This is a genomic window from Gammaproteobacteria bacterium (assembly GCA_030949385.1).
Lineage (GTDB): Bacteria > Pseudomonadota > Gammaproteobacteria > JAUZRS01 > JAUZRS01 > JAUZRS01.
This window is the reverse complement of sequence record JAUZSP010000003.1, coordinates 110,854-166,684: the sequence shown is the minus strand read 5'-3', so window position 1 is coordinate 166,684 and position 55,831 is coordinate 110,854. Positions and strand designations below refer to the sequence as shown.

Here is a 55,831-nt window from a genome sequence, read left to right as displayed (position 1 = left end):
AGAGCGCGCAGTGTGCGGCTAATGTGGCGCGTGCGTTTGAAGAGGCGGTGGTGGATACCTTATTGATTAAGTGTCGCCGTGCCCTACAACAGACGGGGAATCAGCGATTGGTGATCGCCGGAGGGGTTGGTGCAAATCGAAATTTGCGTCAACGATTGCGAGCCGTGTTGGGCAAAGATCAGGTGGAGGTATTTTATCCACGCATTGAATTTTGTACCGATAACGGGGCGATGATCGCGTACGCCGGTTGTTTGCGTCTGCAAGCGGGGCAATGTGATGAGCTGAAAATCAACGCTAAACCCCGTTGGGATATGCAGAGTCTGCCTGCGCTTACTTAGACTCTTTATTCTCTAAGCGATCCCCATCGCCATTGAGCAGCTTGCGGATGTTGCTGCGATGTCGCCAGAACAACAGGCTGGAGATGATTAGGCTGATGATGAGAAAAGCGGCGTTGTCGCTGCTTATGGCCATGTACACCGGCGCTAAGGCAAAGGCGGTTAGAGCTGAGAGGGAAGAGGTGCGAAACAGAAAGGTCATGCTCAACCAAGTGATGATGGTGAGCAGGCCACAGAGCCAAGAGAGACCGAGAAAAACGCCCAAGGCGGTGGCCACTCCTTTGCCGCCTTTGAAACCGAAGAAGATCGGGTAGAGGTGGCCTAAAAAGGCCGCCAGTGCGGTGAGGGCTAAAACAGTCTCATCAGTGGTTAACAGGCGGGCGATCAGGACGGCCAAAAGCCCCTTGAGCATGTCACCAAAGAGGGTTAAAGCGGCGGCTTTTTTATTACCGGTGCGCAGCACATTGGTGGCACCGGGATTATTGGAGCCGATGGTACGTGGGTCGGGCAGGCCCAGTAAGCGGCAGGTGATAATGGCTGCCGAGAGCGAGCCGAGCAGGTAGCCGCCAACGGGCAGCAGCAGAAGCCAAAAGGTGTTGTTGTCCATAGAACTGTTGTACCGTCGAGCAAATTGGGGCGCTATTCTAGCCTATTTACCGCTTGAATGAAGTCTGTTCAGATGACTAATTTTAGATTTGGAGGCAGCGTTTATGTCGATTACGGTTAAATTTTTTGCCAGTTTGAGTGAAACAATCGGTCTCTCTGAGCGAACTTTGGCGCATCACGCAGAGATGACGGTCAAAGACGTTTGGCAGCAGGTGACGGATCGGCCTTTGGCAAACAACATCCTGACGGCGTTAAATATGGAGTACGTCGATTTTGACCAAATTGTGAACGACGGTGATGAGGTGGCTTTTTTCCCACCGGTGACGGGAGGTTGATGTGTCAATTATTTTACACCAAGGTGCTTTTGATCCGTGGTTGAATTTGCAACAGCATCAAAAAGAACACCTTAAAACGGGGGCTTATGGAGCAACGGCTTCGTTTGTGGGAACCATGCGTGATTTTAATCAAGGCGATGTCGTCAATAGTATGACGCTTGAGCATTACCCTGGCATGACGGAGCGTGAACTAGCCAAGATATTGACGGAATCGATGGAAAAATGGACGTTGCTGGATGGCGTGATTGAACATCGAGTCGGAGAGATCCAAGTGGGAGAGCCGATTGTATTGGTTTGTGTCTGGTCGAGTCATCGTAAAGAGGCCTTTGAAGCCTGTCGGTTTTTGATGGAGGAGCTGAAAACCCGTGCGCCCTTTTGGAAAAAGGAGGTTTTGCTGTCGGAGAATGAACGCTGGATCGATAAAAACAGCGACGGGTATTGAGTAAAAGGGGTTGGGCAAAAAAAGAGCCCGTCAAAGGGGGTTCGACGGGCTTGCTTTAACAGCAAAGTGGAGAGTATGAAATCTGTCTACGTTATTGAATAAGCAAAAAGAGTGCCTGCTTTCTCCACGATGGGTGTGTTAGTGCAGAATGGGTGGAGGCTCAGATTCGGTTTCGATGATGTCATCATCGTCTAGATCCGGTTCAGGTGAGGCGTGGTGCAGTACCATTTTCCAACTGCCGTTGATGCGTTGATAGATGTTGGTGGAAAGCATTACGCCGGTGAAGTTGCCGTCCACTTCAATGTGTTCGCGTACTTGATGAATGGAGAGAAGCGAGTCTTGGGTGTAATGAATCTCTTCGAGGCTAAAGCGCAGTCCGACTTCTGATTCGAACAATTGTCGCCAGCTTTCACTCACCTCTTCTCTACCCACCATGCGTGGAATGCCAGGATGGATGCAGACAATGCTCTTTTCATCTGACCAGACTTCCATCATGGCATCCAAATCAGCATCTTCAATCGCTTGGTAAAAGGCCAGTTCAGCCTCTTGTGGGGTCACGAAAACCGTTGCAGCCATGAAACGTTCACATCCTTAACAACTGTAAATGGACGACCATAATACCTCATGAGTTACCTTTTAGGCATGGGAATTTAAGAGTGTTTTTTTTTTTGCTGCTCTATGGATCACCATTTTAATAAGTATGGTTTTGGAGTAGCGAAAGAGGTGGCCTGTTGGGATTTGATGTGGTAGAAACGTCGCTTTTCAAATTATGCGTGAAAAATCATTAGATTTTCTGAGGGGATGGGTGTGGATACAAAAACGAACGAACAGGTGAGCGAGAGCAGTACGGGAGGGGGATCGCGTAAGCAATGGATTGCGGGTGCTCTCTTTTTGATCGTGGGGCTTTATTTATCAACGCTGGTGCCCACCATTGAAGTTGCTTGGGTGACGGGGTTTTTGTTGCTGACTATTTTCCTCTTTGCTTTTGAGGTGGTCGGGGTTGATGTGGCGGCCATAACGGTAATGGTACTGTTGGGTTTAACCTCGCTGTTGGCCCCAGCAATGGGGTTGCAGCAGGGCTTGGTGGACAGCAGCCATCTGTTTGATGGTTTTAGCTCCAATGCGGTGATTTCGATTATTGCAGTGATGATCATCGGTGCCGGTCTGGATAAAACAGGCATGATGAGCAAGGTGGCGACGTTTATCTTGAAGGTGGGCGGTACTACGGAAAGCCGGATCATTCCTATTATCTCCAGTACCGTGGGGGTGATCTCTTCCTTTATGCAGAACGTCGGTGCGGCGGCGCTGTTTTTGCCGGTGGTATCGCGTATTTCAGCGCGTTCAGGTCTGCCCATGTCACGTCTGTTAATGCCGATGGGGTTTTGTGCCATTTTGGGCGGTACCGTGACAATGGTGGGTTCCAGCCCATTGATTCTATTGAATGATCTGATTTTAACTTCGAATACCGCGTTGCCAGAAACCCAGCAGATGGAGACCTGGTCACTGTTTTCCGTTACGCCGATTGGCATCGCGCTGTTGGCCACGGGTATTCTCTATTTTGTCATTGCCGGTCGTTTTGTTTTGCCCAGCAGTAAAAGCAAGCCAGAGGGCGCTGTGGGTTCTGATGCAATGGGTTATTTCCATGATCTTTATGATGTGGACTTCAAGCTGTTTGAGTTGGTAGTACCGAAAGAGAGCTCTTTGATCGGCAAGCAGTTGGATGATGTGGAGAGCGATTATCGAGTTCGCATTATCGGCAGTAAATATCTGGGTGAAGAGAGTCACGTTGGACCTGGCAGCATTGCTCGCGACACGGCCATTATAGAAGGCATGGTTTTGGGGGTGATTGCCGCACCGAAAGACCTGAATAATTTTGTTGCTGAACATCAACTCAAGCAGCGTGATGAGCTGCGTACCTTTTCTGAGTCGTTGTCCTCCAGTAAAGCGGGTATTGCCGAAGTCTTGATTCGCCCGGGTTCCAACCTGATTGGCAAAAGTGCGCGTGACGTTTGGATGCGTAAAGTCTACGGTTTGGCCATGATTGCTTTGCATCGTAACGGTGAAACCAAACGAGAGGGTGATCATATTCGTGACATGCCTTTTCAAGCTGGAGATACCTTGATTTGCCACACTACGTGGGATGCGTTGATGCGTCTGGAGAGCGATCGCAATTTTGTGGTGGTGACCACCGAATATCCGCGTGAAGAGATGCGACCTAACAAAGTCGGTTGGGCGAGCCTTTTCTTTGGTATTGCACTCTTTATGGTGCTGTTCACCGACATTCGTCTCTCGGTTGCTTTGTTGACTGGCGCGGTGGGTATGATTCTCTCCAAAGTATTGACCATTGAAGAGGCGTACGAGGCGGTGAGTTGGAAGACGGTCTTTTTGTTGGCATCACTGATTCCACTCGGTTTGGCGGTGGAAAGCACCGGTACAGCTAAGTGGATTGCCGAGCAGACCTTATTGGTGGTGGGTGATATGCCCATTTGGGTCATTCAGGCAGCGGTGGCTGTACTGGCGACGTTCTTTACTTTGGTGATGTCCAACGTGGGTGCGACCGTGCTGCTGGTGCCCTTGGCGGTTAATATCGCCATTGGTGCGGGTGCTGATCCGGCGGTGTTTGCCTTGACGGTGGCGATTGCGACTTCTAACTCGTTTTTGATTCCAACTCACCAAGTGAATGCGTTGATTATGGGGCCAGGTGGTTATCGTGTGCCTGATTTTATTCGTGCTGGTGGAATTATGACCATTCTCTTCTTGGTGGTCTCCTTGACGATGTTGAACTTGATCTTCTAAGTTCATTGTTTCAAGTAGGTTAAAAAGGCTTCACCGGTTTTACCGGTGGGGCCTTTTTTTTGCCTGAATGGTCAGAACTGCCATAGAGTTGCTTAAATAGTGTCCATTTTTTATGTTATAGTTTGGCTCGTTGTTCTGTATTGAAATTGGGGATAATGGCTTAAGTGTCGCTAATGTGCGGCTATTTTCAGAGAAAATTGGCCATTTGCTTTGTATGATTGGGTGCTCTGATAGGGAAAGGGCAGTTTATGGATTTGTTAGTAGAAAATGTAAACAGAGAAGATAGAACGATAAGTTTTGGTTTTCTGTTATGCAAAAATGCTGCAAATAGGTAGCCGAAGTTTATGGAAAAACGGGGGTTCATGGTGGTAAATATGAGATATTTTTTAGTTGTGGTGCTGCTGCTCTGCTCGTCTTTGGCAGCAGCGGAGATCTATCCGCCTTTGCGTGAATCTCACGATCCTGAATTGCAGGCGCAGTTGGAAAAAACCATTGCCAAGTTGGGAATGCGTTCGGCGATTAAGAAAAAAACCTTGGCGGTGGCGTTGGTTGATGTTACGGATCCCAGTGATCCTCACATGGCTTCGGTGAATGGTAATGCCATGTTGTATGCCGCCAGTTTGCCCAAAATTGCGATTTTATTAGGTGTTTGCCAGCGCGCAGCGGACGGTGAGATTAAGCTGGATAAAAAAACCCTTAACCAACTAAACAGGATGATTCGTAACTCCTCCAACTCGTCGGCTACGGCGATGTTGAACAAAGCAGGCAAACGTTATCTGGCCAAATTGCTGCAATCGCCTCGTTATCGGCTTTATGACCGTAAATACAATGGCGGTTTGTGGGTCGGTAAAGAGTACAGCAAACGGGGCTCATGGCGGCGAGATCCGTTGCACAACCTCTCTCACGGTGCGACAGCAATTCAGGTGGCGCGTTACCTCTATTTGATGGAAACGGGGCGTTTGGTTTCACCCAGTTACAGCCATTTGATGAAAGGCATTATGGGTAATCCAGCCATTAATCATAAGTTTGTCAAAGGCTTGAGGGCGCGCCCTGGTTCTAAGATTTTCCGCAAATCCGGTTCATGGCGTAAGTGGCATGCAGACAGTGCCATTGTCGAACGCGATGGCCGTACTTACATTGCGGTGGCGTTGGCGGCAGACAGTCGTGGTGGTCGTTGGTTGACTAAGTTGATTGTCGGTCTGGATGATATTATCTTTGCTCGTAAGGTTGTACCCGCAATGGCGGCGTTGGAAAAGTAGAACACTTAATAGCTGATGTTACGCACGGAACAAGAACGGTAGGGGCGAAAAATTTTCCGCCCTTGCTCTGGTACCTACAGTCTTCCGTGGAAATCCATACCGCAGGTTATTCTCACCATTGTATGAGTTCCCACGCAGGAGCATGGGAACTAAGACTAGGTAGGTAGACATGAAAAAAGCCTCATTGATTGAGGCTTTTTTTGGCTTACGGTTTGAGGGGAAGGTGAGTTGAGCTACTCACTCTGTTTAAATTCTGCCAGTTTGTCCTGATGGTAGCTTTCAATCAGACGATGAATTCTCATCGCCAAGGTTTGGTGCGCCACCGCTGAGTTTTTGCGTTTCACATTGGACATCACGGTGACCATGTAGTGAGTCGGAGGGCGTTTTTTCTTGGCGTTGCCGGGAGATTCAACCGTAATCACAGAGTTCATCCAGTTGAGTTTGTTGCCCATGTATTTGCCGCACTTAAAACCTTCTTCAGGGATGCATTTGTAATACGAACCGGATTTGAAATAGACCGCAGATTTTTTCAGGGCTGGGTGAGAGGCGTAACGGATGCGCTTACGGGTAATGTAGAGCAGGCGTTTGATCTCTTGGCTGGAGAAAGCATCGACGATTTTTCCTTGCTCTAGAAACAGCAGAAATTTAACCATCTCTCGTGGGCTGGCTTGGCTTGATGTGCCTGGCACACGGGCTTTGCCGTGACGGGTAAAGAAGCCACCCTGTCGAAAGGCTTTTAATTTTAAACCACTGCGGCTAATGGATTCATGCAGTACCGTCTCCAGCAGTGCCATGCGCTCTTTCACTGGTGTTTCTTTGAAAAAACGTTTCTCTTCAGCAACAGAGACAGGGTATTGAGTGCCGTAGTGTTTGATCAACATCGCCTGCTTGAGCACCATGCTGGCCGCCGCATTGGAGCTGGCAGAGAGCATCCAATCCAGATATCCCCACAAATTGGTGGTGTCGCCAATTTTGAGGGCGCGCCAGCGGCGTTTTTGGCTTTCACTGTTCCAGATGGGGACTTTGTGGTGATCGTGGATAATAAAGCGATCGGCGATGATTTGTGTATCGCGTAAGATTTTCTCGCGTGCTTTTACGTCATCTGGGTAGGTGTCTTTTAGTGCCTGAAAGAGGGCAATGGCAACGGACAACTTACCCACACTACCTGGGTTAAACAGTTTGCTGGCTTGATGTTCAGCGTAGAGTGGGTTGTCAATGTCGCTCAGATCCAGTACCGCAACGCCGTAGTCTTCGGCTTCTTTGCCGAGAAATTTTTCAATCGCTTTGCTGAACGCTTTATCCGCAGATGGGATCTGTAACTCTTGTTTTTCCAGCAGGCGGCTTTTTATCTCCTCAAGACCAAGAAAAGCGCCACTGGGCAAGATGCCAGCTGGGATCTTCTTCTCTTGACCTAAACGTGAGGCTTCCAGCCGTTGAATCTGGCTGTAGTCGGATGCGGCTTGATCAAAGGGGTAGCTCCAACTGGTTTGTGACAGTGCCAGCAGGGGCAGTGCGTAACTTAAACGTTTCAATGTGTTCATTGAGCGTTCCTTGGAATTTCGTTGAGATTGACGGTAATGGAGGATAGATCGGCCAAGGATTTATCCAGCTCGTTGAGGTACTTGCTGAACTTGGCTTTTTTGCTCTGTACAAAAGGACGGATTTGGAACAGTACCAATTTACCATCCAAAAAGCCAAATTCGATGTCCGCTGCGGTGGGGTTGCCATCGGCATCTCGGATTTTGGTGAAGCGTTTTTCAACGTCTTTGGATAAGGCGATTAACTGTTCTACTTCGAGCTCTTTCAATACTTCAGAGGTGCCGCTGGCAGGAACCTTAATGACGCCGCCAGTAGCCGATATTTTACGCCGCATGGGTTCACTGGCTTGAGCGATGAGGGTCACATCGGCTGTTTTGGTATTGATACGCAGCTGTTCAGAGCCTTGGCCATCCACAGCGCCACCCACGCCTTCGTTGATGGAGACTGAGAGGGTGTTGCGATCACCGGTGTCCAAGTCCTGCGTGACCATGACGCCAGATTTGTCTGCATCCACGCTGCGCAGCAGCAAAATGGAGGGATAAACGTGTTCTGGTTCCGTCATGTACGCCTGCCGCCAAGAGTAGGCGCGTTCGGTGAATGGGGATGCCCAGACCCGTAAAATGGCATCGTAGATGTTGTCAAAACCGACCACGTTGGGCACGGTTAAGTTAAGACCGGCACCGGTAAAACCAGGTAGATCTTCCACATTGGTATCACTGCGGACAAAAACACCGTAGCTGCCCTCTTTGCCAAAGGCCTGTTCCATTCCTATTTTGAGTTTGTCGCGGAACTGCTGGCCTGGATCGGAAGTTTTGATCCAGTTGCGCAACCACGTAAGCAGGTCTCGGCTCTGTGTTAGGCGTACATCCACATCGTTGCTGGTGGCGTTGATGAGGTTGTATTGGAACTGCAACGTCTGGAAGACCGTGTTACCACCCTCTCGAGTGGGTTGATCTAATAGATCTCGGAAAATACCAAAAGGAATCACCAGACCTTCGGTGACGGTTTCGGGGAAGAAGTGTTTCAGTTCGCCTAAGTTAGCGGCTTTGGGGCCGACGGTGCGACCGGCATCGGTGGCGCGCAATTCACTGAGCAGAATCAGCTCTTTTTTCTCCAGATCCAATTTTTCCAGATCAGGGCGAATGACCACATCTTCGGTAACGTCTTCGCCGCCAAAGATTTTGTCCCATTCTGGACCATCTTCGACCAAGTTGACCACGCCACCGGCGCTGGCAGCTAAGACCACTTTTTTGCCGTCTTCTTTCTCCAGTTCACGGATTAGATAGTCATCGACAACGATATTAGGGATGCCTAAATTACGCGCCAGCAACTGAACATGAGACAGAGAGTTGCCCGCGCCTTGGGTCAGTACGCCCGCTACCGGAGGCAGATCTGGCGTGGTGACGGGCAGAAGGTAGATGCTGTCCCGTTGGAATTTACTCATATTCTCATGGGCTTTGATGCGCAAGGTGCCACGAGCCAGACCCGGATTGAGGCGTTGCAAACCAACACCTAAAGTTTTACCGAAGAAGGTGTGTTTTAGACCGGCCAGTTGATTGAGGTCTTTGACCAAAGTATCGAGTACTTCTGCGAAAAACAGCAGGGGACTGCCGCGCATCCGATCTTGGGTGTAGTGGTAGGCCAGAGGTTCGATGTCGGCGAGGTGTGAAACGACGTCGTTAAAGTGAAAACCAAGCCCTTGAGCAACCCAAGCAGGCACATTTTGTAAGTAATCCAGCTCTTTTTTGTAAACATCAAGCGGCAGGTTTTTCTTTTGTAAGCGTGACAAGCTGGCGCGTGCGGCTGCCCACTGCCGCTTAGAGAGCATACCTGAACCGTAGAGTGCGGCCAGTGAATGATCCATCCATTTGAGACGTTGGCTGCGGTTGCTTTTGGATAAATTCTCCAACAGTACGTTACCTGCGACATAGACTTTTTGCTCCAGCACACGGCTGGTTTGCAAGGAGTTGTACATCGCCTTGGTGCTGCCCATCAAATCCATGGTTTCGCGGATCATGAGCATTAGCCAGCCACCCAGTTTAAGCTGTTCAATGGGGTCATTCACCCCTTCCAGTTGTTTGGCTGAGGCTTTCAGAGCAGCCTTTACTGCACTGTCTTTGACCATTTTGGCCAAATTGTCCAGCTGGGTGGTAAAACCGCCCGGTTGATAGAGTTCGTCCAGTACCGCAACCAGATCGTTGTAATCTTCATGCAGGTCTTTTGGGGCTTTTTGTTGTTGGTAGTTGCGCACTCGAGTGGCGTCGCCACTGTCGGGTTTAGCATGAATTTTATTTCTTAATAGGGTGAAACCCCGATCTTCGGCGGCCAAATTGGAGGACATTTGACGAACCTGAGTGATCAGAGGGGATTGCCCCATGTAAGGCAGCAGACGTACCGCTTCGCGCAACAGGATAAAACGTTCGTGGCGCCAGATGGGGATGCCTAATAATGTATTCAGCAGCTCAAGACTGCGTCCTGATTCATCTTCGGCTTGCAGAGCGCCACGGTAGAAACGCGCACGACGGAAGATCCAGCCGTCATCGGCTTCACGCAGAAACTGTTCGACCAAAATGGACTTGAGCAGCGGTAAGGCATCTTTGCGCTCAGGAAATTTTTCCACATCCAGATCGGCTAAGACGTTGGCAATGTAATAACCTTCGCCCCGCAAGGCGAGGGTGCGTTTGTTCCATTCTCCGTGTTGAACTCCGCCACCGTGTTTGCGACAAGCAAAGGGTTTGGGGGGCAGAATGGTGCCGTCGTTGCAGTACCAGCGGATGCGACGAAAGGGCCCTTTGCGGGCTTTTTTCATCTCTTGAATCCAACTGCGAGCGACGTGTCTGGCGTCGATTTCCGAGTTGCTGGGTGCCGCAGTAGCCAAAGGGGCGTAGCTTGCGCAGAGGGCAATGCCAAAGAGCAGTAGGCGTTGACGTATCATTGAGACTCCATCATTTCATATGTGTAGGGTTTGAGCCGTTGTCGGCTAAAAAAATATTATAATTCAGACGCTGCTCGCCAGCGATAGCCGATGTGCAGCAGTGCGGCTCCCACCAGCCAAGCAAGGCAGATGCTGAGGGTTAACCAGCTTAACTCGGGCACGGAGAGGCTTAAAAAGCCCCAATCGGTCAGCGCTAAAATCAGCACTGACCCCAAAACTTTAAATACTCGATACCCCAGCATGTCGATCCAGGCCTTGGCCTGATAGATCAAGACGGGGCTGAGAGGCACATAAAGCAGCTCTTTCGAGGTGCGCGAGATGGAGTAGGCCAGAGCGCGATCACTGAGTTTCATCGCCGCACCGAACATCAAGCCACCGTTGGACATAAACAGTGCCGAGGTGGTGAACAGCATCAGTGGTTGGGCAAGCAGGCCCGCTACGACCCCCAGGTAGTGATAAATCAGTGGGCTGATAACCAAATTGATCAGCAGTGAAATGGCGCTGAGAATAAAGAAGAAGTTGGCTATGAAGACGGTGCGTGGATCTCGTTCCTGGAAGGCATCTTGCACGCTGTTCATAAACTGGTAATCGACGATGGTGGCAGCCAGTTGCCCCAACAGCGCGACGATGGCAATCAAGGTGAGGTAGCGGCTGTTGGTCAAGACGCGCCAGCTGCCTTGCGGCTTCTGTTTGTCGTGAGAGCTGTCTTGTTCACCGTAGAGGCCTAAACGACGCATGGCGATGGTGAGCAACACCAGCAGCGAGATGATGCCCGCAGCGACCAGTAATAGGTCTGGGGTTTCCAGTGGTGTGTGGCTGATGGTGAGACTGGCGATGCCGCTGCCGACCATGCCCCCTGCAACGCCTCCTGCCCCTACGATGCCATACCAGCGTTTGCCCTCTTTGCTGGTGTAGAGGCTGTTGGCCAAACTCCAAAATTGTTCGACTAAAACGACGCTGAAAATATCGGCAAAGATGTGCAGGCTGGCAGCCAAAATGGCATCGGGTTCCGACATCATGATACGGAACAGCAGCAAAATGACGATAAACAGAGTGCAGGAGCCGATTACGATGTGAAAACGACTGTAGTTTTTAACCACCAAGTGATAGACGCTGAGTATCAGAGTGAGAATCACCGCCGTAGCGATCCAGACGTAGGGTAGTTTTTCTGCGCCCAAGTATTCGATGAACAGCGAGCGACTGGCTGGCTTGAGTTGGTAATAGGCGGTGATGATTAAAAAGAAGTTAATCGAGAGAAAAACAGCGCGTATGAATAGGTTGTTGGCCCATTGCCGAGAACCGTGTTTACTTGCACTCTCTGAAGATGTTGCTGTCATAGTTCCGCATTCCATTTTTATAGTCGTCTACTGTCTTAAGAACGGTGTTGACTGAGCTGCTCTGATCGCTCTTCCGTGAAGCGCTTAATGCCAATAACCGTAATATCTGTCTATTCAGGTGGGAGAATAGCGCTTTAAGTATCACAATTTTCTGACAGTATAGAGCAATTTTAGCCACTTTATTCCCTCTAACTTTACCTTATATACGCTCAAAAACAGGGGTGATGTTGCTCAATAGCAGCCGCGATTAGATTGATTGGCTCAGTGTATGTTCCTTTGGAATGCTTTGCTTTAGGGAATCATGCCAGTGGTGTCTGTTTGTTGGCCATTCGTCAGTTGGGATGGATTTAGGCCGAGGTAGAGATAATAATTTTTTCTGCCCGTTGATAAAAAAATAGGTGGTTAAAGTGTATGTTTGAGCTATGTTCAACGGCTGTGAGGCCGTCTTTTTTAGCTCTAATATGAAAGGCGGACAGGCTATTAGAAATTTTTGGCGGGTTTATCAATCCGTATTGTCTGCTAAAGGAAAGCAAGGAATGGAGCATCAGGAGGCTGCTATGTGTGGTGTGATTGGCAAAGGAGTGGTGTTGGTAGTGGGCTTACTGATGTTGCCTGCCTGTGGTAATAAGGATGATGCAGGTAAGGATCTGGATCAGAATCAGAATAAGACGGTCTTGATTGATTCAGAGGGTCTGGCGGGCAGCCGCTATTATCGTAAGTTGGATCCGCAAGGTGACATCTTGCCGGTAGAGTCTGCGTCTTGGAGCTGTGTCTTGGATCAGCGCAGTGGTTTGATTTGGGAAACCAAGAGTACCGAGGTGGGTTTGCAGCACAAAGACAACACCTACAGTTGGTTTGATCCTGACGTGGCGGGTAAAGAACGTGAGCAAGGACGTAAAAATGGCGGTGAGTGCAGTCAGAGCGAGTGCGACACTTTGGCGTATCAAAACAGTTTGAATGGCTCCAAAATCTGCGGGCGAGTTAATTGGCGTGTGCCAAGCCGAGCGGAATTAAAGTCGCTGGTTGAAAAAGACAAGGCTCAGTCTAAGCCGATGGTGAACGGGTTCTTTTTTGTCAATACGCTGCCCGAAGGGTACTGGAGCAAAAACAGTTATCAGGATTATAAGGTTTATGCTTGGGGGGTTCTGTTCAGTAACGGTCGTGAGGGTTACGGTTACAAGTCCAGTTCTCTGCATCTGCGTCTGGTCAGTGATTCTGATGATATTTTGGCGCAAAAGCCCAGTGAAACCCCGTGAGCCTATTGTGGTTTTTTTTGCTCCGCTTGGTAACAGTAATAAATGCTAACCATATCCAGCAGCTTTTTAGCGCTGACCGGTTTGCTGATGTAACCGTCCATGCCCGCTGCTAAGCAGCGTTCTTCATCGCCCTGCATGGCGTTGGCGGTCATGGCTAAAATGGGGATGTGCTGATCATGTTCCGCTGCTCGAATGCTTTGGGTGGCTTCCAGACCATCGATAATCGGCATCTGCATGTCCATTAAGATCAGATCAAAGTCGCCCTTTTTCCAAAGTTGAATGGCCTGTTGGCCATTTTCGGCTATGGTGACTTTATGCCCCTGTTTGCACAGGATACGAGTGGCTACTTTTTGATTAATGTCCGTATCTTCAGCCAATAAAATATTTAATTTAAGGTCGTTAGGTACTTGAATTTCTTGAGTGTTGTACTCTTTGATTGGCAGTTGATCGACGGTTTCAAAGTTCAGTTCGAAGTGGAACTCTGAACCTTGTCCCAATTGGCTCTTTAGCCAAATTTTACCCTGCATCAACTTGAGTAATTTACGACAGATGCTCAGACCGAGACCGGTGCCGCCATAACGTCGAGTGGTGGAGCCATCGGCTTGTGAAAAAGAGCCGAAGATAAGGTGTTGTTGTGCTGCGCTAATGCCGATGCCACTGTCGTGGATGCAAAAATGCAGGCGCACGGTTGTGTTGTTTGAGTGCTGATCATCTGTTGTTGAGGCTAATTCGATACTGAGATGAACTTCACCTTGGGCGGTAAATTTTAGCGCGTTGTTGATTAAGTTAATGATGATTTGCCGTAAACGAGTGGGGTCACCACGCAGAGTGTCGGGTACCTGCTCGCCAATGTGCATTGTGAGCTGTAACGTTTTCTTTTGGCTGAGAGGGATAAACGGTTTTAGGGTCTCTGTCATGCTGTATCGCAGGGCAAAAACACTGTGATCCAGTTTCATTTTACCGGCTTCAATTTTGGACAGATCCAGAATGTTGTTTAACAGTGAGAGCAGCGATTGAGCCGATGATTTGACGGTGTCGAGATACTCTTTTTGTTGATTGTTGAGCGGGGTGTCGAGTGCCAAATCGGTCATACCTAAGATGCCGTTCATAGGGGTGCGGATTTCATGGCTCATATTAGCGAGAAACTCGCTTTTTAAACGGTTGGCTTTTTCAGCTCCCTCTTTGGCCTGTTGTAATTCTTGTTGAGTGCGTTGAGCCTGTTGATAGAGCAGTGTCAGTTTGTGGGTCTGTTGATTGACTTGTTGTTTGATCTCTTGATTGCGCCGCTTTAATTCGAGATGATTTTTTAAGCTGAAAGCAACCAAAGTGTGTAGCAGTAGGCAGCCGAGTAGACCACTGATAAGAGCGATCCAGAAGGGCCAACTGTTAATGTCGCGCCAGATAAGCCGTTTGTTCAACAGCAGAGTGATGTTGTATTGAGAGCTGGGCAGATGGGTTCTAAGAGCGAGAGTGGTCTGGATAAAATGAGTGTTGCGTGGGATGGAAAAGGGGATGGAGAGCAGGCGTATTTCATCGCTACTGCTGCTGTTATTGTGAATGGAAAGTTGTAAGGCGATGTTTTTTGCTAATGAGTGACTGAATAGATGTTGCGGATCAAAGCTGGCTGCGATCAGACCATTGATGCGTGTTTGACGGCTGCTCTGATCTGGCGGAGTATCACGTCCCCGATAAATGGCTTTTAAAACCAGAGGGTAGTGTTTGCCATCCAACTGTTTTATCGCGGGGGTAAATACGGTTTGATTGCTTTTTATTGCGTTGTCAATGCTGTTGTTTAAGTTGATTAGGCTGAGCAGATCTTTACCCAATAGACGTGAGTTTCTGACCGTATAAGGTTCAATGTACAGCAGGGGAAAATAGTGTGAAGGTGAGGTGTTTATGGGCGTTGAGGTGAGATAATTTTTAATCATAAAATCAAAGTAGCCAAAATCGTGTTGTTGTTTGGATTCGAAGGCGTATTTTTCACTTTGAATGACTTTAGGTAAATAACTAAAGGTGCGAATGAATTTTTTCTGGGTAATATTTTTAACAAACAGACGAAAGTCATCGGCGTAGACATAATCGGTGGTATTGAACAGGGTGACGGTGTTGGCAACGGCGTTGCTGAGCGTATCGAGGCTGGCGGCAATTTCATTGGCAATCAGTTGTGATTGACGTTGCAGCTGTAGGGTTTCTTGTTGTTTGATGTAGTGCCATGCTTGGTTCATTAAGATGGCCGTAATGAGGGTGCCGAGTAACCAGGCAATTTGAAGCGGCAGTGGAAATTTTTCTGAGAGTCTCATCAGTGAGTTACTTTAATCGCCTTATGCAAGGTCTCTTGGCGTAGATTGATTTTGGCCTTTTTAAGTAAGACTGGATTAAGGTAAATATTCCATTTTCGATTCGGGGATATGGGGATTTCACTGGGTTTGATGCCGCTGATGATCTCCAAAGCCACGGTGGCTGCCCATTCGCCTTGTTCTTGGGGGATTTTTACAAAGGCCAGCATACTGTAAGGCGACATCCAGAGGTTGTTGGTGATGCTGAGTTTTGTGCTTTGTTGTTGGGCAAATTCCATTGCCTGTTTTTTGTCCCAATCATTGATGCCACCGTTATTACCGATAAAAACAAAATCATACTGCTGTGCGTTTAAAAAGCCCTTTTTCCAACTGCTTAGAGTTTGGGAAAAATGGCCATCCAGTTGAATTTTTTTGGCCGCAAAAAATGTCTTGTAGTGTTGATACTCTTTGCGTTCTGTTTTTACATCGGAGCTGAGATAAAGCGCTTTTTTTGGTCGGCCTAAAATGTAATTCACCTCTTTGAGTAGAGGTGCTATAGGAGAAAACTCCACCATGCCGGTGGCGTTTTTATAGGGGTAGCCGTACTCCTTCACGCTCCAATTGAGGCCACAAAACACCACCGGTGTTTTGACATTGCGGTAGTAAGGGCGAATCAAATAACGTGAGGCGTTATCATCGGAGGCAATAATGACGTCTGGTTTGTAAGCACGAATTTGCGCGTGCGCTTTGCGGGCTTGTTGGCGACCAAACTCTGCTGAGGGGTGGCGTTTGGTGTCCATGTAAAATATTTTCAGCTCACATTTTCCTGCTAAGGTGTCACGAATGCCCATTTCAATGCCGTCGTTCCACTCATAACCGGGCGCGTAAGAAGAGACCCAAAAACAGCGGGCGGCTTGGCTGCTGTTACTCCAGGCGCTGAGGCCGAGCAGTAAAATGATTAAAAGACGCTGTGAAGGTTTAGTCGGCATGGGTTTCCGGTGTAATGTTGATGGCGTTGCGCTGGGTGCGCGGACTGAGTTGGTAATCATTTTTCGCCAACAGTTGTGGGTTGGCGTAAATTTTCCAGCGTCGATTGGGAGAGATGGGGATCTGCTGTGGATCAGCCCCGTTTAAAATTTCAATGGCCACTGTGGCAGCCCATTCCCCCTGTTCTTCGGCAATTTTATTGAAGGTTACCATCGCAAAGGGTGCCATCCAGTTGTGGAAGGCCAGACTGAATTTTGTGCTCTGCTGTTGCACGAAGCTGAGCACGCTGTCTCGCTGCCAGTCGTTAATGCCACCGTTGCTGCCGATAATAATAAAATCGTAATTCTGGGCGTCTTTAAAGCCTCTTTTCCACTCTTGCATCGTTTCAGCAAAGCGGCCCTTTAATTGGATGCCAGCGAGAGAAAACAGACGGGCAAACTGCTTGAAATCTTTGCGAGAGGATTTGACATCTGAGGTTAGATAGAGCGCTTTTTTCGGGTTTTGTAACACCTTTTTGGCTTCGTTGATCAGCGGCTGTACCGGTGCCACTTCGATCATGCCGGTGGCGTTTTTATAAGGGTAGCCATACTCCTTAACACTCCAGTTAATGCCACAAAAAACCACCGGAATGGAGCCGTCTTTGAGATAGGGTTTGACCAAGTATTTGGAGGCGTTGTCGTCAGAGGCGATGATCAGATCGGGTTTTGTTTGTTGGATGTAGGCCAGTGCTTTTTTTGCTTGGGCTTGAGCAAATTCGCTGGAGCGATTGCGTTTGGTGTCCAGATGAAACTCCAGCAGGTCGCATTGACCCGCTAGGCCGCTGTGGAGAGCACGCCCGATGCCGTCATTCCACTCGTAATTTGGTGCGTAGGATGAAACCCACAAACAGGTGGCGGCTTGACCGCTTGCGGGTATGAGCAGAGCGAAGAACAGGCTGATCAAACGGGATTTTTTCATATAAGTTGCTCTTAACGTTGGGGTATCCGTTCTTTATTCGGCATGGGGAAAGGAAACGCTTGTAACGGTGCTTGGCTGAATGGGTTGGTGATTTTTAAGTTTGGCATTGGGCTGTGTAAGGGCAGAGTGATTTTTTGGCTAAAGGGGCGGCGGCGGCACATGTCGCGGCGCAGTCTCAGTATCGTTAGGCTGTTGTTGCTGGAGTCGATCAGCAGCTCGAAATCTTTGCTTTGGGTGCAACCGTTGCTGCTGACGGTAAAGCTGATGTTGTTTGTATTGTGTTGTACATTGTGCAAAGTGGCTATTTTTACTTCAGCCTGAGCGTTGTTTTGCAGCAGGACAAGGCAGGCGGCTGTGCTGAGAAGAGCATGAGGCTTGTTCATTTTATGTTCCGTAACAGAGGAGTAGTATGGCTTACTTTAGAGTGGATGAGTGCTTTTTTGCAAGCATAAAAAAGGGCAGGATAAACCTGCCCTTAATATACTGACTGTTTTCACAGCAGCTTGGATCTTAACGCTGACTCATTTAAGAGCCTTTGGTGAACTCAGGATAGGCTTCTAGGCCACACTCAGAGAGATCAACACCGTTGTGTTCTTCTTCTTCGCTGACCCGAATACCCATCACCATTTTGAGCAGCATCCAGACGATGAAGCTGGCGATAAAGACCCACGCGAAGATGGCACCAATGCCCAGCAGTTGGGCACTGAGGTTGGCATCGCTGTTGGTCATAGGCACTGCTAGCAAGCCCCAAATACCGACTACGCCATGCACCGAGATGGCACCGACAGGATCGTCCAGCTTGAGTTTGTCCAAGCTGATAATGGAGAAGACTACGATAATGCCACCCACCGCACCGATCAGGGTGGCGGTCAGCGGAGCAGGGGTTAGAGGTTCAGCGGTGATCGCCACCAGACCGGCCAGAGCGCCGTTGAGTGCCATGGTCAGATCTGCTTTGCCAAACAGCAGTTGCGCGGTCAGCAGAGCGGCAACCACACCACCGGCAGCGGCCATATTGGTGTTGACGAAAATCAGCGCCACGGCGTTGGCGTTGTCAACGGTAGAGAGTTGCAGTTGAGAACCGCCATTGAAACCGAACCAGCCCAACCAAAGGATAAAGGTGCCTAAGGTGGCCATAGGTAAGTTGGCACCAGGAATGGCGTTGATGGAACCGTCTTTGCCGTATTTGCCTTTACGCGCACCAAGCAAGATAACGCCTGCCAGAGCAGCGGCGGCACCGGCCATGTGAACCACACCAGAACCGGCAAAATCTTGGAAGCCCGCTTCTTGCAAGAAACCACCGCCCCATTTCCAGTAGCCTTCAACAGGATAAATAAAGCCGGTGAAAACCACGGCGAACAGCAGGAAGGCCCACAGTTTCATCCGCTCAGCAACGGCACCGGAGACAATCGACATGGCGGTGGCGACAAACACCACTTGGAAGAAGAAATCGGACATTTTGGAATAATAAGGGGCATCATCGCCACCGGCAGTAACCTGAGCAGCGGTGTTTTCTGCGCCGATCAGAGAGCCGAAGCTGGGGAAAATGCCGCCTTCGGTGCCGCCGCCGTACATGATTTGGTAACCGACCAGCAGGTACATGATGCACGAAATGGCAAACAGAGAGATGTTTTTGGTCAAAATTTCAGCGGTATTTTTGGAACGAACCAGACCCGCTTCCAGCATAGCAAAACCCGCCGCCATCCACATCACGAGAGCGCCGGACATTAAAAAATAGAATGTATCTAGGGCGTAACTTAACTCTTTAACAGCTTCCACAATCGCTCTCCTATAGGGCTTCAGGACCTGATTCACCGGTACGAATGCGCACAACCCGTTCAAGGGGTTGGACGAAGATTTTGCCATCACCGATTTTGCCGGAGTTGGCCGCAGCACGGATGGCTTCGATCACTTGATCCACTTGAGATGCTTCTACGGCAGCTTCAATGCGGACTTTGGGTAAAAAATCCACCACGTATTCAGCGCCACGGTAGAGTTCGGTGTGGCCTTTTTGACGACCAAACCCTTTGACTTCCGTAACGGTTACGCCTTTCACACCAATCTCTGAGAGTGCTTCACGCACATCATCGAGTTTGAAAGGCTTGATAATCGCAGTAACTAATTTCATCAGTGTGTATCCTCTTCGGTGCTAAAAAAAGAGGGAGTATACTCTCCCTCTTATCCATTATTTCACTTCAAAGTCGATGCCGTAGCTGACATACAGACGTGGGTTTTCGCCGTCCATATCGTTTTTGCTCAGACCTAAGGTCAGGCTGTCGGCAGGGCTGTAGCTCAGATCAAAGTGAGTGTAATCACCTGTTCCTCCATCAAAAGCCGCGCTGCCAAAGGTGGCGCTGATACCGGCAAATTCACCGCTGAGGGTAAAATAAGTGGTTTTGTTTTCAGAGTCGTTGGCCACAGAGGCAGAGACGGGGCCAAAACCGACACTGGCATACAGTTCATTAAAGTTGGCCGCATCATTTTGTGGGTAAGCATAGGCAATAGCACCTACGTCGATACTAACGCCACTAAACTCAGTACTGTAACCGGCATAGAGGTCGGTTTCAGCACTGCCAGTGCCGCCTTCGCTGGATTGCCATAAACCGGCGTAGATACCGCTGTCATGGCTGAAATCAAGACCACCGTAAATGGCGGGGCCTTCGTTACTGAGGCTGACACCGCGCCAAATGTAGTTGGAGGTGGCACCAAAGTTGGCGCTCACTTCAGCGGCAGCGGGGGTGGCGATGGCGGACAAAACCAAGGCAGAAAGGATCAGGGGGTGTGTAACAGTTTCATACGTACTCTCACTATTTTTGTAGGGGTTAAAAGACAGCGCGAGTATATAAGCATTTATTGTGCCTATGTTTATTATTCAATATAAACAATGGCTTAACTGTGTTTTTTTTAGGTGAGTCGGTTGTTACGCACTGTGTTGACTCGATTTATTGCTCTTTTGCACCGTTGCAACGCACTGTTTTGGCGCAAAACAGATCAGAGGAATTAAGAGGATTGGGGTAAACTTCCCGTCATTGATTAAAGAGGAGATAAATTGTGATTGACCCACGTATTTTGGACCAGCTTGGCTCAAAACTGAGTGATCTGCTGCCCAGCGGAGCCGGTGTTTTAAAAGAAGATGTGGAGCGAAATATGCGCGCCAATGTGCAGGCGGTGTTTGCGCGCATGGATTTGGTCAGCGGTGAGGAGTTTGCAGTGCAAAGTGCCTTGCTTGAGCGCACCCGCTTGAAACTGGATAATTTGGAGCAGCGCGTTACAGAACTGGAGCAGGCGTTGTTGCAGCAAAACAAAGCGTAGGTTTGGCACAGCCTCATTGAACGGAAAGCCTCCCGAAGGTTGGGAGGCTGTTTTATGTCTGTCCCTACAAGGGAGATTTTTAAAAGAATGGAACACGAATGACAGAAAAACCCTTGATTCAGGTGCGGGATCTGAGTCGTTATTACCACGGTTTATGTGCGGTGGATCAGATCAGTTTTGAGCTGTATCGCGGTGAAGTGTTGGGGTTTTTAGGCCCTAATGGCGCGGGAAAATCCACCGTGATGCGCATGTTGTGTGGCAACTTAGCGCCTTCGGCTGGTTCGATTCAGATTCATGACCTTGATTTGTTGGCTGAGCCAAAACAGGCCAAACGGCATCTGGGCTTTTTGCCGCAAACGCCGCCCCTTTATTTGGATATGAGCGTGGATGAATTTTTGCGCTTTTGTGCCAAATTGCATGGTGTCTCTGCCGCGCGTCTAGAGGATGCGCTCTATGAGGTCAAACAGCGCTGTGGTCTGGCTGAGGTGAGTCGGCGTTTGATTGGCCAGCTTTCCAAAGGCTATCAACAGCGGGTGGGCATTGCTCAGGCGGTGATTCACAAACCGGCGGTGATTGTTTTGGATGAGCCGACGGTGGGGCTTGATCCGATTCAAATTCGGGACATTCGCCAATTGATTAAGGAGTTGGGGCGTGAGCATGGGGTTATTCTTTCCACTCATATTTTGCCCGAGGTGCAGGCCACCTGTAGCCGTGTGCAGATCATTCATCGCGGCCAGTTGGTCTTTAACGAACAAATGCAGCGTTTGACCGATGATTTTCCCACCACCCATTTAAATGTGCGTTTGGGGGCAATGGCGGATCTGGAGCTGATTTATTCAATGGAAGGGGTTGAAGGGGTGCAGCCGCAGCCGGACGGTGGGCTGATCATTGAGATTGATCCCGACCACAACCCTGCCAGTCGTTTGGCCAGTTTGGCGGTGCAGAAGGGTTGGGGGTTGTTTGAACTCTCCCCACAACGGCAATCTTTGGAGCAGGTGTTTGTGGCCTTGACCTGTCAGGAGCAGAGCGCATGATCTTTACCGTGGCGCAGCGTGAGTTAAAAGCGTTGTTTCTTTCGCCGTTGGCGTGGGTGGTATTGGCGCTGGTGCAGTTTATTGTTGCCTATCTTTTTTTGATTCATCTGGATCAATATCTGCTCATTCAGCCGCAATTGGCCACGTTGGATAATCCGCCTGGGGTGAGTGAATATCTGATTGCCCGTCTGTTTTTGCCTGCGTCGAGTATCTATTTGATGGTGATGCCGCTGTTGACCATGCGCCTGATCTCCGAGGAGTTACAGAGTGGCAGTTTTGCTCTGTTGCTGAGCGCGCCGATTTCCATGACAGAGATCGTTTTGGGCAAATACGTGGCCTTGATGTCTCTGTTGAGTTTGATGCTGTTGTTGACGGCGTTGATGCCGTTGTCGTTGTTAATGGCGGTGCCCGTGGATCTGGCTGCTTTGGCGCTGGCGGTGTTGGGGTGTTGGTTGCTGTTGGCGGCCTTTGCGGCCATCGGTCTCTATTTCTCCAGCTTAACCGCACAGCCGTTGTTGGCCGCAGTGGGTGCCTTTGCGTTGCTGTTGTTTCTCTGGTTGATTAACGCCACGGGTCAGAGTGAGGGGGCGGAGCTGTTGGATTATTTGGCGCTGTCGGCGCATTTGAGGGGCTTTTTGAGCGGCGTGTTGCAGAGTGTGGATCTGATCTATTACCTGTTGCTGGTGGTGGCCTTTCTTGGCTTGGCCATTCGTCGTCTGGATAATATGAGGTTGAACGATTAAATGAAAGCCGTTCTGAAGCCGCGCTCTCGACGTTGGCAAAATGTTATTTTTTATCTGTTGTTTGCCCTTTTGTTGGGGGTGTTGGCGTGGTTGAGTACCGTGTACTCGTGGCAGTGGGATCTGAGCCGGGATGGCCGCAACAGTTTGAGTCAGACCAGTGTGGAGCTGTTGCAGACCTTGAGTGAACCGGTGCAGGTGACGGTCTATCTTGGCCCCGATGAGGTGACGCGCAAAGCGATTCAAGATCTGATCAGCCGTTATCAGCGTTTGAAAGCGGACATCAGTTTGACCTTTATCAATCCTGAAACCTCACCGGCGTTGGCGCGAGAGTTGGGTATCGCGCAGGGTGGTGAGCTGTTTATTGATTATCAGCAGCGTCAACAGCGTTTGCAGCGTCTGGATGAGCGCAGCTTTAGCAATGCGCTGTTGCGTTTGGCTCAGCCAGAGCAGAGTTGGCTGGTGTTTATTGAGGGGCATGGTGAGCGTGACCCACTGGGCAAAGCCAATTTTGATTATTTTGAGTTGGGTCGGCGGCTGCAAGCGCGGGGGTTTCAGCTGCAACGTCTTAATTTGATCACTCAGCCACAGATTCCCGATAACACAAATCTGCTGGTGTTGGCTTCGCCGCAGAGCGCCTATCTGCCTGGTGAGGTGGCGCTGTTGCAGAGCTATTTGCAACGGGGCGGCAATCTGCTTTGGTTGAGTGAACCCAACAGTGACGACGGTTTGCAGCGATTGGCCACGGAGCTGGATCTTGAACGTCTGCCGGGGGGTGATTGTGGATGCCAGTGGCTCGCTGTTTGGCATTGATTCACCGGATTTTGCTTTGGTGAGTGAGTACGGTGATCATGCCATCACCGCCCCTTTACAGACGGTGTCTCTGTTCCCGCAGGCGCAGGCGTTGCAGGCCAAGCAGCCGAGTGGCTGGCAAGTACAGACGCTGTTGCAGACCTTGCCCCGCAGTTGGACGGAGTTAAGCCCCATTGAGGGTGAGATCGGTTTTGATGAGGGCAGCGATGAACGTGCGGGGCCGCTCAGTTTGGGTTTGGTTTTGCAGCGCCCTTTGCCCAATCAGCGCGAGCAGCAGCGAGTGGTGGTGATCGGTGATGGTGATTTTCTCGCCAATCAATATCTGGGCAACGGTGGCAACTTGGAGCTGGGGTCGCGCCTCTTCAGTTGGTTGACGGAGAAGGATAATCTGTTGCAGATCTCCATGCCGAAAGCGGCAGACAGCCAGTTGCAGTTGAGTTCGTGGCAGATTGCTCTGATCGGCTTTGGTTTTTTTCTGCTGTTGCCAGCGGGGTTGTTGTTGACCGGGTTTATGATTGTCTGGCGACGACGGCGTGTTGTGAGTGAGGTCGCGGGTGATTAGGCGATGAAGATGGACAAACGCAGTTGGCTTAATCTGCTTATTTTTGTGGTGTTGTTGCAGTTGGGGGTGTTGATCTATCTGAGTCAGGTGATGGAGCAGCGGCCTGAGCCGCCTCTGATTGGGTTAGATCTTGAGCTTGAGTCGTTGGTGTTTCAACCGCTGGCTGGAGAGCGCATGGTTGTGCAACGCCAAGCGGGGCGCTGGTGGTTGCAAGAGCCGTTTCACGCACCTGCTGATCCGTTGCGGATTGAGGCGGCGTTGGCCATCAGGCAGGCAGAGGTGCGCTCGCAGTACCCCATCGAGGGCTTAAATTTAGTTGAATTTGGCTTGCAGCCGCCTCGGGCGGTGTTGCAGTTGGGTGAGGTGTCATTGGCTTTTGGCGATAAAAGCCCCAGTGGAAAACGTTATGTGAGGCTCGATCAGACGTTGTTTCTGTTGGATGATGTTTATTTGCCGTTGTGGGCAGGCGGTGGGCGAGAGTTGGTGCAGCGTCGTCCCTTTGAACCGATGGCGAGCTTGATCTCCATTGAAACCCCGTACATTCAGATCGAAAAAAAGGCGGGCTTGTGGTCTTTGAGCAGCACACAAGAGCCTGCTTTGGCGGCGGAGCAGTTGGCGGAGTCGTGGCGTTTTGCGCTGGCGGAGGCGGTGTTGCCTTTTAGCGCTGAGGTGACGGGGGCGCGGCTTATTTTACGCAGTGAAACTCAAAGTTGGCGTTATCGGGTGGTGAACGAAGAACCGTTGACGCTGGTGCCAGAGGGGGCGAATTATCAGCTGCGTTTCAGTGCGGCCTTGAGTGAGGAGTTGTTGTTTTTACCTCAGCGGGCTGAGGCTTTTTTGGATCAGTGAGGTGAGCCACGTTTTTTGTTTAAAACCGCTAAGCCTTGTTAGAGACGATTGCTGAGTAAACGCTATGAGCAACGACTTCAGCGAGTGACACAGGGACGGCATTGCCTATTTGCCGCATGCATTCACTCCAAACGCCTGAAATATGATAGTCGTCAGGAAAGGTTTGAATTCTTGCCGCTTCCCTTACGGTGAAATATCGAATTGAATCATCGTTAAATCGAATCATGTTTTCCCCTCCAGGAACGCCATGATCTCCAGCCTTAAGGGTCTTGGATGGCTCGTCTATGGGGCTGCCTGTATGCCCAGGATAAGATTTTGCCCCCTCTCTGAATTGATGGTTGTTGTAGCTGTTTTCTTTTTTTGGACAAGGTAAATCGTTGATAGCATCACGGACAGTAACCCACGGTTTTTCTGTTGGTTTAAATAAACCGTATTTTTTTTGTAACTTAGAAGATAGCTTCTCAATTGATGAGTTTTGTTTTGGTCGGTCATATTTTGAAACCTTTAAACGCTCCCAATAATCCCCAGTGACCCATTGTTGCCACAATAATGAATCCCGCGAATGGGTTGCTTTTGGAAAGCTCCACTTAATATTTAAGTCATTGCGAAAACCAACTATAAAGACACGCTCTCGTTTTTGAGGTACGCCATAGTCAGCGGCATTGAGCAATCGAAATAGAACAGTGTATTTTAGGCCTCGATAGTTTCCTTTTGTATGCGTTTCCTCAAGGTGGCATAAATGATCTTGCCAATCTTCATTATCACACTTGGTTATATTTGGGTAAGTCAGTTGCAGGATGATGTATTCAAAATAGGCACTAAATTTTTTTCTTAGCAGCCCCTTAACATTTTCAAAGATAAAAGAATCTGGCTGGGATTCCCTGACAGCCCGAACGGATTGTGGAAACATATCACGCGCATCATTGAATGCTTTATGCTTTCCGCCGAGGGAAAAGGGTTGGCAGGGAGGGCCGCCTGCAACAACTGATATTTTATTTTTGAATTTTTTAAACGATACGTTGTTCACGTCATCATGCTTTATGTTCCAATTTTTTATCTGGGCTTGACCTGAATCATGATTTTTAATTAAGGTTTCAACTGCATTTTTATCAAGCTCTACAAGCAGTTCATGATGAAAGCCACTTTTTGACATGCCAAGTGCTAAGCCACCCGCCCCTGAGAAAAGCTCTACTGAATTAAGTTGATTTGTTGACATGATATGCGCCTATTTTTACTTCTATTTCATTGCTGTCTGGAGGTGTCCCTTTTAAACGCTCAGCCCAAGCACGACCGGGGTGCAATGCATCCCATTCTGATTTTGCTTGTTCATAACGGCCTTTGCCGGGATCATGATTGCCGAAACCGTCAATATGTGAATTCCATAATGGGTTATGTCGTCTTGTCATCGCAGCCTCTACTGTACCAATCAAATCAGCTTCTTGAGATTTGAGTACAACGAATTTGCAGGCAAAATGAGCCAGCTCAAGATTATGTGCGGAATTTATGCTTCTTGAATGCTCGCGCAGTCGTCTAAACAGGGCAGGGGTCTGTTCTTTATCTGTATTTCGCCCTTGTCTCCATCCTGGTAAAACGGCTTTACCAACGTATATTGGGAGGTCTTTATTTTGGCTATAAATTTTCTGATATAAAGGGCAATCACCGTTGTAATAGAGTGCATACACGCCACCACCAGAAAATGTATCATCTGGAGGTAGTGATTCCATTGGTGTGTTGAGCATAAAAGCGACAGCGTCATCAATAAATTTAATGAAAGATTTAGAGTGAAAAATATGTTCTTCTAATTTCAATTCAGATCCTCAGTACAAATTTTGTTTCGTTCGCTTTACTATTTTCAATAGCGTGTAATAACTTAACTGGCGGGCTTGTTTAACACGCGGTTTAGATTGTGGATTTATGTTGCGTGTGAATCACGATCTAATTTTATTCGTTAGCTGGATGAGCAAGAATCAAGAGTAATAGAAAAACAAGCCCCATACAAGCCAAAATCCCAGCACCAACGGTCATGCCTGCTTCTGTTTAACAAAATAATTCACCCCCTCAAGTCCCTCAAAATCACGATCTTGTGTCCAGATCAGAGCATCACATTTTTTTGCGGTTGCGTAGATGATGCTGTCCGCCAAGGGGAGTTTGTATTCGAGACCGTAGTGCGCTGCATTGATGGCCAATGAGCCATTCAGTGGCACCACGCTTCCTTACTCCATGTGAGCGACACATTCCAAAGCCAAATCTTCCCCGCGCTGTCGAAAAACACACTTAAACACTTCGGTAATCGTTATGCTCGGCACAATCAAGGTGTCGATATTTTCTATTGGCTGCGAGAACACCTCCGCGTTGGCATCACCGGAAAAATACGACAACCAAGCTGAAGAATCGACGACATTCACAGGCCGTCAGCCTCTCTGCCAACCTCGGTATCAATCCCCTTGAGAAACCCTTTCAGTTGTTTCATTGGCCTGATCGGAATCAGCTCAATGCGATTCCGATAGGTCAACATTTGGATCTTTTGCCCAGAGACAATGCCCATTGACTCCCTGACCTCTTTTGGAATAACCACTTGATACTTCGGAGAAACGGTGACAGATAACATGAGTAGACCCCATCGATTGTGATTTGGTATTACACTGGACTTATCGATAAACAGTGTCAAACAGAATCGCTGCCACTCACCAAAACGCACCGCCCTTCGGTTGCTGCGCCTTACTTGTTACACTGCCGTCCACCTTTTTTTGATGACCCCATCGAGTCTGTTATGCCGGAACTGCCTGAAGTAGAAACCACCTGTCGAGGCATTCGCCCTCATTTGCTGGGTAAAAAAATCAAATCTGTGCAGGTGTTTCAGCCCCAGTTGCGTTGGCTGGTGCCGCCAGAGTTGCAGCAGATTGAGGGGCAGTTTGTCCGCTCTGTGGAGCGACGGGGTAAATACATTTTGATCCAGAGCAAAACAGGCTGTGCCATTGTGCATCTGGGCATGTCGGGCAGTTTACGGCTGGTAAAACAGAGTTTGCCACTGGAAAAGCACGATCATGTGCAGTTCTCCTTGGCTAACGGTCAGGCGTTGCGGCTGCGTGATCCGCGCCGCTTTGGTTCGGTGCTTTGGAGCAGTGAACCCCTTGAGCAGCACTGGCTGTTGCAAAAGCTGGGGCCGGAACCCTTGAGTGATGAATTTAATCTGGATTACCTGCTGCAACGAGCCAAAGGGCGGCGGGTGGCGGTGAAAAATTTTATTATGAACTCGCAGGTGGTGGTGGGGGTGGGAAACATCTACGCCAGCGAGGCACTGTTTCTCAGCGGTATTTTACCCACCACGGCAGCGGGCAAAATCTCCAAAGCCCGTTTCGAGCGGCTGCTGCGGGTGATTAAAGCGGTGTTGGCGGCGGCCATTGAACAGGGCGGCACGACGCTGAAAGATTTTGTTCAAGCCGATGGCAAGCCCGGCTATTTTCAGCAAAAGTTGCACGTTTATGGGCGCAAAAATGAAGCCTGTCTGGTTTGTGAAAAGCCGATTGAACAGGTTGTTTTGGGTCAGCGTTCGACCTTTTTTTGTTCCACCTGTCAGCGGTAATTCTCCATGTTGAATGATATGAAAATAAGTTTGGTTGCACTGCTGCTGTTATTGCTGGGCTGTCAGGCGCAAAACATAGAGGATTACGCCCTGCAAAGACCGCTGTTTGATCCACAGGCCTTTTACAGTGGTCACTTGAGCGGTTGGGGCATTTACACCGACCGCAGCGGTGTGGTGCGCCAACGCTTTCGCATTGAGATGGAAGCCGCGTGGCAACAGGATCTGGGTAAACTTCAACAGACGTGGCGTTACAGCACGGGCAAGGTGGCGCAGCGTATTGTGACCTTGAAGAAATTGGATGAACACCGTTATCGCATTGCGGCCTCTGATGCACAGAGTCAAGGCGAGGGGCGGGTAGCGGGCAACAGCGCCTATTGGAATTACCGCTTCTCTTTTGATGATGGCAGTGAGGTAGCGGTACGTCAGGTGGAGCAGTGGAGTTACGCCATTGATGCCAACAGCGTAATGCAGAAAATCAGCCTGAAAAAGTACGGCTTGCCGATGGGGGAGCTGACGATCTTTGTGCAGCGCACCCTCACTTTAGATGATGCGGTGGAGCAGGTGCGCGACACGGTGGAGCAGATGCGGAATTATTTGTTTGGTCAGCCTTAAGGCTGTTTATTATCCGCGTGATTTTTTTCTAGCAACCAGCGGACGGATAAAATAACAATCAGGGCGGCGGCTAAAAACGCCAGCCGGTAGAGGTCGCTGTTGTCGGCCTCAGGGTCACTGAGCTGCTGTTTGTTGCTAAAAAAGAGCAGATAAAGCCCGAACAGGCTGGCGGACATGGCCACCAGTGGCCACTGATCACGGCAGAAGATAAAGGTGCTCATAATGCCGATCAGACTGGAGAGGACAAACACAATCGTGGCGGGGATGCCGACAATCATAACAATGGTTTGCAACAGGGGGCTGGGTGCTGCGAGCAACTGCAACAGGGCAATGGCGATAAAATAGAGGGAAATATAACTAAAACAGAGGTGGGCGCGCTGCTGAGGTTGCATGGATGAGCTCCGTTATAAGGGACTGAACACGGAAGTGTAAGCTGTTTTGCTTACGACTGGATTAGAGCGTGATGGGTTGTAATTGTGTTTTATCGCCTTGAAAGTCATTCCAGAGCTGCTGGTAGGTTTGCCTTAGATGAGGGTGTTTTTGATCGGGAATGCAGTCGGATAGTGGTTTAAGTACAAAGGCGTACTGCTCTATTTCTGCGCTGGGGAGCTGTAATTTTTCTGTTTCGAGGTGCAGCTCACCGTAGAGCAGGATGTCCAGATCTAAGGGACGTGAGGAAAATTTAATCCCGTTGCGTTGCCGTCCGTGATCGGTTTCGATTTGGCGCAACTGATCGTAGAGATCCCATAATGGCAGCGCGCTGCTAAAACCAACGACCAAGTTATAAAAGGGCGCGCCTTCAAAACCGACCGCAGGGCTTTGGTACGTTTGTGATTGGATGAGGCTGCCAAACTGCTGTTTTAGAGTCTGTAGCGAGGAGCGGATGTTTTGGGCAGCTTGAATGTTGCTGCCGATACTGACAAAAACCTGAGGCATTGGCGCGTCTAAAAAGGCGATTAAACCTTGTTGCCTCGTTCGATGATGATGCCCACGTCTTTGGCACCGCGCAGCGCACCGGGTTTGTGCAGGGTTAATTTGACCCAAGGCACTTGAAACTCGTTACGAATGATTTCGGTCAGGCGCTCGGCGAGGGTCTCTACCAGTTGAAAGCTGCTCGGTTCGACAAAGGCAATCAGCCGTTTGGCAACGGCTTTGTAGTTGAGGGTATCTTCAATGGCATCGCTGTTGGCGGCAGCGCGGATGTCGCTGGCCATTTCCAGATCAATGCTGACGGTCTGCTTGGTTTCGCGCTCCCAATCATAGATGCCGATAATGGTCTCTATTTGCAGATCATTGATAAAGATAATGTCCATGTCTGTGCTCAGTGGTGAATGGCGAGCCACTATAGCCAGTTTGTCGCTGTTTTTCCAGATGGGGATTGTAGGGTTATTGATATTGGGTAAAATTGTACTTGTCATATTCGTGCTCTTTTGGTATTGTGCGCGGCTTTGCTGCAACACGATATTTTTGGAGAGCCAACATGGCCAAAGTATGTCAGGTGACCGGCAAGCGGCTCATGAGCGGAAACAATGTTTCTCACGCTCATAACAAAACCAGACGTCGCTTCTTGCCCAATTTACAGTCCCATCGTTTTTGGGTTGAAAGTGAGAACCGTTGGGTGCGTTTGCGCTTGACTACCAAAGGGATGCGCATCATCGACAAGAAAGGTATTGATACCGTACTTGCCGAAATGCGTGGCCGTGGCGAGAAGGTTTAGGAGATAAGTTATGCGTGATAAAATTCGTTTGATTTCCAGCGCGGGTACCGGTCACTTCTACACCACGACCAAAAACAAGCGCACCATGACCAGCAAGTTCGAAATCAAAAAATTCGATCCTGTTGTGCGTAAACACGTTATGTACAAAGAAGGCAAAATTAAGTAACTTTTAATTTTGTTTGTTTGTCTGATGTGTAAAAAAAACCCAGCTAGGCTGGGTTTTTTTGTGGCTGTGATAAAAGCTGATTCGGTCTTTTTTTGTGCAGCCATAAAAAAGGCGCTCTAAAGAGCACCTTTAATAACGAGATTGAAAAACCGATGTTTATTTCAGTTTTTCAATGCCCATCATTTTCAAGATGTATTTTTCATACAGCGGCTCTGAGGTGCCTTTTTTCATCTTACGGATGAAGTACTTTTCAAAGGCCACTTTGGCCATGTGTACCCATTTGCCTTTTTTGAACCACGCCACGTTGCGTGGTGGAATTTGTGGCAGAGCAACAAAAGCGGCACCGGTGTCTCCCATGTCGGCCAAACAGATGGCGTTCCAGGTTGCGCTGGCAGTAGGTTCTTTGCCTTCCAGCTCAGCACCGATGTTCTGCGCCGTCGCGGTGACCATAGACTCGATCATGTAGCCGGTTTTGGGTGCGCCAGTGGGGACGGGGGTCGGCTCAATGGGTGGAATGGCGATGCAGACGCCAGCAGAGTAGATGTTTTTGTATTTAGGGTTGCGTTGATGTTCGTCAATAAAGACAAAACCACGCGGGTTGCACAAACCTTCAACACTGGAAAGCACGTCAACGCCTTTAAACGCAGGCAGCATCATCGACTGTTTGAACTCCAGCTCATGCTGCTTGAACAGTTCACCTTTGCTGTCCATTTCGTCAATGAACATTTTACCCGCTTCCACTTTGGTGGTTTTGGCATTGGTGATCCATTTGATGCTGCGGGTGCGCAGTTCGCTTTCCAGCATACTTTTGGAATCACCGACACCGCCCAAACCTAAGTGGCCAATGTAGGGTTCAGAGGTGACAAAGGTCATGGGGAATTTGTCACGAATTTTGCGTTTGCGCAGGTCGGCATCGACAATAAAGGCAAATTCATACGCAGGACCAAAACAACTGGCAAAAGGCATGGCTCCAACAACCATGTGGCCTGGTGCTTCAAGTAATTTTTTATAGTCTTCGTAGAACCCTTCGGCGTGGTCAACGGTGCAGACGGACTGGGTGTGACCTTGAGGGCCGGAGCCTTCCACTTCTTCAAAGGCCAAGCGTGGGCCGGTGGTGATGACCAAGTAGTCGTACTCAACCACTTCACCGTTGTTCAGTTCAAGTGTGTTGTTTTCAGCGTCAATTTTGTCCGCGCGCTGATTGATGAAGTTGATTTTTTTGCGTTCTAAATAAGGGCGCAGAGGAAAAGTGATGGAATCACGGTCACGCCAGCCAACCGCAACCCAAGGGTTGGAGGGGGTGAATTGGAAATAGTCGTTTTCACTGATAACAGTGACGTCGTGTTTTTTACCAACGATTGCTTTCATTTCGTAGGCCATGGGCATGCCACCGGTGCCCGCACCCAGTATTACTATATGTGCCATTTTCTTTCCTCATGCTCCCAGATAGGCGATGTACGAGTATGCATCGCCATATTAAGCAGTGTTTGCAGTTAACACACACTGCACAAAAATCTGAGATAGTGTAGCAGAAGATATTCATTCAGGGAGGAGAGGGGGCAATAAAAAACCCCTGTATTGCTAAGGCAAAGACAGGGGTTTGAGTATGGTGCCCAGAGACAGAATCGAACTGCCGACACGAGGATTTTCAATCCTCTGCTCTACCGACTGAGCTATCTGGGCGGGGTTAAATAATCGAGTAGATCATTTAGGGGGCGTATTAAATCGATATCGCCGCCCAGAGTCAAGTCTTATTTTTTGGCTTGGAACTCAACGGGCAGTTCAGAGCCGCCAGTGAAGAAAAATTTCTCCATCTCTTCCTCTAAATATTTGCGGGCTTTGGGGTCAACCACAGAGAGGCGGTATTCATTGATGAGGATGGTTTGCTGTTTCACCCACTGCTGCCACGCTTCTTTGCTGATGTTATCGAATATTCTTTTGCCCAGATCACCCGGGTAAGTGAGGCGTTCCAGCCCTTCGGCTTCTTTATCTAATTTTACACAGTGCACCATGCGTGTCATGACTCATCCTCTTGTGTTGTTAGTTCAAAAACGTCTGCTAACAGACGTGAGATGGGGGCTGCCAGCCCGCCGAGTTGTTGGCCGTTGTTATACCAGACTCGATTGTCGGCATCCATCACAACATTGTTGGGGCTATTCAGAACAACGTGTAGAGGCGTAATGTGCAGATGAAAGTGGCTGAAGGTGTGCCGAAAGCTGGGCCACTGTTGAGGCTGTTGGACAAACAGGCCAAATTGGCTCTGTAGCCAGCTTTGGTGCTCCAGCAGGGTGTCAAACTGGGGCAGGCTCCAAAGCCCTCCCCAGAGGCCTGTGGAGGCTCTTTTCTCCAGTAAAATATCGCCCTGTTGGTTTTGCAATAACAGCATGTAGGTTGTGCGTTCAGGTTTGATTTTTTTTGGCTTGGGGCTGGGGTAGTCCTGTGGGTTGTCTTGTTGATGTGCCAGACAGCCTTTTTGTACTGGACAACGTGGGCATTCCGGTTGACGACGGGTGCAGAGCGTTGCCCCCAGATCCATCATGGCTTGATTGTAGTTCGCCACGCGTTTTTTAGGGGTTAACTCTTCGGCTTTTTGCCAGAGCTGATCTAAGACGGCTTTTTTTCCAGCCCAGCCAGAAATGGCAAAATAACGCGCTAAGACCCGTTTGACATTGCCGTCTAAAATGGCGTGATGCTGATGACAAGCAAGGCTGAGAATGGCTCCGGCGGTGGAGCGACCGATGCCCGGTAGAGCCATCACGTCATCCAATTGCTGTGGAAATGTAGCGTCGAACTCCTGCATCACCATGATGGCCGCTTTGCGCAAGTTACGCCCACGAGCGTAATAACCTAAACCCGACCAATAACTCAACACCTCATCTTCGCTGGCGCTGGCCAAGCTTTCTATGTTGGGGAAGCGCTGCATAAAACGTGTGTAATACGCGAGTACGGTTTTTACTTGGGTCTGTTGCAGCATGATCTCTGAAACCCAGACCTGATACGGGTTTGGCGTTTGCTGCCAAGGCAGGTGTTTCCGCCCATGTTGGTCGAACCAGCTTAGCAGTGGTTGAGAAAAGGCGGTTTTTTTCATTGATAAACGCCGTTATTGCGTCTCTATGGGGACTTGTTGGATGGCTTTTTTGATCGCACGTAGGGAGCGTAACCAAGGTTTGTTTTGACGGATGTGTTTGGGCAGTTTTTTAAGGGCGTGTTGTGCCTCTGCTCGGTTGTCAAACAGACCGTAGAGCAGTGCGTACCAAACGTGACCGTTGCGAATGATGGGGTAGTAAGAGAGGGTTTTGAGTTCCAAGTTGCTTTCTTTGATCTCTTGTAGCAGTTCTTGTTTGCTGCGTACCGCCAAAATTTGCATGCTGTAGCGGCTGTCTTTTTGGGACAACAGCCAAGCTTTGTCGTGCAGAAGGTGATTTTGTTGTTGCGTTGAGGTTTTATTGTGCTTCGCTGATTGTATCGGCCGTGCTGGTTTTGCTATCAGAGCGGGTTTAACGGTCTTTTTTGCTGAAGGTGTTGATTGCGCTGGTGTGGATACACTGGCTTTCTGTTCGGTTTGTGGTGTTATTTTTTTCATTGCAGGGATGGAGGGGGCATCTGTTTGAGATTGACGCTCACACTCTCTGTCGGGTGTTTCTTGAGCTGCGGCAGGTTCAATTTGTTGCAGTTGCAGAGTCAGTTGTGCCACTTGAACTTGTAAGTCGAGGATGTGTTGTTGGGGTGTTTGTTTATCTGTGGATGTCAATGTTGGCATTGTCCGTGGGATGACGATCAGTTTTTCCGATGTGCTGAGCGGTTCTTCAATGCCGGGGTCGTCTTGGGTGTCGTTTTGTTCGGTCAGAGACACCTCATCTAAAAATGAACGAATGTCATTGTTACTGAAGGATATGGAGTCAACACCGGCGTAAAAGAGAAACGCTATTAATGCTGAAAACAGGGAGAGGAGAATCAGGTCAAATTTAATAAAACCGTGTTCTGTCATTGTCAGCGTCCCTGTCTTTTTGGTTGATGTTGGGTAAAACAAAAGTGTACCGTGGTTTTAGAATTTCAGCAGGTTTTTCAGTTTCTGTTCGGCTTCTTGTTGCAGTTGTTGCTGTTTTTCTTTTAGGGCGCGTTGAGCTTCTGCGCGGGCTTTTTCTTCTGCTGCTTGTTTTTTCTGTTGCAGGGCTTGTTGCTGTTTTTTCACAGCTTGTTTCTGTTCGGCTACGGCGTCGTTCAATTTGTTTTTGGCCGCATCCAATTTTTTTCCCGCTAGAGCTTGAGTGAGCAAAAACTCGATACCAACATCATCAAAAGGACCGGATGCCCGAATTGGAATATTAAGCCCCGCTAAATCGTTGGCGGATTTACCTCCTTGGCCGCTGGTGCTGTTGGTGATTTTGATTTCTGCGGTGTAGTCGAGTTGATTGCTCACCAAGTTGGCGTTGCCTTTACCACTGACGCGCAGCAACGGTGAGCGCAGATCAAGATCATTGCTGCTGACTACGCCGTTTTTGATCGTGGCGCTGACGGTTAGGGCGGTAAAGTCAGTTTTGGAAAACTCTGTTTCGGTGAAGGATTTGCCACTCAATTTGGCTTTGGCTTTGCGCAGGCTTTGGGCGAGGTTAAAGCCGTTGATTGCGCCGTTTTTAAAGGCCAGAGCGGTGTCGCCATTGAGGGCTTTTTTCAGTGCATTGACGCTGTTGCCGCTGGTTTTTACCGTCAGGATTACGTCGCCGTGACCGAGGAGAAAATCGTTGTCGAGAAAGTCTTTCAACAACGGGCCGGAAGAGAGGTTTGTCAGTTGGCTCTGCAGGTGATAACGCGGCGTGTTTTGACGCGCGTCCAGTTTGGCGCTGGCCTTGAGGTTGCCTTCATAGAGATCCAAATTAAGCGGTTGTAGAGCGATCTGGCCTTTTTTGGCTTTGATGCCAAGTTGCAGATGGGCCAACTTTAGGTTGCTGATGATGAGCTGTTCCAGTTCAAAACTGCCGTCGATATTGAGCTGACGCAGCAATTCCAGTGGCAATTCGATGGGTGCATCGCCATCGGCTGCTTGTTCCATTTCTGGCTCTTTGGTCTCGCTGGGCGGTGGCAGATAACGGTCGGCGTTGAGGGCGCTCATGTTCAGTTGGAACTGTACTTCAGGCAGGGCGGCATCCAGTTGGCCGAGGGTGAGATTGCCACTCAATTGGCTTTGATCCAGTTGCAGTTTCAGTTGGGACAGGTGCAGCTTTTTGCCGTCAAATTGAAAGGGAATTTGAGCAGAAATGGCGCTGAGGGTGCTGTTGTCAGCCATCTCTGGCAGGGGTAGTTTGAGGTCGGTTAGTACTTGGCGCAGATCGGTGTTGTGCAGGGTAAAGAGGCCTTTGATTTGCGGGTTTTGTAACCGTTTTTCGATCTCAACGCTGAGGCTGGTGTTTACCCCAGCGAGCTGTAATTCGGCCACCTTGAGTTTGAGGCTCTCGGTGTGTAGGTTGGCCAACAGGTCGGCGTTCATGTGTAGGCTTACAGCCCCATTGGGCAGCTCGGCTCCTTGTGCGTTGATGTTCAGCTGCAGAGCGGAGAGTCGGTATTGCTGTTGGTTTAGGTCAAGGTTGACTTGGCTGTTGAGGTGCAGCGCGACGGTCATGGCCGGTTGTTGATTGGCCAGCTTGAAGCTCAATTCGAGGGGGAAGTCCTCTCCCAGTTGCAGCCGTCCCAGCTTGAGGCTGAGGTCGTTGATGCGCAGGTCGCTCTGGGTGGTGGCGTCGCTCCAGTGCAGTTTGGCGTTTTCAATCAACACTGCTTGAATGTCAATGCCGAGGGATTCCAGCGAGAGGGGCTCGCTGTTCTCTTCGACGGGTTTTTCGTTGGTGTTACTGAGGTCGTCCCAGTTGTTTACCCCTGCGGCATTGCGCGCCAGTTCCAGCTCAAAACCGATCAACTCAATGCGATCGATTTTGATCTGCTGTTTCAGCAGCGGCAACAGGGCCAATTTTAGCTGTGCGCCACGGAGCTTCACAAACGGGGCGTCGCCAAACCCAGCGGCGTTGCTGAGGCTGATTTCACCCAATTCAAAACCGAGCCACGGGAAAAGTGAAAGTTGGATGTCGCCTTTAATATTGAGGTCGCGCCCCGTTGCTGTTTTGACCTGTTCGGAGATCATGGTTTTGTGTTCATTGGGGTCAAGGGTATAGAGCATGATGCCCGCAACAATAAAGACCAATAACAACAAAGAGAGCAGTGAGAGCAGAACCCATTTAAGGCTTTTCATACGATTTTCCGTGTAACTAGAGGGTGATCAGGGTGGTTCGTTGGCAGAAGTGTAATACTGTTGGCGCGTGCTTGCACCCACCTCTGTCTCTGTTACAGCGGTGGGTGTGTAATTGACTAGCGGCTGGTTGGGTAGGGGGCGTGGCCATATTGGTGACGGTATGGGTTTGTGGGCGGAGGCAGTTGGTAGACCGGCATTGGAAAAGGCATATTGTAGTAGCGGCGGTAGCTGGCGGGATGAGGTTGTGCTGCCCTGTGTTTTACTCTATTAACGGGTGCCAGAGCCACTTCTTGCGGGGTTGCTGCCCCTGTTTTTTCTGGGCTGGTTGGCACAGCGGTGGGCTTTGTTTCGGTTGTTGTGCTGTCTGCATTGGCCACTGCGGAGGTTAAGGCGTTGTCGATGCTGTTGTCGGTTTCAGGCTCAATGTGTGTTTGTTTGCTGCTGGTGGTATTAATGGCGTTTAAACTGGCTAGTTGTTGCAAAACAGCTGAGGCGTCGGCTGGATTGTGGGTTACCACCAGTTTGCCAACGGGGCTGATGTCGGCATTCTCAGTAATGCGGTTTCGTTCGTTTGTCGCAATTGGATTTGAATTATCATTGCTACTGAAATAAACGAATGCCGTTAGGCTGATGGCCAAAGCCAGTAAAATCAGTGTGTCCGTTCGGATAAAAGCAGGTGCTTTGATCATAGGGTTCTCCATAGTAATAAAAGGCTTGATAACTGCCCTAAATGTGCCTTAGCGTATTCTAAGGCTTTTACCTTCAAGGTGGCAGCTAGGCTCCTGTGGGGTCTGACTCTGGCTTGCTGAAATATCAGAAATATTTTTGCATAGACTCTGAATGACTCGGGCAGTATCATAGCCCGCTTCCAGCGCCCGTAGCTCAGCTGGATAGAGTATCGGCCTCCGAAGCCGAGGGTCACAGGTTCGAATCCTGTCGGGCGCGCCATTTTTTCTTGTCTTTATTCCATGTTGTTCCTTGTCGCAACATAAGGGCGTTATCGCCTGACATTTTTCCCATAATCCCCCTCATCCATTTTTAGCCTCTTATTGCAGAGCGCCTTTTGTGTGATCTTTGGCATGGTTTGGGATTCTAAAAACAGTAACCTTGTTTGGGTGGAGTGCTTTAAACGCGCTTACTCTGTCTTGGCACGCCATTTATATTGAGCTGTGCTACAAGATAAAGGTGGTAGTTGCGCCATGGGCGCTGTTGTTAAGGTGAATTATGGAATAAGCAGGCAGCAGAGAGGGCTAAATATGAAGCGTCATCTTGAAATTAGGGACGGTTATGGTCAGGAACTTGGCGATTCAACGTCCAAAAAAAGTCCTTTGTCGAGGGCTAAAATACCCCCAGCTCTGACCGCAGAGCAGTTACAACAGGCATTGAGCAGCAGTGGTCATGTGCGTTTGAGTGCCAAACCGGCGTTACGGCAGCGGCAACGCACGGTGTTTCTTGATCTGCGCAAAATACGTTTGCCGGTAGCCGGTGTGATGTCGATTGCACATCGAATTACCGGTGTGGCGATGGTGCTGTTGTTGCCGGTCTTTTTCTATTTGTTGGATCTCTCTTTAGCTGATGAAGCCGGTTTTTTAGTGGTTAAGGCGCTGTTTGTTAGCGATGTTGGTCGGTTTGTGCTCTTTTTTGCTTTGTGGGGATTGATGCATCATCTGTTGGCGGGGGTGCGTTATCTGTTGATTGATCTGGAGGTGGGGGTGGATAAACCCCGTTATCGACAGAGTGCTTGGCTGGTGCTATTTTTGGCTCCAACAGTGGCGCTGTTGCTGTTGGGGGGGCTGTTGTGAGCCGTTACCGAGGGGGGCTGAGGGGGTGGGTTTGGCAGCGTTTCAGCGCGGTTTATTTGGCGTTGTTTGTTTGCTCCCTGTTGGCTCTGTTTCTGTTTGCACCGCCAGAAAATCATCACGCTTGGCAAGATTTGTTGAAGCAACCGTGGTTGAGTGTGGCTTTTTTGCTGTTTGTCGTGGCACTTTTAGTTCATGCTTGGATCGGGTTTCGTGACGTGCTGATGGATTATGTTCACCATGATTCGCTGCGTTTGCTGTTCTCTGTGTTATTGCTTTCTTTGTTGATTTCATCTGGCGGTTGGGCATTGATGTTATTGATCTGAGTCGTTGGCCTAATTAAAAAAAGAAGAGGTGGCTGAAATTGAAAACGCTGCGGTTTGATGCTTTGATAATCGGTGCGGGTGGGGCGGGCATGAACGCCGCGTTGCAGTTGGCTGATGCAAATTTGCAGGTGGCGGTGGTCTCAAAAGTTTTTCCCACTCGCTCCCATACAGTGGCGGCTCAAGGCGGGGTGAACGCCGCTTTGGGCAATGTGATGGCAGACAAATGGCATTGGCATATGTTTGATACGGTCAAAGGCTCCGATTATCTGGGGGATCAAGACGCCATTGAGTTTATGTGTCGGGAGGCGATTCCGACGGTGTACGAGCTGGAACACAACGGCGTGCCTTTTTCACGGCTGGATAACGGCACGATCTATCAACGTCCCTTTGGTGGTCAGAGCCAAGAGTTTGGCGGTAAACAGGCGGCGCGCACCTGTGCAGCGGCGGATCGCACAGGCCACGCTATTTTGCACAGCCTCTATCAGCAGAACCTACGTGCTAAAACTCACTTTTTTGATGAATATTTTGCCATTGACCTGATTCGTGACGAGGAGGGTTTTATTCTCGGTGTTCTGGCATTGGAAATTGCCACGGGTGAGCCGATTTTGATTGAAGCCAAGGCGACTCTGATCGCCACGGGAGGCGGTGGGCAGGTGTATCGTACCACCAGCAACGCTCATATTAATACCGGCGACGGTATGGCGATGGCGCTGCGGGCGGGGATTCCATTGCAAGATATGGAGTTTTTTCAGTTTCACCCCACGGGTATTGCGGGCAAAGGCATGTTGATCACCGAAGGGGTGCGCGGTGAGGGCGGATACTTGATCAACAGCGAGGGCGAGCGTTTTATGGAGCGTTACGCTTCGATGGCCAAGGATCTGGCCAGCCGCGATGTGGTTTCCCGTGCCATCGTCACTGAGGTCAACGAAGGCCGGGGCTGCGGGCCGGATAAAGACCATGTGTTGCTAAAAGTGGATCACCTCGGTGAAGAAGTGGTGGCCAAACGATTGCCAAGCATTCGAGAGAGCAGCCGCATTTTTGCTGGTATTGATCCCGTTGAAGAGCCGATTCCTGTTTTTCCTACCGCTCACTACATGATGGGAGGCATTCCCACCGACCGCTTTGCTCGCGTGGTGATGCCATTGGGTGAGCAGGAGCAAGATGAGAAGAACGCGGTGATTCCTGGTTTGTATGCCGCTGGGGAATGCGCGTGTGCTTCGGTACACGGCGCGAATCGTTTGGGTGGTAATTCACTGCTGGATATTTTGGTCTTTGGGCGTTTGGCAGGCAAAGACATTATTGAGTATGTGAAAAACAACCCTGAACATCGTCCATTGAATCAGGCCAGTGTGGATCGTGCGCTCTATCGCCTCAATCGCTGGGAGCTTCCCGCTGAGGGTAAGGTGTTGAGTGTGAATGAGTTGCGCTGCGAGCTGCAAAAGTTGATGGAAGATCATGCGGGGGTGTTTCGTACAGAAGAGGTTATGCAGCAGGGGGTGTTGAAGCTGCAAGCTTTGCGTAAAAAATTGTCTCAGGTGCGCTTGCAGCATCGCGGCAAGGTTTTTAACACGGCGCGCATCGAGGCCTTGGAGTTGGAAAACCTGTTTGATATTGGTATGGCCATCGCGGTTTCAGCGGCCAACCGTAAAGAGAGCCGTGGCGCTCATTCGCGCCCCGATTACCCCAAACGTGACGACCAGAATTGGATGAAACACAGCCTCTATTTTCAGCAGGGTGATCGTTTGAATTACAAAGCGGTGCGTTCCACGCCCTTGAGTGTGGAGAGCTTCCCCCCCAAAGAGCGTATCTATTAGAAGGGGTTTTTGATGTTATTTCGTATTTATCGTTTTGATCCTGAAACAGAACAAGCGCCCTCGATGCAAGAGTTTGAGCTGCCAGTGCAACGGGGCATGATGCTGCGTGATGCTCTGTTGTTGATCCAAGAGCAGGATGAGTCGTTGGCTTTTCGTCACTCCTGTGGGGAGGGGGTTTGCGGTTCTGACGGGGTTAATGTCAACGGCAGCAATACGTTGGCTTGCATTACCCGAGTGGCGGATTTAAAGGAGCCTATAGAGGTGCGTCCGTTGCCTGGGCGACCGGTGATTCGGGATTTGGTGGTGGATATGAGCCAGTTTTATCGTCAATACGAACGAGTCGATCCGTGGTTAAAACCATCTGAGCCGTTGCCTGAAAAGGAAATTTTACAAAGCCCAGCAGAAAATGAAAAATTAGAGGGGCTGTATGAGTGCATTATGTGCGGTTGCTGTTCTACGGCCTGCCCCTCTTTTTGGTGGAATCCAGATAAATTTCTCGGTCCGCAGGCGCTGTTAACCGCCTGTCGTTTTCTGGCTGACAGCCGTGACGGCGCTAAACAAGCTCGGCTGGAATACTTGGACGATGCTTATAAGCTGTTTCGTTGCCATACGATTATGAATTGTGTGGAAGCCTGCCCGAAAAACCTTAACCCCACCAAAGCCATCGGCCAGATTAAATCCTTGATGCTTAAGGATCAGAGTTAGTTGTCTCGTTTACGTCCTGCTGAAGAGAAAGCCCGTTTGCGCTGGCAGTGTCGGCGGGGTTTGTTGGAGTTGGATTTTATTTTGGGTGAATTTTTAGAGCAGCACTACGATGATTTGAGCGACACTCTGCAACAGCAATTTGTCTGCCTATTAGAACAGTCTGATCCCGATCTGCAACGCTGGTTAATGTCGGTTGAGCTGACTGATGTGCTGGAATTAAGAGAAGTGATTGGTTTGATTCGGAGGCTGTAGTAGGCTACGAATTTGACTGTTTTGGGTATGGAGCGGAGTATGTTGAGAATGATTGAGTTGTTGTTATTGGGTCTGTTGTTGAGCTCGTGGGTGTCGGCGGCGGAGGTTGTGCCGCCGATTGTGGTCACCGTGGATGGTGCGAGTGAGCAGTCGGATATTGATAAAAAAATTGCTCAAGCCTTGCAGAAACAAGCGGATCTTAGACGTGAGCAGAACCGTTCTCCCTTTGCCGATAAAACCTATGGCATCGAATTTAATGTTGCGCGTTTTTTGGTTGCCGAACCGGGCTCGGTTGTTTTGAGTGGGGGCTTTTCACTTTTCCAGCCAGCAGACAAGGTGGAATTAGCCTTTCCGATTTTTCTCTCTTCGAATGAAGGCTCGAACAGCGATTTGTTTAATTTAGCAACAGTAGATCTGCATTATCGTCGTTTTTTAGGTGACAGCATGAAGGGCTTTTATCTGAGCGGCTTTACTCGTTTGGCCTATTTGGATGGCATTCGCAGTGATAACATTGATTATGCTGCCCTTGGGCCGAATCAATTGCCGCCTGAATTTATCAGAGAGCGGGGGTCTGAGGTGAAGCTGGGAGTTGGGGTGGGAATTGGTTATCGCATTTTTTCCAGCAGCAATTATTATTGGGGTGCCAGTTTGAGCATGGGGCGTTATCTAGTGGGAAAAAATGATCAGTTTGCGTCGGTTCTTGATCCATTTGATGACGACGGGCAGGTTATTATTGATGCAGAGATTTTGAAGTTTGGGTATGCCTTTTAAAAAAACAGCACCTCCACAAAAGTAGCGGGAGGTGGCTGGCCTTGCTTGTCTATTTTAGTGGTGCATCGAAATAGAGCTCAACAAATTCATTACGATAGCCTTTGGCGTCGCTGACTTCACTGATTCTCAGACCTTGGCCACACTGCTGTGCGCCTTTGCCGGGCGTGGCTTTATTGAGTTTTGTTACATTCCAGACGTGTGGCTGTCCGTTTGTACTGCACGCACCACTGGAGACCGATAACCCTTCCTTGACCACCGTAGACGCTGCCAGTAACTCACCTTTGAGATTAACCAAAGTGTAACGGCGTGGGCTTTTGTTGATCACCAAGGTGTTTTTGCTGTTGAGGTAGTTGGCCTTGCTGGGCAGTTTCCCCCAGACTTTTTCAAACTCTGCTTGGCTGTTGTTGCGCCCAATGACCAGGTATTCACCGGCTTTCAGTGTTGTGTTGGCGGGAAAGGTGAGCTGGGTGCGTGATTTATTGTTGATCAAACGCCAGCCGGAGATGTTGATCATCTGATCCTGTGTCGCAGGTTTGTTTGGTTTAGGGGCAATGGGGGGAGGGGTAATGGCTGCGGTGGTGAAGTTGAGCTGTTTACTCAGCAGGGTTTCACCGCAGGCGTTGGCCAGTTTGAGCACCAGTTGATACGGTGTGGCAGGCGTGAGATTGGCCAGTTCGATGCTCTGTTTTTGCTGTTGTGAACCAAGCGCAAGGTGGTGTTCGTCGGTACTTTTTTGGCCGTAATCGAGGCTCACTAAGGCCGATTGGTTGGCTTGCCATTGGATCTGCACGCCGTGGCTGCGAGTGACGCTGACGCTGGGCTCTTTTTGGAAGGCGAGGGCTTGGCTGGCGACGGTCTTAAAATGACCTTCTACGCTGCGTTTGTCTGTCAGTTCAAGACGGTAGCTGTATTTCTGTTCGGGGCTGAGGCCACCCAGTGTGATGAGGTGATTGCTGCGCAGACCCGGTACCGTTGTGTTGCGATCCAGATTATTCTCTTCTCCCCAGCTCATATTGGATGCGCTTTTATGCGCTGTTTGCCAATTGATGGTGGCGACACAGGCACTCATGCTGACCGCAGGACCGGCACTCAGAGGGTGGGGTGGGGTGATGTTATTGCGGCGTGCCAGCCAGTCGGTGGCGTTTAAAATCAGGGTGTGATTGGCGGCGCTGGGGATTTGATCCCAACCCGGATAGAGGCGGCCTTGGCCGGTGCTGTCGTCACTGGGTGAGGAGTCGCCCAACGCAATCACGCGCCCTTGACCGTATTGGCTGCTGGCCAGAGTGACGCGCTGTGAAACACCGATAAGGTTGGGTTGTTGATTTTGGCCGTTGCGCCAAATATGCCCTTGCGCTTTGCTGTTGCCTTGCTGTTTATCGGTTGAGAGGCCGATCTGGGTGGAGCCAAACAGACCGAGACCTTTGCTGCCATCACCAAAGGGGCCATGAATCAGCGGGTCTTTGGGGTCTTGATTGATGTTGTTGTTACTGACTTCGTCAAACCAGTCAAAATCGCGGTTGGCGCGGTCTTTGGAGTCGTCATTGCCATTTTCGTAGAACCAAATTCCAAAGGGACCGTAATCGTTGTTTTTGTCATTGGCGTTGTAATAGGGCGGACGGGGCTGGGTGTTGATCGTGTTGCCCAGAAGGGCGTTGAGAATGGCGGGGCTGTCTTGTTTGGCGTTTTTCCCGCCGGAGCAGTTGCGATCCGAGGTTTCGTGATCGGCAATCAGAAACAGGCCGCCGCCTTCAAAGACAAATTGGCGAATGGCGCTGATTTCGTCGCTGCTGTAGGCCACATTGGGTTCATCCAAAACCAAAACGTCGTAGTGCATCAGGTCTTGTGGGTTGTTGGCGTTGTTGTAACTGAAAGGCTGAGCGTTCCACGGGTACTGTTCGATCTGCCAGTTGCGCTGCCGTTTGGGGTTCAGGTTGTCTTTGGCCAGTGCCATGCCCCAAGCGGAGATGCCGCCGCTCCAGAAGGTTTCGGGGGTGTCGGCTTTGATCTGACTTTGCGGCGGTGTGGGGTAACGCTGCGCTGAGTGGTGCAGACCGCCTTGTTTACAGCGAAAATTTTTCCAACTCTGCATCGAGCCGTCGGCATCAATGATCCAGTCGGCATTGCCTGCAGTCTGGCCGTGGCTGGCATCAAACAGGATGCGTTGGGCGTAAACTGGAGAAATGGAAAAAGAGAGTGTGATAAGGGCTGTGGCAAAAGCAAAGGTGCGCATGGTTACTCCATGTAGGTGCGTTGAGATCTGAATTTAATGTATCTCAGATCATAGTCTAAAAAGTGGCCTTAGAAGGTGATCGGGTTAAAAAAATAGGCTTTTATTTTTTAGTCAAGGGTGGCCATAATAAGGTTCAAATTTGATCGTCAACAGAGACTGACACAGGAGGTGAGATGTTTAAAACGTATCGCAAATTTTTGGGGCTACTGCCCTTAAGTCTGATGGTGTTGGGTTGTGCGCAGATGCCATTGGCCGATTCACCACAGCAGGAAAAATCCGTGGCTAAGACCAGCATCCTCACTGAAGATCATGATGTGAATCAGCCTTTTATGTCGGTGCAACTGCTGGGCAGCGTGGCTTTGTTGGAGTCAGAAGGTCTGGTGGGGTTATCGGATCTGGCTTGGGATGAGGATGAGCAGCTGCTCTATGCCATTTCGGATTTTGGCAAGCTGTTTCATCTGCGACCGGTTTTCAAACAAGGACGTTTGAGTGACGTGATGCTGGTGGCTAAATACGCGCTGCTGGGTGTCAAAGGACGCTCTTTGAGTGGCAAGTCTAAGGATGCGGAAGGTCTGACCTTACTGAATGCCGATAACGGTCGCAAGGGCGATACGGAATTACTGGTCTCGTTTGAAGGTTATCCGCGCATTTATCAGTACGATACCGAGGGTGTTTTGGAAGGTGATCGAGAGCTGCCCGATGTTTTGGCGGGGGCGGAAAATTACAAAACCAGTAACGATGCTTTGGAGGCGTTGACGGTTCATCCTCAATGGGGCGTGCTGACCTCTCCGGAACGGGCGATGAAATTTTCCAATAATAAGGCTCAGGTGACGTGGTTTAATTTGCAAGATCAGCGTTGGCTTTATCCGATGGCCAAGGAAGCGGGTAATGCGGTGGTGGCTATGGAGGCTCTGCCTAGCGGTGAGGTGTTGGTGCTGGAACGGGCCTATGTGAACCCTTTGGTGCCGTTTATTATCAATTTGCGTTGGGTCGATACATTAGCTGAGCCGGATACAATGCAGCCACTGAAGGTAAAAACCGTGGCGCGTTTTAATGGCGGTGACGGTTGGTATATGGATAATTTTGAAGGGTTGACTCGGCATAAAGAAAAGCGGTTCTTTATGGTCAGTGATGACAATAATCACCCGTTCTTACAGAGCTTGCTGGTCTATTTTGAGGTGTTGCAATGAAAAAATTAAAACATGAAGCTGAATTGCTAAAAGAGGCTCTGAAACAAGGCATGGAATACGCTGAAACACGGGGTGTGGCTGAGTTTGAAGCGACGGATTCGGCGGCGTTAAAAATTGAATATGTGTATCGCTTGCTGGTACACGATAAATTGATTCAGCCTTTGGCCAAAGGCCAAGAAAATCAACCGAAGATGAAACACAAGCTGGCCAGTTGGATGGCGAAAAAATTGCCGAAAGGTGATCCTTTATTGTAAAGGCGTTTGTGTCTTTGTTTGGTTAATCCAAGCTGGAGGTGACGCGCTCCAGCTCTTCAATACTGGTTAAACCTCGCAATACTTTTTTTAAACCATCGTACCGTATCGGCTGATAATTGTTTTGCATCGCGGCTTGATAAATGGTTTCGATGGATTCATTGCGGGTGACTAAATCACGAATCTCTTTGGTAACCAGCAACATCTCATGCAGGGCGATGCGGCCTTTGTAGCCGGTTTGATTGCAGCTGTTGCAACCGCTGCCTTGATAAAAAATGATTGGTTTGTTGTCTGGAATAAAGTATTTACTGACCTCATTTATGGTTGGATTGTAGGTTGTTTTGCACTGTTTGCACAGTCGGCGCACTTGACGTTGGGCGATGACGATATTGACCGATGAGCTGACCATAAAAGGTTCAACCCCCATTTCTATCAAGTGTTTGAGCGCACTGATGGCATCCCCAGCAGGAATGGTGGCTAAAATCAGGTGGTCTGCTAGGGCGGCTTGGGTGGCGAGGCGCGCTGTTTCGACGTCTTTGATTTGTTCAATTAAAACAATATCAGGGTCTTGTTGTAAAATATGATGCAAGGCGCTGCTGTAATTAATGCCGGTGGCGTTGTTGACTTGCAGTTGATTGATGTTCGGCAGTCGGTATTGCACAGGGTCTTCAATGCTACAGACATTTAGGGTGTTTAAGTTGAGGGTTTGCAGCGCTGAAAATAGAGTGTCTTTTTTATCACAGCTGGAAGGGCCAGCCAATAAAATCAACCCATTGGGAGCTTGAATGGCTTCTTTGAGTGCTTTGTAGATCGGTTTTGAGAGTTGTTGGTCTTTAAGGTTAACCAGATCGGCACCGCATCTACGAGTTAAAATACGAATGACAATTTTTTCACCATGCACCATGGGCAGACAAGAGACGCGAAATTCCATAAAGTTTCGATACAACGGCAGAGTCATGCTGCCATCTTGAGGTTTGTCTGTTTCTAATGGGTTCATTTTGCACAGGTGTTTGATGCGTGCTGATAATAAACGATAGACAATGCTAGAGGGGTTGACCCGTTGGTGCAGCACCCCATCAATGCGGAAACGCACCTTAACTTCATCGGTAAAGGGCTCAAGATGAATGTCGCTGGAGTTTTCGCGTACGGCCAGTAGCAGCAGGGTTTTGAGTAGGGCTTGAGTCTCTTGATGTTCAATAATTTTGAACCACTCTTTTTGAGTTAGCTCGTTGAGTTGTGATTCGTGTGATAACTCCAACTTACTCTGTTCATTGAGTTCATGCAGTGTTTCAAAATTACTAAAATGTAAGGTGATCGCATCTTGTACGTCTTCTAAAAAGGCACAAATTGGGCTGATTCTACACTGGGTGATTTTTTCGGCTTGCTGGATGACTTTTTTATCAAAGGGGTTGGCCATTGCAGCGGTGATGCGGCCACCAAATTGATAGACAAGAATGAGGTTGTGTTTACGACAAAATTTTTCAGGCAGGCGGGATAATGTTTTTTCTTGAAATAGAGTTTCAAGCGGGTTCATCCAGGTGGTGTTAAACCCATCGGCCCATAAGGTACCGGCATCATCTGCTGAGATCAGACGTTTATTGATGATGTGTTGCAGAACATGGTAATCATTGATGTTTAAAATTCGGTGATCACCCTCGCCATAGCGCTTTCTTAAACGATTGATGTTCTCTATAGAGAGGATTTTTTTTCTTGGCAATGCTTCTGATGAAGTTGGGATTACGAATGTCCATGTTTTTTTACAGCGTTCTGTTTTTTATTAAGCGCTACCAGCTTTTGAATTTGATCGTGGTCTAATTCAACCGTGGTACCTGTTTTGTCAGGCTGTTCAGCGATGGCTTGGTCTTGGGCAATGTCACGCCGAACGTCTTGAAGATTGTATTTTTTGCTCATGTTGGTTAGTGCTTTATTTTGTTGTTGTGGGAGTGCCAGGTATGAATGATTTGCTGTTTTATCTCTTTAATGGGCAGGTCTTTGCGCAAATAATTGGATGCCCCAGAAGAGAGGCATTCATTGACTTTTTCCATTGAGTGCAGTGAGGTCAGCATAATGACCAAGGCAGAGGGGTCTTCTTGCACAATTATTTTTAGGGCTTTGGCACCGTTCATAATGCGCATATTGATGTCCATCAAGGTGATGTTGGGTTTGTAACGACGGTACATGCTGATGGCTTCATTGCCGTCGGCGGCCTCAGCGATGACATCGCAATTCATTGATTGTAATACCTTACGCATGAAAATTCGGATGTGTGACTCATCATCGACGAGCAGTACTTTGACTTTTTCACTCATGGTTTTTCCTATCCCTGTGTTTTAAGTGGTTTTTATGTCCCCATGGTCTATAAGCCATTTTTTATAAGGTGACATTGTTGTTAGCCTTCTAATAAGGCCTTTTTTTTAGCTTCGGGTTCCATCTTATCTAAGGTGAAATAGAAGGTTGTGCCCTCGTTGAGGGTTGATTCGATCCAAATTTTTCCTTGGTGACGTTGTACCAGTTTTTTAACAATGGTTAAGCCCACCCCAGTGCCACCACCGTATTGTTCTCGGCCATGTAGGCGCTTGAAGATCTGGTAGACGCTGTTCCAATGATTCTTTTGAATACCGATGCCATTGTCTTTGACATAAAATACCGTGCCTTCAACGCATTGGCGTTGTTGGTAGCGTTTGTGTTGTTTTTCTGAATAAAATTTGCAGCCAATTTCAATCCACTTTAGTGATTTATCGTTGTATTTTATTGCATTGGTAACCAGATTGTGAAAGATCTCTTTTATTCGAATGCGATCACAATGAATAATGGGTAAACGCTGTGGTACTTGAATGCTGATGTTGTTTTCATCAATATTATATTCCAAAGCTTCTAAAACTTCATTTAAAGGGCTGTAAAGGTCATGAACCCCAAAAGCCAATTCCATATAATCAACTCGTGAACAGTCACGTAAATCTTCGATAAGTTGACTCATTCTTTGTGATAGGCGTTTGATTGACTCTAAATTTTTTCGGTTTTCATGATTCAGTTTTTCATGACAATCTTCGATTAAGAAGGTGGCGTAGTTATTGATTCCTCGCAGTGGATCTTTCAGGTCGTGAGAGGCGATATAGGTGAAATCATCCAGCTCTTTATTGCTCTGTTTTAACTGATCCATATAGATTCGTTGCGATTTTTCTGCACTTTTTCTCTCATTGATCTCTAGGGCTAAGGATTTGTTGATCTCCTTTATTTTTATTGATCCGTAGCGCAGTTGCAGCAACAGTAACAGTAAGTAGGCAAGCAAGCCTAGGCTGGTCAGATAAAGTAGGCTTCTATAGGTGTAAGCGGCACTATTGATGTTGTTGTTGTCGTAAATGTAGGTGTTTTCTAGAATATCCAAGCTGGCTGATATAGCTAAAGAATCAATTTTATTTATGTGATTGTTGATGTTTTTAATTTGTTGTAATAAGTTATCACTCTGTTTTATTATTTTCTGGTTGTTTTGATTGTTGTTTTCTCTGAGTAGCTGTAACTGTTCATGGGCACTGTCTAAATCACTTTTTTTATGGGTTAATAAAAATCCAAAAAGGTTGTTTAGGAGGTTGATTATTTTTATATTATCATTAGATCTGTTTGGGTTTACGCTTATTTTTTTTAATTTATTCAATAGGTTGAGGGTGAGTTTCTGTTTGAGCTGGGCTATGACTTGAAAGTCTAAGATGATATGGATTGATTTCTTTAGGGTCTTTTCAAGGTGTTTGATGGTGGGTGTTATATTGTGTTCCAGTTTTTTTGGTACTTGAGTGCTGAGCTGTTTGATGATTTTTAGTTGGTTTAACATGTTTTTAATGGTATGGCCTAGACGGTCATAGTTGTTCAATAGCCCCTCTCTTGCCAATAAGAGATCACGATTTAGGTTGGGTTCTAAATGTTCTAGGATATGCAGGCTTTGGAGTATGTGTAGGTGTATTTTTGGGTTGGTTGGTTGGCTATTAATAAACAGATAGGTAATAGTTAACAACAGTAGGATAACGATTGTTGGTGGAATCCAAATTTTGACCTCCAAGGTCTTCACTGCTGGACTGGTCTGTGTAAAAGGTAGAGAGAATATTGCTTTTTTATCAACATGGTTCCTCCCTTAACTTTTATGGCTGAGTCTTGTTTTGGCCTGTTGTTCAAACAGGCTGTTTATTGGGATTTTAAAGTAAAATTCACTGCCACCTTGCTCGGAATTTCTAACCCCAATTTCACCTTGATGAGCATCAATGATTTTTTTTGCGATGGCAAGTCCTAATCCAGAACTGGTTTCACCATTCATCGGAGTGCTGCTACCTAAAGTGTGGAAAGTTGCAAAAATGTGATCCAGTTCCGCTTTTGGAATGCCTGGGCCTTGGTCTGTTACTGAAACTTCAACTCCCATCTTGGTTTCTTTGGCGTTGATTGTTATCTGTGAGTCAGTGGGTGAATATTTGATGGCGTTATTGAGAAAATTATCCACCACCTGATTGAGTCGCTCTGGGTCAAAGAGGGCGTAAAGGTGATCGGGTGTTTGGTCGATGAGTTGGATGTTTTTGCGTTTGGCGGTGATGCTGCTCAATCGAATGCGATAATGCAGCAGTTCTGAGAGGTTGTTTTTTTCAAGCTTGACGTCAAATTTACCGCTGTCGATTCTGGAAACATCGAGTAGGTTGTGCAGAGTCAATAACATCTCTTCGCTGAGGTTGTGAATGATGGTGAGCAGTTCACACATCTCTTCTCGACTGGTGGTTTGCTCCTCAAGAATCAGTTCACTGAAACCGCGAATGGAGGTCAGAGGGTTGCGTAGATCATGAGCAACCATGCCGAGTAGGTGGTTTTTTTCGTCATTGAGACGCTGTAGTTTGCGTTCGGTACCTTTGCGTTCAATGGCGTAGCGAATAACGCGATGGAGAATTTGGCTGTTGAGTTTTTCTTTGGCTAAGTAGTCTGAAGCACCGGCTTTAAGGGCAAGAATATCTCGATCTTGCTGCGATTGACCGGTGAGCATAATCACAGCAGAAGAGATTTTTTTCCGTGAAAGTTGGGCTAAGATTTCAAGACCGTTGAGATCGGGTAAGTGATAATCGAGTAAAATGCAATCGGGTTGTTCGCTTTCGGCTAAGTGAACTCCCTCATGTCCTAGGCCGGTTTCAATGATGTGGTAACGGTGTTGTGGATGCTGTTTGAGGTAGCGTTGATAGACCCAACGATCTTCGGGACTGTCGTCGATAATCAGAATTTTCAGTGCTGCTGGTTGACTCATTGAAGATAAACCTGACTTAAAAAAGGGGCAATGACTTAGGGCATGATGCTGGTGGCGTTCGCACATTTCTCTTACCCGTCATTTTGTGCTTGAAATAGAACGATTGTTTTATGCTTGAGGCTTGTAAGGTAAAGTGTTTCTGTGGTGGAAGACAGTTCATTGGGCACAAAAAAACCCCCGCTGAGCACAGCTCAAGCGGGGGTTTCTAGAAACGTAGGTTTCTGGGTCTTACTTAGCCGCAGGAGCAGCAACTACGGGAGCAGCAGCAGGCTCAACAGCGGCTACGGTAGAAGCTGTGTCGGTTTTGGCGGCCACGTCGCTGTTGCCTTTAGCAGACGCGTTCATGTTGAAACCGAAAGAACCGGAACCGTTAGCAGAACCGTTTCCGGTGCCATTTCCAGCGTCGTTACCGTTGGTGTCGGTGCTGTTACCGGTGCTGTCCATGTTGCCTTTGGTATCGGCGTCTGCTTTAGCAGACGCGTTCATGCTGAAACCGAAAGAACCGGTGCCGTTACCAGCAGTTTGTGTAGAACCGTTACCATTACTGTTGTTGTAGTTGCTGTTGTCAGCAAAAGGACCGAACCAAGCGTGAGAAGCAGCAGAGGCGGTCAACAGAGCAGCAGCAGCGATAATTTTCAATGTTTTCATTAGGTTAATTTCCAAAAGTTTAATAATCTAAAAAGTAAAAAAGAGTTTGTTTAGGGTGTTGGCGGTGCCTGCCTAAACGATGAAATGGAGTATATTAGTAATAACTAATATTAGCAAGTTCTTTTTTACTTATTTTCTAAAATAGATTGAAAAAAGATTTTAGATCTATTTGTGGCTGCTTTTGGAGGTTGAAGAGGCTATTCGACGTTTTGGATCTGTTCCCGCATCTGTTCGATCAATACTTTCAGCTCCACGGATGCGCCACTGGTGTCTACATCGCTGGCTTTGGCTCCCAGAGTATTGGCTTCACGATTGAGCTCCTGCATTAGAAAGTCGAGGCGACGGCCTACAGGTTCCTGACGTTGCAAGACTTCATCGACTTCTTTTAGATGGGCGTTGAGGCGATCCAGCTCTTCGTCGATGTCCTGTTTCTGCGCCAAGTAGACCAGCTCTTGTTCTAAGCGCCCGTTATCCGGTTCAAGGTTTAATTCATTAAAGCGCGAGCGCAGTTTGTTACGCATTTTTTCTTGAATCGCAGGTCGTTGCATGGCGATGCGTTGGCTCAGTTCGGCGATTAGGCGGTGACGACTTTGCAGCATGGCGTCAATGCGTTCACCTTCTCTCTCACGGGTGGCGATCAGATCATCAAGGCTGACGCTGAGCAGATCCAGAGTGGCATTTTTAACGGCTCTTAAGTCGGTTGCTTGTGGTTTGATTATCCCAGGCCAGTTCAATATCTCCAGCGGGTTGAGGCGAGCGGCGTTCATCATCTGACCTTCCAGTTGATGGCAGGCGTGCAGCAGTGCTTTGGCAGCAGCCTCATTTACTTGCAGGGTGTCGCTGAGTTCTTCATTGGCTTTAAAGCGCAGATTGCATTCCACTTTGCCTCGCTTGAGGCGTTTGCCAACCTGTTCACGCAGCTGTGGTTCCAATTCTCGAAGCTCTTCGGGCAGACGGAGCGTGATTTCCAGATAACGGTGATTCACAGATCGCAGCTCCCAGATCAAGCTGCCCCAAGTGGCTTGCTGCTGTTGGCGGGCGTAGGCGGTCATGCTTTTTAACATAAGGTAACTCCAGAATGTGCAAGAGGCGGTGGCGAACAATCTCATAAGTATAGATGAATGAGTTTCACTCAGGCGACGTGGCATTGTCCAGCCGTGTATAATTTGGCTTTTTTCTGCGGGGCATTTCAAAGGGTTGATGCAGAAACAGAACGACGTATTGGAGCAGAAACAGTGAAAAGTATTGTATTAGCAACGGGCAACCCTGGAAAAGTTCGTGAGTTATCCGCCATGTTGAGTGGTTTGGGTTTTGGGATTCGTCCGCAGTCGGATTTTGCCGTGCCGGAAGCGGATGAGACCGGTTTGACCTTTGTGGAAAACGCGATTATTAAGGCGCGTAATGCCGCTGCCCACACGGGGCTGCCTGCGATTGCCGATGATTCGGGCATTGAGGTGGATGCACTGAATGGTGCGCCGGGGATCTATTCGGCTCGTTACGCCGGTGTCGGTGCCAGCGATCATGACAACAACGCCAAGTTGTTAGATGCTTTGAAAGAGGTGCCTGATGAGCAGCGCACGGCGCGTTTTCGGGCGGTGATTGTCTATTTGAAACACGCCGACGATCCTTCGCCGATCATTGCAGAAGGGGCGTGGGAAGGGCAAATTTTGCATCAGGAAGAGGGTGATAACGGTTTTGGTTACGACACCCTTTTCTTTGTGCCAACGCACGGTATGGCTTCGGCGTTATTAGACCCTGAGGTGAAAAATGGCCTGAGTCATCGTGGTCAGGCGTTGGGGCAGTTGGTTGCAGCGCTCAAAGTGATTGTGTAGGCATTTCAGCCATACTTGGATTTGACCTGCATCATTAAGTTATACAGGTCACTGATCAACCATAACTCGCTGATTTTTTCTTTTTCAAAGGTGAAAATGGCCAAGCCGTCGTAATAGACACGGCGGCCATCGGCGGCTTTGCCAAACAGTTCTTTCTGCTGAGTGCCACTGAAAGAGAGGCGGGCAACCACTTTGTTCTCTTCGGCAATCAGATCGTCAATGGCGCTGTGAAAGTCGGGAAAAACACGGTGTACGGTGTCGGCGTAGTCAATGAAGCCTTGTCGTCCGGTTTTATAGAGCCCAGTGGAGCCGTGTAAAATAAACTCATCATTCAGCAGCTCATTGGTGAGTTGAAAATCCCAGTGGTTCCACATCTCTTCGTAAAAACGCCGTACCAGTCCTTTGTTGTGTTGCATGTTTGCCTCATGTTGTTGGTGATGCCGCGCAGCCTGTCCTTTCTGCTCAGCGTTAATTTGTATCTGCTAATAAAGTTAATAACCTAAGTGGGCTGATAAAAGACTGACCACACGAGCTGCTAGGGCAGAAAATTTTCGTTTCTGTGGCATGGATTTGAAACCGTGAACCGAGGTTGGCTCACTGTTTTACAACGCTTGTGCTAGGGCAAAGGTGTATTGTGTCTGTTCTTAGGGGTAAGATTTGTCTGAAGTTAAAGGAAAAAATTATGCAAAAATCAACACTTAGCCGCATTGCCGGTTTGTTTGTTTTTTTGTTGATTGGGCAGGCCGCAGCGGGGGAGTTTAAGTTTCGGGCGCGTGAGCATTTTGCTTCCCATCAGATTACGCTTAAGGATGGCAGTGAAAGCACGTATCAAGGTTTGAGCAATACGATCAACCTTTGGTGGGAAGAGCCGCGCCGTTATTCTTTGGGTCTGGCGCTTAACCCTTTGCTGGGTTCGGCTAAAGTGAAGGGTGCTCAGGATGCAAGGCTGGGTAATGAGGTGAAATTGATTACCTTTGGTCTGGAGGGGAAATATTATCATCGTGATATTGCCGATAATCTATTTTCTCGTCTGGGTGTGGGCTACGCTCGTTTGAATCACAACGGCTCTGCTGCTGATCTGGAGGGTTATCATGTCTACCTAGGTGCAGGCTGGGAGTTCGAGGTAAAAGGTGTGGGCATTGCCTTGGAATTGGCCTTTCGTCACTCTGGATTAGAGCAAGATGCTGTTGTGAAGAGCATTACACCTTCGCTTGGGGTTCATTTTTACCGTTGATATTGCACAAGCTCGCGAAAGTTGGCTGTGTTTTTTAATGATGAGCCATTTTTTCCTACGACGCTAAACTTTAAACTGCTGGGTCAAACTCAGTAGGCGACTGGCCAGTTGTTCTACCTGTTGCACCTGATTGCTGCTGTGCTCCCCTGCTTGAGCGGCGGCGCGCGAGGTGGCGCTGATGCCGGTTAGATTTTGGTTGACGCTGCCGATGGTCTGCTCCTGTTGTTTGGCGGCAGAGGCGATTTGTAAGTTCATGTTGCGCACGGAGTTGACCGAGTGGGTTATTTGACGCAGTTGTCCACCCACTTTGCTGGAGAGGTGTAGGGTTGCTTTGGCTTGCTGTTGGCTCTGTTTCATGGCGCTGACCACCTCTTCTGTGGTGGTGTGTAGGCGCTCGGTCATGCCTTGAATTTTTTGTGTTGAGGCTTGGGTGCGAGAGGCCAAAACACGCACCTCATCGGCCACTACCGCAAAGCCGCGTCCCTGTTCGCTGGCGCGCGCTGCTTCGATGGCGGCATTGAGTGCCAACAGGTTTGTTTGGTCGGCGATGCTGCGAATGACATCTAAGACTTCACTGATTTCATCCACGTCCGTTTGTAGGCGGGTAAGGGAGTTCACAGCTTCACCAATGTGATTGGAGAGCTGCTGAGTGGATTGCATGCTGTTCTGTACGATCTGCTCGCCCTGTTCGGTGTTTCGCGTGGTTTGTTGGGTGGTATCGGAGGCTTTTTCGGCATGACGCACGATGTCACGGGCAGAGATTTCCAATGCGCCTGCCGAGGTGGTGACGCTGCCGGTTTCTCGGTCTTGATCAATGACTCGCTGAC

The 55,831-nt window shown here is 48.9% G+C and carries 60 protein-coding genes, 2 tRNA genes and 1 pseudogene (2 of these 63 running past the window's edge); 27 read left to right on the top strand and 36 right to left on the bottom strand.

All coding sequences use genetic code 11. The features are described 5' to 3' along the window. On the top strand, positions 1-338 hold the end of the coding sequence (gene tsaD / locus Q9O24_04475; GenBank protein ID MDQ7074406.1) for a tRNA (adenosine(37)-N6)-threonylcarbamoyltransferase complex transferase subunit TsaD. 679 nt of this gene lie to the left of the window's left edge; 338 of the gene's 1,017 nt are visible here — the last part of the coding sequence; its start codon lies off the left edge, out of view; it ends in the stop codon at positions 336-338. On the opposite strand, the gene plsY is transcribed toward tsaD, so the two are convergent. Continuing rightward, positions 331-942, bottom strand: a complete 612-nt coding sequence (plsY, locus tag Q9O24_04470) for a glycerol-3-phosphate 1-O-acyltransferase PlsY (protein MDQ7074405.1) — start codon at positions 940-942, stop codon at positions 331-333. The two genes, tsaD and plsY, sit on opposite strands and share 8 nt — an antisense overlap. Positions 943-1,045: 103 nt before the next feature. Between plsY and moaD the strand changes: the two genes are divergently transcribed. Further along, a complete protein-coding gene (gene moaD, locus Q9O24_04465; protein ID MDQ7074404.1) occupies positions 1,046-1,276 on the top strand; it encodes a molybdopterin converting factor subunit 1 in 231 nt (76 codons plus the stop codon). Between the two features lies 1 nt (position 1,277). Beyond that, the gene (locus tag Q9O24_04460; protein MDQ7074403.1) at positions 1,278-1,718 is read left to right on the top strand and encodes a molybdenum cofactor biosynthesis protein MoaE; all 441 of its coding nucleotides are present in this window, start codon (positions 1,278-1,280) and stop codon (positions 1,716-1,718) included. A 138-nt stretch (positions 1,719-1,856) separates the two neighbouring features. On the opposite strand, the gene Q9O24_04455 is transcribed toward Q9O24_04460, so the two are convergent. Then, positions 1,857-2,294 carry a nuclear transport factor 2 family protein gene (locus tag Q9O24_04455; protein ID MDQ7074402.1) on the bottom strand — a complete coding sequence of 146 codons (438 nt, stop codon included), beginning with the start codon at positions 2,292-2,294 and terminating at the stop codon, positions 1,857-1,859. Positions 2,295-2,525: 231 nt separating this feature from the next. On the opposite strand from Q9O24_04455, the gene Q9O24_04450 reads away from it, so the two are divergent. Beyond that, positions 2,526-4,514, top strand: a complete 1,989-nt coding sequence (locus Q9O24_04450; protein MDQ7074401.1) for an SLC13 family permease — start codon at positions 2,526-2,528, stop codon at positions 4,512-4,514. Positions 4,515-4,888: 374 nt separating this feature from the next. After that, positions 4,889-5,773, top strand: coding sequence for a serine hydrolase (locus Q9O24_04445; GenBank protein ID MDQ7074400.1), 885 nt, complete (start codon positions 4,889-4,891; stop codon positions 5,771-5,773). Positions 5,774-6,006: 233 nt separating this feature from the next. Here Q9O24_04445 and Q9O24_04440 read toward each other — a convergent pair whose 3' ends face one another. From Q9O24_04440 to Q9O24_04430, 3 genes are read right to left on the bottom strand one after another with little or no spacing between them, the layout of a single operon-like run. Continuing rightward, positions 6,007-7,314: a serine hydrolase gene (locus tag Q9O24_04440; protein MDQ7074399.1), complete on the bottom strand. Its 1,308-nt coding sequence runs from the start codon at positions 7,312-7,314 to the stop codon at positions 6,007-6,009. Then, complete coding sequence (locus Q9O24_04435) at positions 7,311-10,247, bottom strand: PEP/pyruvate-binding domain-containing protein (GenBank protein MDQ7074398.1); 2,937 nt, start codon at positions 10,245-10,247, stop codon at positions 7,311-7,313. The genes Q9O24_04440 and Q9O24_04435 overlap by 4 nt, the downstream gene beginning before the upstream one ends. A gap of 56 nt (positions 10,248-10,303) precedes the next feature. After that, a complete protein-coding gene (locus Q9O24_04430; GenBank protein MDQ7074397.1) occupies positions 10,304-11,584 on the bottom strand; it encodes an Npt1/Npt2 family nucleotide transporter in 1,281 nt (426 codons plus the stop codon). Between the two features lie 536 nt (positions 11,585-12,120). On the opposite strand from Q9O24_04430, the gene Q9O24_04425 reads away from it, so the two are divergent. After that, complete coding sequence (locus tag Q9O24_04425; GenBank protein MDQ7074396.1) at positions 12,121-12,840, top strand: DUF1566 domain-containing protein; 720 nt, start codon at positions 12,121-12,123, stop codon at positions 12,838-12,840. Positions 12,841-12,842: 2 nt separating this feature from the next. Here the strand turns inward: Q9O24_04425 and Q9O24_04420 are convergent, their stop codons facing one another. From Q9O24_04420 to Q9O24_04390, 7 genes are all read right to left on the bottom strand, one after another. After that, entirely contained in the window at positions 12,843-15,140 is a 2,298-nt protein-coding gene (locus tag Q9O24_04420; GenBank protein ID MDQ7074395.1) for an ATP-binding protein, read from the bottom strand. Beyond that, the gene (locus Q9O24_04415; protein MDQ7074394.1) at positions 15,140-16,105 is read right to left on the bottom strand and encodes a hypothetical protein; all 966 of its coding nucleotides are present in this window, start codon (positions 16,103-16,105) and stop codon (positions 15,140-15,142) included. Before Q9O24_04415 ends, Q9O24_04420 begins: the two co-directional genes overlap by 1 nt. Continuing rightward, on the bottom strand, positions 16,095-17,060 hold the full coding sequence (locus tag Q9O24_04410) for an ABC transporter substrate binding protein (GenBank protein ID MDQ7074393.1): 966 nt from the start codon (positions 17,058-17,060) through the stop codon (positions 16,095-16,097). Before Q9O24_04410 ends, Q9O24_04415 begins: the two co-directional genes overlap by 11 nt. 11 nt (positions 17,061-17,071) lie before the next feature. Next, positions 17,072-17,443 carry a hypothetical protein gene (locus Q9O24_04405; GenBank protein ID MDQ7074392.1) on the bottom strand — a complete coding sequence of 124 codons (372 nt, stop codon included), beginning with the start codon at positions 17,441-17,443 and terminating at the stop codon, positions 17,072-17,074. Between the two features lie 142 nt (positions 17,444-17,585). Beyond that, positions 17,586-18,836: an ammonium transporter gene (locus Q9O24_04400; GenBank protein ID MDQ7074391.1), complete on the bottom strand. Its 1,251-nt coding sequence runs from the start codon at positions 18,834-18,836 to the stop codon at positions 17,586-17,588. Positions 18,837-18,846: 10 nt separating this feature from the next. Beyond that, on the bottom strand, positions 18,847-19,185 hold the full coding sequence (locus Q9O24_04395; protein MDQ7074390.1) for a P-II family nitrogen regulator: 339 nt from the start codon (positions 19,183-19,185) through the stop codon (positions 18,847-18,849). A 57-nt stretch (positions 19,186-19,242) separates the two neighbouring features. Next, on the bottom strand, positions 19,243-19,818 hold the full coding sequence (locus tag Q9O24_04390) for a TorF family putative porin (GenBank protein ID MDQ7074389.1): 576 nt from the start codon (positions 19,816-19,818) through the stop codon (positions 19,243-19,245). A gap of 290 nt (positions 19,819-20,108) precedes the next feature. Between Q9O24_04390 and Q9O24_04385 the strand changes: the two genes are divergently transcribed. The 6 genes from Q9O24_04385 (at position 20,109) to Q9O24_04360 (ending at position 24,367) form a co-directional block, all read left to right on the top strand. Then, complete coding sequence (locus tag Q9O24_04385) at positions 20,109-20,369, top strand: accessory factor UbiK family protein (GenBank protein MDQ7074388.1); 261 nt, start codon at positions 20,109-20,111, stop codon at positions 20,367-20,369. Positions 20,370-20,467: 98 nt separating this feature from the next. After that, on the top strand, positions 20,468-21,403 hold the full coding sequence (locus Q9O24_04380; GenBank protein ID MDQ7074387.1) for an ATP-binding cassette domain-containing protein: 936 nt from the start codon (positions 20,468-20,470) through the stop codon (positions 21,401-21,403). Further along, positions 21,400-22,146, top strand: coding sequence for an ABC transporter permease subunit (locus tag Q9O24_04375; protein MDQ7074386.1), 747 nt, complete (start codon positions 21,400-21,402; stop codon positions 22,144-22,146). Before Q9O24_04380 ends, Q9O24_04375 begins: the two co-directional genes overlap by 4 nt. Beyond that, on the top strand, positions 22,147-22,956 hold the full coding sequence (locus tag Q9O24_04370) for a GldG family protein (GenBank protein MDQ7074385.1): 810 nt from the start codon (positions 22,147-22,149) through the stop codon (positions 22,954-22,956). Further along, complete coding sequence (locus Q9O24_04365; GenBank protein MDQ7074384.1) at positions 22,901-23,518, top strand: hypothetical protein; 618 nt, start codon at positions 22,901-22,903, stop codon at positions 23,516-23,518. Before Q9O24_04370 ends, Q9O24_04365 begins: the two co-directional genes overlap by 56 nt. 3 nt (positions 23,519-23,521) lie before the next feature. After that, positions 23,522-24,367 carry a hypothetical protein gene (locus Q9O24_04360; protein ID MDQ7074383.1) on the top strand — a complete coding sequence of 282 codons (846 nt, stop codon included), beginning with the start codon at positions 23,522-23,524 and terminating at the stop codon, positions 24,365-24,367. 28 nt (positions 24,368-24,395) lie between these two features. On the opposite strand, the gene Q9O24_04355 is transcribed toward Q9O24_04360, so the two are convergent. From Q9O24_04355 to Q9O24_04340, 4 genes and pseudogenes are all read right to left on the bottom strand, one after another. Beyond that, positions 24,396-25,583, bottom strand: coding sequence for a DNA cytosine methyltransferase (locus Q9O24_04355; protein MDQ7074382.1), 1,188 nt, complete (start codon positions 25,581-25,583; stop codon positions 24,396-24,398). Further along, positions 25,564-26,175 carry an Eco29kI family restriction endonuclease gene (locus tag Q9O24_04350; GenBank protein MDQ7074381.1) on the bottom strand — a complete coding sequence of 204 codons (612 nt, stop codon included), beginning with the start codon at positions 26,173-26,175 and terminating at the stop codon, positions 25,564-25,566. Before Q9O24_04350 ends, Q9O24_04355 begins: the two co-directional genes overlap by 20 nt. Before the next feature lie 213 nt (positions 26,176-26,388). Continuing rightward, a pseudogene (locus tag Q9O24_04345) lies at positions 26,389-26,772 on the bottom strand (type II toxin-antitoxin system VapC family toxin). Continuing rightward, positions 26,769-26,975 (bottom strand): AbrB/MazE/SpoVT family DNA-binding domain-containing protein, encoded by a 207-nt coding sequence (locus Q9O24_04340; GenBank protein MDQ7074380.1) that lies wholly within the window; start codon positions 26,973-26,975, stop codon positions 26,769-26,771. Before Q9O24_04340 ends, Q9O24_04345 begins: the two are co-directional and overlap by 4 nt. A 162-nt stretch (positions 26,976-27,137) precedes the next feature. Here Q9O24_04340 and mutM point away from each other — a divergent pair, with 162 nt between their 5' ends. Then, complete coding sequence (gene mutM / locus Q9O24_04335; protein ID MDQ7074379.1) at positions 27,138-27,950, top strand: bifunctional DNA-formamidopyrimidine glycosylase/DNA-(apurinic or apyrimidinic site) lyase; 813 nt, start codon at positions 27,138-27,140, stop codon at positions 27,948-27,950. 6 nt (positions 27,951-27,956) lie between these two features. Continuing rightward, positions 27,957-28,562, top strand: coding sequence for a DUF3833 family protein (locus Q9O24_04330; GenBank protein ID MDQ7074378.1), 606 nt, complete (start codon positions 27,957-27,959; stop codon positions 28,560-28,562). Here Q9O24_04330 and Q9O24_04325 read toward each other — a convergent pair. From Q9O24_04325 to folB, 3 genes are all read right to left on the bottom strand, one after another. Then, positions 28,559-28,954, bottom strand: a complete 396-nt coding sequence (locus Q9O24_04325; protein ID MDQ7074377.1) for a hypothetical protein — start codon at positions 28,952-28,954, stop codon at positions 28,559-28,561. The genes Q9O24_04330 and Q9O24_04325 overlap by 4 nt on opposite strands. A 61-nt stretch (positions 28,955-29,015) precedes the next feature. Beyond that, positions 29,016-29,498: a 2-amino-4-hydroxy-6-hydroxymethyldihydropteridine diphosphokinase gene (gene folK, locus Q9O24_04320; GenBank protein MDQ7074376.1), complete on the bottom strand. Its 483-nt coding sequence runs from the start codon at positions 29,496-29,498 to the stop codon at positions 29,016-29,018. Between the two features lie 20 nt (positions 29,499-29,518). Continuing rightward, entirely contained in the window at positions 29,519-29,875 is a 357-nt protein-coding gene (gene folB, locus Q9O24_04315; GenBank protein MDQ7074375.1) for a dihydroneopterin aldolase, read from the bottom strand. A gap of 167 nt (positions 29,876-30,042) precedes the next feature. On the opposite strand from folB, the gene rpmB reads away from it, so the two are divergent. Together rpmB and rpmG are read left to right on the top strand one after the other, a co-directional pair. Next, the gene (rpmB, locus tag Q9O24_04310) at positions 30,043-30,279 is read left to right on the top strand and encodes a 50S ribosomal protein L28 (protein MDQ7074374.1); all 237 of its coding nucleotides are present in this window, start codon (positions 30,043-30,045) and stop codon (positions 30,277-30,279) included. Positions 30,280-30,289: 10 nt separating this feature from the next. Continuing rightward, positions 30,290-30,445 carry a 50S ribosomal protein L33 gene (gene rpmG / locus Q9O24_04305; GenBank protein MDQ7074373.1) on the top strand — a complete coding sequence of 52 codons (156 nt, stop codon included), beginning with the start codon at positions 30,290-30,292 and terminating at the stop codon, positions 30,443-30,445. 156 nt (positions 30,446-30,601) lie between these two features. On the opposite strand, the gene Q9O24_04300 is transcribed toward rpmG, so the two are convergent. The 7 genes from Q9O24_04300 to Q9O24_04270 all read right to left on the bottom strand — a co-directional run bounded on the left by Q9O24_04300 (position 30,602) and on the right by Q9O24_04270 (position 37,375). Then, complete coding sequence (locus Q9O24_04300; protein MDQ7074372.1) at positions 30,602-31,870, bottom strand: FAD/NAD(P)-binding oxidoreductase; 1,269 nt, start codon at positions 31,868-31,870, stop codon at positions 30,602-30,604. A 182-nt stretch (positions 31,871-32,052) separates the two neighbouring features. Continuing rightward, positions 32,053-32,128, bottom strand: a tRNA-Phe gene (locus Q9O24_04295). Between the two features lie 68 nt (positions 32,129-32,196). Further along, positions 32,197-32,466: an oxidative damage protection protein gene (locus Q9O24_04290; protein MDQ7074371.1), complete on the bottom strand. Its 270-nt coding sequence runs from the start codon at positions 32,464-32,466 to the stop codon at positions 32,197-32,199. Next, on the bottom strand, positions 32,463-33,533 hold the full coding sequence (gene mutY / locus Q9O24_04285; GenBank protein MDQ7074370.1) for an A/G-specific adenine glycosylase: 1,071 nt from the start codon (positions 33,531-33,533) through the stop codon (positions 32,463-32,465). Before mutY ends, Q9O24_04290 begins: the two co-directional genes overlap by 4 nt. Before the next feature lie 12 nt (positions 33,534-33,545). After that, the gene (locus tag Q9O24_04280) at positions 33,546-34,433 is read right to left on the bottom strand and encodes an SPOR domain-containing protein (protein MDQ7074369.1); all 888 of its coding nucleotides are present in this window, start codon (positions 34,431-34,433) and stop codon (positions 33,546-33,548) included. Between the two features lie 57 nt (positions 34,434-34,490). Then, on the bottom strand, positions 34,491-36,686 hold the full coding sequence (locus Q9O24_04275) for an AsmA family protein (protein MDQ7074368.1): 2,196 nt from the start codon (positions 36,684-36,686) through the stop codon (positions 34,491-34,493). A 116-nt stretch (positions 36,687-36,802) separates the two neighbouring features. Next, a complete protein-coding gene (locus Q9O24_04270) occupies positions 36,803-37,375 on the bottom strand; it encodes a hypothetical protein (protein ID MDQ7074367.1) in 573 nt (190 codons plus the stop codon). 182 nt (positions 37,376-37,557) lie between these two features. Between Q9O24_04270 and Q9O24_04265 the strand changes: the two genes are divergently transcribed. The 7 genes from Q9O24_04265 to Q9O24_04235 all read left to right on the top strand — a co-directional run bounded on the left by Q9O24_04265 (position 37,558) and on the right by Q9O24_04235 (position 42,353). Further along, positions 37,558-37,634, top strand: a tRNA-Arg gene (locus Q9O24_04265). 308 nt (positions 37,635-37,942) lie between these two features. Beyond that, on the top strand, positions 37,943-38,488 hold the full coding sequence (sdhC, locus tag Q9O24_04260; GenBank protein MDQ7074366.1) for a succinate dehydrogenase, cytochrome b556 subunit: 546 nt from the start codon (positions 37,943-37,945) through the stop codon (positions 38,486-38,488). Then, a complete protein-coding gene (gene sdhD / locus Q9O24_04255) occupies positions 38,485-38,811 on the top strand; it encodes a succinate dehydrogenase, hydrophobic membrane anchor protein (GenBank protein ID MDQ7074365.1) in 327 nt (108 codons plus the stop codon). Before sdhC ends, sdhD begins: the two co-directional genes overlap by 4 nt. Before the next feature lie 32 nt (positions 38,812-38,843). After that, a complete protein-coding gene (gene sdhA / locus Q9O24_04250) occupies positions 38,844-40,625 on the top strand; it encodes a succinate dehydrogenase flavoprotein subunit (protein ID MDQ7074364.1) in 1,782 nt (593 codons plus the stop codon). A 12-nt stretch (positions 40,626-40,637) separates the two neighbouring features. After that, entirely contained in the window at positions 40,638-41,330 is a 693-nt protein-coding gene (locus Q9O24_04245) for a succinate dehydrogenase iron-sulfur subunit (protein ID MDQ7074363.1), read from the top strand. Next, positions 41,331-41,582: a succinate dehydrogenase assembly factor 2 gene (locus Q9O24_04240; GenBank protein ID MDQ7074362.1), complete on the top strand. Its 252-nt coding sequence runs from the start codon at positions 41,331-41,333 to the stop codon at positions 41,580-41,582. It abuts the gene before it with no gap. 39 nt (positions 41,583-41,621) lie between these two features. Further along, a complete protein-coding gene (locus Q9O24_04235; protein MDQ7074361.1) occupies positions 41,622-42,353 on the top strand; it encodes a hypothetical protein in 732 nt (243 codons plus the stop codon). A gap of 49 nt (positions 42,354-42,402) precedes the next feature. Here the strand turns inward: Q9O24_04235 and Q9O24_04230 are convergent, their stop codons facing one another. Beyond that, a complete protein-coding gene (locus Q9O24_04230) occupies positions 42,403-44,583 on the bottom strand; it encodes a hypothetical protein (protein MDQ7074360.1) in 2,181 nt (726 codons plus the stop codon). Positions 44,584-44,756: 173 nt separating this feature from the next. Between Q9O24_04230 and Q9O24_04225 the strand changes: the two genes are divergently transcribed. Further along, positions 44,757-45,773 carry an esterase-like activity of phytase family protein gene (locus Q9O24_04225; protein ID MDQ7074359.1) on the top strand — a complete coding sequence of 339 codons (1,017 nt, stop codon included), beginning with the start codon at positions 44,757-44,759 and terminating at the stop codon, positions 45,771-45,773. Continuing rightward, positions 45,770-46,027, top strand: coding sequence for a DUF5062 family protein (locus Q9O24_04220; protein MDQ7074358.1), 258 nt, complete (start codon positions 45,770-45,772; stop codon positions 46,025-46,027). Before Q9O24_04225 ends, Q9O24_04220 begins: the two co-directional genes overlap by 4 nt. Before the next feature lie 22 nt (positions 46,028-46,049). Here Q9O24_04220 and Q9O24_04215 read toward each other — a convergent pair whose 3' ends face one another. The 7 genes from Q9O24_04215 to Q9O24_04185 form a co-directional block, all read right to left on the bottom strand. Further along, complete coding sequence (locus Q9O24_04215) at positions 46,050-47,741, bottom strand: GspE/PulE family protein (protein MDQ7074357.1); 1,692 nt, start codon at positions 47,739-47,741, stop codon at positions 46,050-46,052. Positions 47,742-47,761: 20 nt separating this feature from the next. Next, complete coding sequence (locus Q9O24_04210) at positions 47,762-47,935, bottom strand: hypothetical protein (GenBank protein ID MDQ7074356.1); 174 nt, start codon at positions 47,933-47,935, stop codon at positions 47,762-47,764. Between the two features lie 5 nt (positions 47,936-47,940). After that, positions 47,941-48,333, bottom strand: coding sequence for a response regulator transcription factor (locus Q9O24_04205; protein ID MDQ7074355.1), 393 nt, complete (start codon positions 48,331-48,333; stop codon positions 47,941-47,943). An 80-nt stretch (positions 48,334-48,413) separates the two neighbouring features. Further along, positions 48,414-50,084: an ATP-binding protein gene (locus Q9O24_04200; GenBank protein ID MDQ7074354.1), complete on the bottom strand. Its 1,671-nt coding sequence runs from the start codon at positions 50,082-50,084 to the stop codon at positions 48,414-48,416. 63 nt (positions 50,085-50,147) lie between these two features. Beyond that, a complete protein-coding gene (locus tag Q9O24_04195; protein MDQ7074353.1) occupies positions 50,148-51,290 on the bottom strand; it encodes a hybrid sensor histidine kinase/response regulator in 1,143 nt (380 codons plus the stop codon). 228 nt (positions 51,291-51,518) lie between these two features. Further along, a complete protein-coding gene (locus tag Q9O24_04190) occupies positions 51,519-51,938 on the bottom strand; it encodes a hypothetical protein (GenBank protein ID MDQ7074352.1) in 420 nt (139 codons plus the stop codon). Between the two features lie 197 nt (positions 51,939-52,135). Then, entirely contained in the window at positions 52,136-53,002 is an 867-nt protein-coding gene (locus Q9O24_04185; GenBank protein MDQ7074351.1) for a YicC/YloC family endoribonuclease, read from the bottom strand. Between the two features lie 171 nt (positions 53,003-53,173). Between Q9O24_04185 and rdgB the strand changes: the two genes are divergently transcribed. After that, positions 53,174-53,770, top strand: coding sequence for an RdgB/HAM1 family non-canonical purine NTP pyrophosphatase (gene rdgB / locus Q9O24_04180; protein ID MDQ7074350.1), 597 nt, complete (start codon positions 53,174-53,176; stop codon positions 53,768-53,770). 5 nt (positions 53,771-53,775) lie between these two features. On the opposite strand, the gene Q9O24_04175 is transcribed toward rdgB, so the two are convergent. Next, positions 53,776-54,186 carry an ester cyclase gene (locus Q9O24_04175; protein ID MDQ7074349.1) on the bottom strand — a complete coding sequence of 137 codons (411 nt, stop codon included), beginning with the start codon at positions 54,184-54,186 and terminating at the stop codon, positions 53,776-53,778. Between the two features lie 266 nt (positions 54,187-54,452). Here Q9O24_04175 and Q9O24_04170 point away from each other — a divergent pair, with 266 nt between their 5' ends. Beyond that, positions 54,453-55,004: a hypothetical protein gene (locus Q9O24_04170; GenBank protein ID MDQ7074348.1), complete on the top strand. Its 552-nt coding sequence runs from the start codon at positions 54,453-54,455 to the stop codon at positions 55,002-55,004. Between the two features lie 63 nt (positions 55,005-55,067). Here the strand turns inward: Q9O24_04170 and Q9O24_04165 are convergent, their stop codons facing one another. Next, on the bottom strand, positions 55,068-55,831 hold the final stretch of the coding sequence (locus tag Q9O24_04165) for a methyl-accepting chemotaxis protein (protein ID MDQ7074347.1). It continues 925 nt past the right edge of the window; 764 of the gene's 1,689 nt are visible here — the last part of the coding sequence; the start codon falls outside the window, past its right edge; the stop codon is at positions 55,068-55,070.

Coding starts and splice junctions, on each gene's coding strand:
- Q9O24_04210 (MDQ7074356.1), bottom strand. CDS start 47,935: ATGAGCAAAAAATACAATCTTCAAGACGTTCGGCGTGACATTGCCCAA.
- Q9O24_04275 (MDQ7074368.1), bottom strand. CDS start 36,686: ATGAAAAGCCTTAAATGGGTTCTGCTCTCACTGCTCTCTTTGTTGTTA.
- Q9O24_04270 (MDQ7074367.1), bottom strand. CDS start 37,375: ATGATCAAAGCACCTGCTTTTATCCGAACGGACACACTGATTTTACTG.
- Q9O24_04330 (MDQ7074378.1), top strand. CDS start 27,957: ATGTTGAATGATATGAAAATAAGTTTGGTTGCACTGCTGCTGTTATTG.
- Q9O24_04225 (MDQ7074359.1), top strand. CDS start 44,757: ATGTTTAAAACGTATCGCAAATTTTTGGGGCTACTGCCCTTAAGTCTG.
- Q9O24_04300 (MDQ7074372.1), bottom strand. CDS start 31,870: ATGGCACATATAGTAATACTGGGTGCGGGCACCGGTGGCATGCCCATG.
- folB (MDQ7074375.1), bottom strand. CDS start 29,875: ATGGACATTATCTTTATCAATGATCTGCAAATAGAGACCATTATCGGC.
- Q9O24_04220 (MDQ7074358.1), top strand. CDS start 45,770: ATGAAAAAATTAAAACATGAAGCTGAATTGCTAAAAGAGGCTCTGAAA.
- Q9O24_04360 (MDQ7074383.1), top strand. CDS start 23,522: ATGAAGATGGACAAACGCAGTTGGCTTAATCTGCTTATTTTTGTGGTG.
- Q9O24_04340 (MDQ7074380.1), bottom strand. CDS start 26,975: ATGTTATCTGTCACCGTTTCTCCGAAGTATCAAGTGGTTATTCCAAAA.
- Q9O24_04415 (MDQ7074394.1), bottom strand. CDS start 16,105: ATGCCGACTAAACCTTCACAGCGTCTTTTAATCATTTTACTGCTCGGC.
- Q9O24_04175 (MDQ7074349.1), bottom strand. CDS start 54,186: ATGCAACACAACAAAGGACTGGTACGGCGTTTTTACGAAGAGATGTGG.
- Q9O24_04290 (MDQ7074371.1), bottom strand. CDS start 32,466: ATGACACGCATGGTGCACTGTGTAAAATTAGATAAAGAAGCCGAAGGG.
- Q9O24_04375 (MDQ7074386.1), top strand. CDS start 21,400: ATGATCTTTACCGTGGCGCAGCGTGAGTTAAAAGCGTTGTTTCTTTCG.
- plsY (MDQ7074405.1), bottom strand. CDS start 942: ATGGACAACAACACCTTTTGGCTTCTGCTGCTGCCCGTTGGCGGCTAC.
- Q9O24_04440 (MDQ7074399.1), bottom strand. CDS start 7,314: ATGAACACATTGAAACGTTTAAGTTACGCACTGCCCCTGCTGGCACTG.
- Q9O24_04185 (MDQ7074351.1), bottom strand. CDS start 53,002: ATGTTAAAAAGCATGACCGCCTACGCCCGCCAACAGCAGCAAGCCACT.
- moaD (MDQ7074404.1), top strand. CDS start 1,046: ATGTCGATTACGGTTAAATTTTTTGCCAGTTTGAGTGAAACAATCGGT.
- Q9O24_04420 (MDQ7074395.1), bottom strand. CDS start 15,140: ATGAGACTCTCAGAAAAATTTCCACTGCCGCTTCAAATTGCCTGGTTA.
- mutY (MDQ7074370.1), bottom strand. CDS start 33,533: ATGAAAAAAACCGCCTTTTCTCAACCACTGCTAAGCTGGTTCGACCAA.
- Q9O24_04205 (MDQ7074355.1), bottom strand. CDS start 48,333: ATGAGTGAAAAAGTCAAAGTACTGCTCGTCGATGATGAGTCACACATC.
- rpmG (MDQ7074373.1), top strand. CDS start 30,290: ATGCGTGATAAAATTCGTTTGATTTCCAGCGCGGGTACCGGTCACTTC.
- Q9O24_04435 (MDQ7074398.1), bottom strand. CDS start 10,247: ATGATACGTCAACGCCTACTGCTCTTTGGCATTGCCCTCTGCGCAAGC.
- sdhC (MDQ7074366.1), top strand. CDS start 37,943: ATGAAGCGTCATCTTGAAATTAGGGACGGTTATGGTCAGGAACTTGGC.
- Q9O24_04445 (MDQ7074400.1), top strand. CDS start 4,889: ATGAGATATTTTTTAGTTGTGGTGCTGCTGCTCTGCTCGTCTTTGGCA.
- Q9O24_04230 (MDQ7074360.1), bottom strand. CDS start 44,583: ATGCGCACCTTTGCTTTTGCCACAGCCCTTATCACACTCTCTTTTTCC.
- Q9O24_04280 (MDQ7074369.1), bottom strand. CDS start 34,433: ATGACAGAACACGGTTTTATTAAATTTGACCTGATTCTCCTCTCCCTG.
- Q9O24_04395 (MDQ7074390.1), bottom strand. CDS start 19,185: ATGAAATTAGTTACTGCGATTATCAAGCCTTTCAAACTCGATGATGTG.
- Q9O24_04195 (MDQ7074353.1), bottom strand. CDS start 51,290: ATGAGTCAACCAGCAGCACTGAAAATTCTGATTATCGACGACAGTCCC.
- Q9O24_04190 (MDQ7074352.1), bottom strand. CDS start 51,938: ATGAAAACATTGAAAATTATCGCTGCTGCTGCTCTGTTGACCGCCTCT.
- rpmB (MDQ7074374.1), top strand. CDS start 30,043: ATGGCCAAAGTATGTCAGGTGACCGGCAAGCGGCTCATGAGCGGAAAC.
- Q9O24_04235 (MDQ7074361.1), top strand. CDS start 41,622: ATGTTGAGAATGATTGAGTTGTTGTTATTGGGTCTGTTGTTGAGCTCG.
- Q9O24_04430 (MDQ7074397.1), bottom strand. CDS start 11,584: ATGACAGCAACATCTTCAGAGAGTGCAAGTAAACACGGTTCTCGGCAA.
- Q9O24_04325 (MDQ7074377.1), bottom strand. CDS start 28,954: ATGCAACCTCAGCAGCGCGCCCACCTCTGTTTTAGTTATATTTCCCTC.
- Q9O24_04170 (MDQ7074348.1), top strand. CDS start 54,453: ATGCAAAAATCAACACTTAGCCGCATTGCCGGTTTGTTTGTTTTTTTG.
- Q9O24_04455 (MDQ7074402.1), bottom strand. CDS start 2,294: ATGGCTGCAACGGTTTTCGTGACCCCACAAGAGGCTGAACTGGCCTTT.
- Q9O24_04405 (MDQ7074392.1), bottom strand. CDS start 17,443: ATGAACAAGCCTCATGCTCTTCTCAGCACAGCCGCCTGCCTTGTCCTG.
- Q9O24_04425 (MDQ7074396.1), top strand. CDS start 12,121: ATGGAGCATCAGGAGGCTGCTATGTGTGGTGTGATTGGCAAAGGAGTG.
- folK (MDQ7074376.1), bottom strand. CDS start 29,498: ATGCCTCAGGTTTTTGTCAGTATCGGCAGCAACATTCAAGCTGCCCAA.
- Q9O24_04380 (MDQ7074387.1), top strand. CDS start 20,468: ATGACAGAAAAACCCTTGATTCAGGTGCGGGATCTGAGTCGTTATTAC.
- Q9O24_04370 (MDQ7074385.1), top strand. CDS start 22,147: ATGAAAGCCGTTCTGAAGCCGCGCTCTCGACGTTGGCAAAATGTTATT.
- Q9O24_04245 (MDQ7074363.1), top strand. CDS start 40,638: ATGTTATTTCGTATTTATCGTTTTGATCCTGAAACAGAACAAGCGCCC.
- Q9O24_04410 (MDQ7074393.1), bottom strand. CDS start 17,060: ATGAAAAAATCCCGTTTGATCAGCCTGTTCTTCGCTCTGCTCATACCC.
- Q9O24_04355 (MDQ7074382.1), bottom strand. CDS start 25,583: ATGTCAACAAATCAACTTAATTCAGTAGAGCTTTTCTCAGGGGCGGGT.
- mutM (MDQ7074379.1), top strand. CDS start 27,138: ATGCCGGAACTGCCTGAAGTAGAAACCACCTGTCGAGGCATTCGCCCT.